The organism is Streptomyces sp. Wb2n-11, assembly GCF_001049855.1.
Lineage (GTDB): Bacteria > Actinomycetota > Actinomycetes > Streptomycetales > Streptomycetaceae > Streptomyces > Streptomyces altiplanensis.
The window spans coordinates 1,266,985-1,324,655 of the sequence record NZ_CVPB01000001.1; the positions used below are offsets into that span (position 1 = coordinate 1,266,985).

At 70.5% G+C, this 57,671-nt stretch carries 39 protein-coding genes and 7 pseudogenes (1 of these 46 running past the window's edge); 18 read left to right on the forward strand and 28 right to left on the reverse strand.

Annotated elements, in window-relative coordinates; translation table 11 throughout:
- Positions 1-38 precede the first annotated feature (38 nt).
- From BN1555_RS05630 to gcl, 5 genes and pseudogenes are all read right to left on the reverse strand, one after another.
- Positions 39-1,021, reverse strand: a pseudogene (locus BN1555_RS05630) (reductase).
- Between the two features lie 127 nt (positions 1,022-1,148).
- Positions 1,149-2,273: a type III polyketide synthase gene (locus tag BN1555_RS05635; protein ID WP_093798355.1), complete on the reverse strand. Its 1,125-nt coding sequence runs from the start codon at positions 2,271-2,273 to the stop codon at positions 1,149-1,151.
- 61 nt (positions 2,274-2,334) lie between these two features.
- Positions 2,335-3,579: a cytochrome P450 gene (locus tag BN1555_RS05640; RefSeq protein ID WP_093803210.1), complete on the reverse strand. Its 1,245-nt coding sequence runs from the start codon at positions 3,577-3,579 to the stop codon at positions 2,335-2,337.
- A 65-nt stretch (positions 3,580-3,644) separates the two neighbouring features.
- Positions 3,645-5,081 carry a vanadium-dependent haloperoxidase gene (locus BN1555_RS05645; protein WP_255305892.1) on the reverse strand — a complete coding sequence of 479 codons (1,437 nt, stop codon included), beginning with the start codon at positions 5,079-5,081 and terminating at the stop codon, positions 3,645-3,647.
- A 172-nt stretch (positions 5,082-5,253) separates the two neighbouring features.
- Positions 5,254-7,029: a glyoxylate carboligase gene (gene gcl / locus BN1555_RS05650; RefSeq protein ID WP_176709962.1), complete on the reverse strand. Its 1,776-nt coding sequence runs from the start codon at positions 7,027-7,029 to the stop codon at positions 5,254-5,256.
- 265 nt (positions 7,030-7,294) lie between these two features.
- Here gcl and BN1555_RS05655 point away from each other — a divergent pair.
- A pseudogene (locus tag BN1555_RS05655) lies at positions 7,295-8,064 on the forward strand (hypothetical protein).
- Positions 8,065-8,133: 69 nt separating this feature from the next.
- Positions 8,134-8,670 carry a GNAT family N-acetyltransferase gene (locus BN1555_RS05660; RefSeq protein WP_093798358.1) on the forward strand — a complete coding sequence of 179 codons (537 nt, stop codon included), beginning with the start codon at positions 8,134-8,136 and terminating at the stop codon, positions 8,668-8,670.
- A gap of 37 nt (positions 8,671-8,707) precedes the next feature.
- Here BN1555_RS05660 and BN1555_RS05665 read toward each other — a convergent pair whose 3' ends face one another.
- On the reverse strand, positions 8,708-10,333 hold the full coding sequence (locus BN1555_RS05665; RefSeq protein WP_093798359.1) for an AMP-binding protein: 1,626 nt from the start codon (positions 10,331-10,333) through the stop codon (positions 8,708-8,710).
- A pseudogene (locus BN1555_RS05670) lies at positions 10,330-12,008 on the reverse strand (AMP-binding protein). Before BN1555_RS05670 ends, BN1555_RS05665 begins: the two are co-directional and overlap by 4 nt.
- A gap of 102 nt (positions 12,009-12,110) precedes the next feature.
- Between BN1555_RS05670 and BN1555_RS05675 the strand changes: the two are divergent.
- On the forward strand, positions 12,111-12,950 hold the full coding sequence (locus tag BN1555_RS05675; protein WP_093798360.1) for a helix-turn-helix transcriptional regulator: 840 nt from the start codon (positions 12,111-12,113) through the stop codon (positions 12,948-12,950).
- A gap of 71 nt (positions 12,951-13,021) precedes the next feature.
- On the opposite strand, the pseudogene BN1555_RS05680 reads toward BN1555_RS05675, so the two are convergent.
- Positions 13,022-13,963 (reverse strand): annotated as a pseudogene (locus BN1555_RS05680) (winged helix DNA-binding domain-containing protein).
- A gap of 119 nt (positions 13,964-14,082) precedes the next feature.
- On the opposite strand from BN1555_RS05680, the gene BN1555_RS05685 reads away from it, so the two are divergent.
- A complete protein-coding gene (locus tag BN1555_RS05685; RefSeq protein WP_093798361.1) occupies positions 14,083-15,234 on the forward strand; it encodes a magnesium and cobalt transport protein CorA in 1,152 nt (383 codons plus the stop codon).
- A gap of 1,302 nt (positions 15,235-16,536) precedes the next feature.
- Complete coding sequence (locus BN1555_RS05690) at positions 16,537-18,387, forward strand: transglycosylase domain-containing protein (RefSeq protein WP_369688946.1); 1,851 nt, start codon at positions 16,537-16,539, stop codon at positions 18,385-18,387.
- Between the two features lie 49 nt (positions 18,388-18,436).
- Here BN1555_RS05690 and BN1555_RS05695 read toward each other — a convergent pair whose 3' ends face one another.
- Complete coding sequence (locus BN1555_RS05695; protein ID WP_255305893.1) at positions 18,437-19,753, reverse strand: polysaccharide deacetylase family protein; 1,317 nt, start codon at positions 19,751-19,753, stop codon at positions 18,437-18,439.
- A gap of 513 nt (positions 19,754-20,266) precedes the next feature.
- Entirely contained in the window at positions 20,267-21,439 is a 1,173-nt protein-coding gene (locus BN1555_RS05700) for an amidase domain-containing protein (RefSeq protein ID WP_255305894.1), read from the reverse strand.
- Positions 21,440-22,335: 896 nt separating this feature from the next.
- On the opposite strand from BN1555_RS05700, the gene BN1555_RS05710 reads away from it, so the two are divergent.
- On the forward strand, positions 22,336-23,763 hold the full coding sequence (locus BN1555_RS05710; protein ID WP_255305895.1) for an IS1380 family transposase: 1,428 nt from the start codon (positions 22,336-22,338) through the stop codon (positions 23,761-23,763).
- Between the two features lie 722 nt (positions 23,764-24,485).
- Here the strand turns inward: BN1555_RS05710 and BN1555_RS38845 are convergent.
- The gene (locus BN1555_RS38845; protein ID WP_176709963.1) at positions 24,486-24,794 is read right to left on the reverse strand and encodes a hypothetical protein; all 309 of its coding nucleotides are present in this window, start codon (positions 24,792-24,794) and stop codon (positions 24,486-24,488) included.
- 60 nt (positions 24,795-24,854) lie between these two features.
- Between BN1555_RS38845 and BN1555_RS40140 the strand changes: the two are divergent.
- Positions 24,855-25,031, forward strand: a pseudogene (locus tag BN1555_RS40140) (cation:proton antiporter); the annotation flags it as partial.
- Positions 25,032-25,281: 250 nt separating this feature from the next.
- Here the strand turns inward: BN1555_RS40140 and BN1555_RS05720 are convergent.
- The 3 genes from BN1555_RS05720 to BN1555_RS05730 all read right to left on the reverse strand — a co-directional run bounded on the left by BN1555_RS05720 (position 25,282) and on the right by BN1555_RS05730 (position 27,704).
- The gene (locus BN1555_RS05720) at positions 25,282-25,686 is read right to left on the reverse strand and encodes a DUF7144 family membrane protein (RefSeq protein WP_093798366.1); all 405 of its coding nucleotides are present in this window, start codon (positions 25,684-25,686) and stop codon (positions 25,282-25,284) included.
- Between the two features lie 360 nt (positions 25,687-26,046).
- Entirely contained in the window at positions 26,047-27,234 is a 1,188-nt protein-coding gene (locus BN1555_RS05725) for a zinc-dependent alcohol dehydrogenase (RefSeq protein WP_093798367.1), read from the reverse strand.
- Complete coding sequence (locus BN1555_RS05730) at positions 27,231-27,704, reverse strand: hypothetical protein (protein WP_255305896.1); 474 nt, start codon at positions 27,702-27,704, stop codon at positions 27,231-27,233. The genes BN1555_RS05725 and BN1555_RS05730 overlap by 4 nt, the downstream gene beginning before the upstream one ends.
- A gap of 389 nt (positions 27,705-28,093) precedes the next feature.
- Between BN1555_RS05730 and BN1555_RS05735 the strand changes: the two genes are divergently transcribed.
- Positions 28,094-29,287: a PP2C family protein-serine/threonine phosphatase gene (locus BN1555_RS05735; RefSeq protein ID WP_255305897.1), complete on the forward strand. Its 1,194-nt coding sequence runs from the start codon at positions 28,094-28,096 to the stop codon at positions 29,285-29,287.
- Positions 29,288-29,385: 98 nt separating this feature from the next.
- On the opposite strand, the gene BN1555_RS05740 is transcribed toward BN1555_RS05735, so the two are convergent.
- Entirely contained in the window at positions 29,386-30,099 is a 714-nt protein-coding gene (locus BN1555_RS05740; protein WP_176709964.1) for a GAF and ANTAR domain-containing protein, read from the reverse strand.
- 471 nt (positions 30,100-30,570) lie between these two features.
- Here BN1555_RS05740 and BN1555_RS05745 point away from each other — a divergent pair, with 471 nt between their 5' ends.
- The 4 genes from BN1555_RS05745 to mmsB all read left to right on the forward strand — a co-directional run bounded on the left by BN1555_RS05745 (position 30,571) and on the right by mmsB (position 36,187).
- On the forward strand, positions 30,571-31,827 hold the full coding sequence (locus BN1555_RS05745; RefSeq protein WP_093798371.1) for an FAD-binding protein: 1,257 nt from the start codon (positions 30,571-30,573) through the stop codon (positions 31,825-31,827).
- Between the two features lie 365 nt (positions 31,828-32,192).
- Positions 32,193-33,290, forward strand: a complete 1,098-nt coding sequence (chvE, locus tag BN1555_RS05750; RefSeq protein ID WP_093798372.1) for a multiple monosaccharide ABC transporter substrate-binding protein — start codon at positions 32,193-32,195, stop codon at positions 33,288-33,290.
- Between the two features lie 107 nt (positions 33,291-33,397).
- Positions 33,398-34,945, forward strand: a complete 1,548-nt coding sequence (mmsA, locus tag BN1555_RS05755; protein ID WP_093798373.1) for a multiple monosaccharide ABC transporter ATP-binding protein — start codon at positions 33,398-33,400, stop codon at positions 34,943-34,945.
- 3 nt (positions 34,946-34,948) lie between these two features.
- Complete coding sequence (gene mmsB, locus BN1555_RS05760) at positions 34,949-36,187, forward strand: multiple monosaccharide ABC transporter permease (RefSeq protein ID WP_093798374.1); 1,239 nt, start codon at positions 34,949-34,951, stop codon at positions 36,185-36,187.
- Between the two features lie 181 nt (positions 36,188-36,368).
- Here mmsB and BN1555_RS05765 read toward each other — a convergent pair whose 3' ends face one another.
- The 11 genes and pseudogenes from BN1555_RS05765 to BN1555_RS05810 all read right to left on the reverse strand — a co-directional run bounded on the left by BN1555_RS05765 (position 36,369) and on the right by BN1555_RS05810 (position 49,873).
- Complete coding sequence (locus BN1555_RS05765; protein ID WP_255306366.1) at positions 36,369-37,769, reverse strand: family 43 glycosylhydrolase; 1,401 nt, start codon at positions 37,767-37,769, stop codon at positions 36,369-36,371.
- An 83-nt stretch (positions 37,770-37,852) separates the two neighbouring features.
- Positions 37,853-39,301, reverse strand: a complete 1,449-nt coding sequence (locus BN1555_RS05770; RefSeq protein WP_255306367.1) for a family 43 glycosylhydrolase — start codon at positions 39,299-39,301, stop codon at positions 37,853-37,855.
- A 340-nt stretch (positions 39,302-39,641) separates the two neighbouring features.
- Positions 39,642-41,147 carry an L-arabinose isomerase gene (gene araA, locus BN1555_RS05775; protein ID WP_093798376.1) on the reverse strand — a complete coding sequence of 502 codons (1,506 nt, stop codon included), beginning with the start codon at positions 41,145-41,147 and terminating at the stop codon, positions 39,642-39,644.
- An 11-nt stretch (positions 41,148-41,158) separates the two neighbouring features.
- Positions 41,159-41,830 carry an L-ribulose-5-phosphate 4-epimerase gene (locus tag BN1555_RS05780; RefSeq protein WP_093798377.1) on the reverse strand — a complete coding sequence of 224 codons (672 nt, stop codon included), beginning with the start codon at positions 41,828-41,830 and terminating at the stop codon, positions 41,159-41,161.
- A gap of 3 nt (positions 41,831-41,833) precedes the next feature.
- Positions 41,834-43,528 carry a ribulokinase gene (locus BN1555_RS05785; protein WP_255305898.1) on the reverse strand — a complete coding sequence of 565 codons (1,695 nt, stop codon included), beginning with the start codon at positions 43,526-43,528 and terminating at the stop codon, positions 41,834-41,836.
- Positions 43,529-43,730: 202 nt separating this feature from the next.
- Entirely contained in the window at positions 43,731-44,921 is a 1,191-nt protein-coding gene (locus BN1555_RS05790) for an aldose epimerase family protein (protein ID WP_093798379.1), read from the reverse strand.
- On the reverse strand, positions 44,918-45,043 hold the full coding sequence (locus tag BN1555_RS40145) for a hypothetical protein (protein ID WP_255305899.1): 126 nt from the start codon (positions 45,041-45,043) through the stop codon (positions 44,918-44,920). The genes BN1555_RS05790 and BN1555_RS40145 overlap by 4 nt, the downstream gene beginning before the upstream one ends.
- Before the next feature lie 94 nt (positions 45,044-45,137).
- A pseudogene (gene yjfF / locus BN1555_RS05795) lies at positions 45,138-46,117 on the reverse strand (galactofuranose ABC transporter, permease protein YjfF).
- Positions 46,114-47,162: pseudogene (locus tag BN1555_RS05800) on the reverse strand (ABC transporter permease). The pseudogenes yjfF and BN1555_RS05800 overlap by 4 nt, the downstream one beginning before the upstream one ends.
- Complete coding sequence (locus BN1555_RS05805) at positions 47,159-48,730, reverse strand: sugar ABC transporter ATP-binding protein (protein ID WP_093798380.1); 1,572 nt, start codon at positions 48,728-48,730, stop codon at positions 47,159-47,161. Before BN1555_RS05805 ends, BN1555_RS05800 begins: the two are co-directional and overlap by 4 nt.
- Before the next feature lie 171 nt (positions 48,731-48,901).
- Complete coding sequence (locus BN1555_RS05810; protein WP_093798381.1) at positions 48,902-49,873, reverse strand: ABC transporter substrate-binding protein; 972 nt, start codon at positions 49,871-49,873, stop codon at positions 48,902-48,904.
- A gap of 362 nt (positions 49,874-50,235) precedes the next feature.
- Between BN1555_RS05810 and BN1555_RS05815 the strand changes: the two genes are divergently transcribed.
- Entirely contained in the window at positions 50,236-51,246 is a 1,011-nt protein-coding gene (locus BN1555_RS05815; protein ID WP_255306368.1) for a LacI family DNA-binding transcriptional regulator, read from the forward strand.
- A 78-nt stretch (positions 51,247-51,324) separates the two neighbouring features.
- Here the strand turns inward: BN1555_RS05815 and BN1555_RS05820 are convergent, their stop codons facing one another.
- Positions 51,325-52,335, reverse strand: coding sequence for a zinc-dependent alcohol dehydrogenase (locus BN1555_RS05820; protein WP_093798383.1), 1,011 nt, complete (start codon positions 52,333-52,335; stop codon positions 51,325-51,327).
- 74 nt (positions 52,336-52,409) lie between these two features.
- Complete coding sequence (locus BN1555_RS05825; protein WP_093798384.1) at positions 52,410-53,468, reverse strand: LacI family DNA-binding transcriptional regulator; 1,059 nt, start codon at positions 53,466-53,468, stop codon at positions 52,410-52,412.
- 207 nt (positions 53,469-53,675) lie between these two features.
- On the opposite strand from BN1555_RS05825, the gene BN1555_RS05830 reads away from it, so the two are divergent.
- The 5 genes from BN1555_RS05830 to BN1555_RS05850 form a co-directional block, all read left to right on the forward strand.
- On the forward strand, positions 53,676-54,149 hold the full coding sequence (locus tag BN1555_RS05830; protein ID WP_093798385.1) for a MarR family winged helix-turn-helix transcriptional regulator: 474 nt from the start codon (positions 53,676-53,678) through the stop codon (positions 54,147-54,149).
- Between the two features lie 50 nt (positions 54,150-54,199).
- Positions 54,200-55,828, forward strand: coding sequence for an MFS transporter (locus BN1555_RS05835; RefSeq protein ID WP_093798386.1), 1,629 nt, complete (start codon positions 54,200-54,202; stop codon positions 55,826-55,828).
- Between the two features lie 699 nt (positions 55,829-56,527).
- Positions 56,528-56,884: a hypothetical protein gene (locus tag BN1555_RS05840; protein ID WP_093798387.1), complete on the forward strand. Its 357-nt coding sequence runs from the start codon at positions 56,528-56,530 to the stop codon at positions 56,882-56,884.
- Positions 56,871-57,329 carry a CBS domain-containing protein gene (locus BN1555_RS05845; protein WP_093798388.1) on the forward strand — a complete coding sequence of 153 codons (459 nt, stop codon included), beginning with the start codon at positions 56,871-56,873 and terminating at the stop codon, positions 57,327-57,329. The genes BN1555_RS05840 and BN1555_RS05845 overlap by 14 nt, the downstream gene beginning before the upstream one ends.
- Positions 57,326-57,671 carry the start of an ArsB/NhaD family transporter gene (locus BN1555_RS05850; protein ID WP_093798389.1) on the forward strand. It continues 953 nt past the right edge of the window, so only the first 346 of its 1,299 coding nucleotides appear in the window; it begins with the start codon at positions 57,326-57,328; its stop codon lies off the right edge, out of view. The genes BN1555_RS05845 and BN1555_RS05850 overlap by 4 nt, the downstream gene beginning before the upstream one ends.

Genomic DNA, 57,671 nt, shown 5'->3' on the forward strand with positions numbered 1-57,671 from the left:
CGGACGGTCCCGTACCCACCCCCGCCCTTCAGGCGTTCTCAGGCCTCCGGCCGCCCCAGCACCCGCGCCTCCTTCTCCCGGGCCAGGCCGACCACCGGCCGGTCGGGCCGCTGCGGGGCCACCCCGCCCAGCCTCCGCAGCCACTCCCAGGTGTCGGCCACCGTCTCGGCCACCGGCCGGCAGCGCAGCCCCGCGCCGAGCGCCCTGCCGACGCCGGTGTCGTGCACCGCGCCATACAGCTCCCCGGTGGAACCCACACCGGCAGCTCCGACCACGGTGCGACGCCGGCCGCCAGGATCACCTCCGGGTCGGTCCAGCGCAGCCGCGCGTCGGCCCCCGTCGCCCGTACGCACTCCTCCAGCAGCCCGCCCATCGTGGCGTGCCCGCGCGGACCGACGAGGTTGCACGGTCCCCCCAGGCCGCCCGCGGCGGCGTCCGGCATCCGTGCCGCCAGGTCACGCGCGTCGACGTACTGCAACGCCAGGTCGCGCGGCCCGGGAGCCAGTACCGGCCCGCCCCGGGTGATCCGCGTCAGCCACCACGGCAGCCGGCCGATGTTCTCGCCGGGGCCGAGGACGAGCCCGGCCCGCACCAGCAGCGCCCGGTCGCCGAACGCCCCGGCCGCGGCGAGTTCACCGCCCCGCTTGGCCTGCGGGTACGCGACGCCCCCGCCCGCGTCGGCCGAGCCGTCGGCCAGCGGCCCGTCCTCGCCCTGTCCCGCCGGGGACGGGTAGCGGTACACGGACGCGCTCGACACGTACGCGTAGTGCCCGGCCCGCCCGGCCAGCAGCCGCGCCGCGTCCCGTACGGCGGACGGCGCGTCCGACCACGTGTCGACGACGTCCCACTCCCCCCGCTCCAGCGCCGCGAGGCCGCCCTCCGCCGTGCGGTCGCCGTGCAGGGCGACGACGCCGGGAGGCGGCGCGTGGTGTCCGCGGTGGAACACCGTCACGTCCCAGCCCCGTGCCGGCGCGTCGTCGGTGACGGTGCGCCCGACGAACTCCGTACCGCCCAGTACCAGTAGCTTCCTACGGGCGACTCTGCCGGTCCGGGCTCCCCCGGGGAACGCTCCCTCGCTCTCGGCGCAACGTGACGGCCGGCCGCCCCGTACCCGGGGCGGCCGGCCGTCACGGGAGCGTTCCCGCGGGTCAGCCGATCGGGACCGCCGTTTCGGCGGCCGGCGTCTCGGTGGCCGGCGCCTCGACGACCGCCGTCGCGACCGGCGCGGCACCGGCCCACCGGCCGATGGCGGTCTCGGCCGTGATGCCGGGCCCGAACCCGGCGATGAGCCCGCCCGCCCCGTTCTCGACGCCACCCTCCTCGAACAGCCGGGCCAGGGCGTCGAAGACCACGGAACTGGCGATGTTCCCGCGTTCGGTGAGCGTGGCCCGGCTGAAGCGGAACATCTCCGGCGGGAGGCCGAGGTAGTGGCACAGGTCGTCGAGGATGCGCGGCCCGCCCGCGTGGACGATGAAGAAGTCCATTTCCGGAATCCTCCAACTGTGCTCCGCCACAAGGGCCTTGAGTGCCGGGGCCAGCATCTGCATGGTTCCGGGGACCCGTTTGTCGAGCAGGAAGTGGAACCCGGTGTCCCGTACGGCGTACGAGATCCAGTCCTCCGTGTCGGGCACGAGGTGGGAGCCGTTGCGCTCGATCCGCACGCCTACGCCGCCCTCGCCCCGCACCACGGCCGCCGAGACCGCGTCGCCGAACAGGCCGTTGGAGAGCAGGGAACCCACGCCCAGGTCGGTCGGCTGGTAGCACAGCGAGCAGAACTCGCAGGACACGATCAGCACGTTGGCCCGCGGGTACGCGGTGCAGAAGTCATGGGCGCGGTTGATCGCCGCGCCGCCTCCGGCGCAGCCGAGCTGGGCGATGGGCAGCTGTCTGGTGTCCGCCCGGAACCCCATCGTGTTGATCAGCCAGGCGGTCAGCGACGGCATCATGAAGCCGGTGCAGGAGACGTAGACGATCAGGTCGATGTCACCGGGCTCCACCTCGGCGTGGGCGAGCGCCCGGCGTACGACACCGGGGACGCGCGCCTTCGCCTCGGCCTCGTACAGCCGGTTGCGGATCTCGAAACCGGGGTGCCGGAGGGTGTCTTCGACCGGCTGGACGATATGGCGGGTGCGGACACCCGTGTTCTCGATGAGGCGCAGGACGAGGTCGCGCTGCGGATGGTCCGCGTGCGTCTCGCGGGCCAGGGCCAGCGTCTGCTCCATCGTGATGACGTGGTCGGGTACGGCGACGGACGGTCGGCACAGTGTGGCCATGGGTCTTCCTTGTCTCATGCCGGGCAGCGGTGTCGCCGGGCGGTCGTCACACGGGCGGACGTCACCACGCGACGGGCAGGCCGAGTGGGTGGCGCCAGATCGATGTCGTGTTCCAGCGCACTTCTGACGGGTCCACCGCCAGCCGCAGCCCCGGAAAGCGGTCGAGGAGCGTGCCGAACACGACTTCGAGCTCCATCGCGGCCAGCGGCGCCCCGAGGCAATGGTGCGCCCCCCAGCCGAACGTCATGTGCGGAACGGTGGGCCGGTCCACGTCCAGTTCGTCGGGCCGGTCGAACTTCCGCTCGTCGCGGTTGGCGGTGAGGTACGAGACGTGGACGACGTCCCCGGCCCGGATCAGCACCCCGCTCAGTTCCACGTCCTCGGTGGCGATCCGCGGGATGCCGACGCCCTTGCGGAACGGGATGAAGCGCAGCATCTCCTCGATCGCCCCCGGCAGGAGCCCGGGACGCGCACGGAGTGCGCCCAGTACCTCCGGGCGGGTGAGCAGGGTGTACGCGATGTTCCCGATCTCGTACGTCGTGGTGTCCTGGCCCGTGATGAGCAGGACCATCGACATGACCGCCAGCTCGTCGTCGTCGAGGAGTTCCACGCCGTCGCGGGCGGTGGCCAGGGTACTGATCAGGTCGTCGCCGGGTGCCCGGCGGCGCTCGGCGCTGAGTCCGGCGAAGTAGGAGCGCAGTTCCGCCTTGGCCCGGACGGCCGCCTCCCGGTTGGCGGCGCTCACGTTCATCATGGTGAGCGCGTGGGCGCGCAGCCTCGGCCGGTCGTCCTCGGGGATGTCGAGGACCTCGCAGATCGTCACGAGCGGCAGCGGCGCCGCCACGTGTTCGACGAGGTCGACGGTCGGGCCGAGGTCCGCCATCCGGTCGAGCATCCGGTCCACCACGCCCTGGGTCCGCTGCCGCATCCGCTCGACGTGGCGCGGCGCGAAGCTCTTGGCGACCAGGCTGCGCAACCGGCTGCTCACCGGCGGGTCCATCAGGTTGATCGACTCGGACTGCACGATCGGCTCCGGCGTCATCCGCGGGAAATCGCGCCCCTTGACGGCGCTGCGGCTGAACCGCCGGTCGGTGGTCACGGTGCGCACGTCCTCGTAGCGCGTGACGAGCCAGGCCTCGCCCTCGCCGTACGGCATCCGGATACGGGCCACGGGATCGGTCTCCAGCATCTGCCGGAGCTGAGGATCGAACTCGAGCGCCTCCGCGTAGTCGAAGGGACAGCTCCATACAGTGCGGGTGGTCTCCACGTTGCTCCAGACTCTGTGCGGTCGGTGTCCGACACACATCCCCATCAGGGGGGCAGTCATGTCCCCATGCGGGTCAATTAACCGATTAGAGGGATATTTGGGCTTCAACTCGGACACTTGGGCGGAGTCGGCAGTGACAGCTGCGACGATTGTGTCGGCTGTGTCGGCTGTGTCGGCTGTGTCGGCTGTGAAGCGGCTGCCCGGTCCAGCGGCTGGAAGTGATGGGAGAGCACCCAGGTTCCGATGCGGCTGCCGGTCCGGCACCCGACGACGTCCGCGGTGCGGGTGTGGACCCCGACCCACACCCGGGCGTCGATCATGTCCTTGTTGAACTCGTCGGCGTGCTTGTAGTGCCGTGTGGTGCCGGTGGCCTCGGAGCGGACGTGGAGGTCGAGGTGCGAGGTGCCGAGAACTCCGGTCACGGCCCGCAGCACGGCACTGGCGACCGTCGCGTGGCCGCTGATGTAGTCGGGGTGCGGCGGCGTGTCCGGAGCCAGCGGCAGCCACTTCGGGTCCGCTTCGGTGGCGGGGTTGCCGTCGGTGCCGGCCATGCGGATGGCGGTGACGGGCCGCCAGAAGGCGTAGTGGAACTTGGCGTCCCACGAGGTGATGACGGCGTCGGCCGCCGACGTGTTCGCCGCGGCGAACAGCCGCGCCGTGTCGGCGATGCCGAGGCGGTGCCGGTCGGCGTAGTCCCGGAGCCCCGTCTGGAACTGCAGCAGCAGGTTGCCGCCGAAGAAGCGGGCGGTCTCGGTCTGGCGCGCGGTCCTGTTCGAACCGGTCCTCCCTCCCATGGCCTTGAGCTCGTTCACGTCCCGGGCGTAGCGGGCCGAGGACAGGGCGGGCGGGGGGCCGGGACGGAACTGGTCCGGAGAGGTGAGCGTCATCGGGCGGAGCCTGCCGAGCCAGGTGTCGAGGTAGGGCTGGTGGTCGGGCGGGGTGGGGCGCCAGACACCCGGTGCGGGCTCGGCGGTGAACTCGACCGGCGCGTACCGGCCGTCTCCCTCGCGGAGCTTGAGGATGTGGTCGGCGGCGCGTTCCCCGAAAGCCACGCCCTGCTCCTTCGCGCGTCCGTCGGGGACCTCGGCGAGGGAGTCGGCGTACGCGGCGTCGAGGCGGGCCCGCGCGCCGGGGAAGCAGTCGAGCAGTACGCGGTGGGCCGCGGCCACGGCCGCCGCTTCGGGCGATGCGGCGGAGGGCCCCTTCACCCGCCACTTGTAGGGGGCGTAACGGCCCTGGATGCCGACCACGGCGTTGTAGACGGCGGCGGAGACGAAACTGTGCCAGACGGCCCCCTGCCCGGAGGGGTGGGCGGAGCCGAGGTGGTCGCCGACCGTCTCGGTGGCGATGGCGTTCCAGTCGCGGACCGCCGCGGGGTCCGCCGAAGGCGCCGAGCGGGCGTCGGCGGTGGCTGCCGCCGCGGGTCCGGCCGCGGCCGGGACCGCGACGAGCGCGAGCGTCGCGGCAAGGCCGACGGCGGCTCGCACACCCGGACGGGACGAGCGGGACGAGCGGAATGAGAGGGGGAAGTTCTGACGCACGGAGCACTCCATCGAAGCGGTACGACCGGACGGGACGCTGGGTCAAGATCAACCGCTATATCCGGATTCCGCAAGCCGAGGAAACGGTGGGGCGCACGCCGCGACGCCCGGAACCCGGCCTGCGCGGGCAGACCGGGTTCCGGGGTGGAGCAGGAGGTGGGAGCGGGGTCCGTCAGACGAGCGGGCGGACCGCCGTGGGGGCGTGGCCCGGCTCGGTGGCCAGCTCTTCCCACTCGTTGACGCCGTCGATCTGGACGCCCATCGAGATGTTGGTGACGCGCTCCAGGATCGCCTCGACGACGACCGGGACGCGGTACTCGGCGGCGAGCTTCTTCGCCTCCTCGAACGCCGGCAGCAACTGGTCCGGCTCGGTGACGCGGATCGCCTTGCAGCCGAGGCCCTCGGCGACCTTGACGTGGTCCACGCCGTAGACGCCGAGCTCCGGGGAGTTGATGTTCTCGAACTCCAGGTTGACCTGGAAGTTGATGTCGAGGTTGCGCTGGGCCTGGCGGATCAGGCCCAGGTACGCGTTGTTCACCAGGACGTGGACGTACGGGATGTTGTGCTGCGCGCCGACCGCCAGCTCTTCGAGCATGAACTGGAAGTCGTAGTCGCCCGAGAGCGCGACGACCGGCGTCTCGGGGTCGGCGGTGGCGACACCGAGCGCGGCCGGGATGGTCCAGCCGAGCGGGCCGGCCTGGCCGCAGTTGATCCAGTGGCGCGGGCGGTAGACGTGCAGCATCTGCGCGCCGGCGATCTGCGAGAGGCCGATGGTGGTGACGTACCGGGTCTCGGGGCCGAAGGCGCGGTTCATCTCCTCGTACACGCGCTGCGGCTTCATCGGCACGTTGTCGAAGTGCGTACGGCGCTGGAGGGTCGCCTTGCGCTCCTGCGCGGAGGCGGCCCACGCGGAGCGGTCGGGGAGCCCACCGGCGGCCTTGAGCTCCTTGGCCACCTCGACGAACAGCTCCAGGGCGGCCTTGGCGTCGGAGGCGATCGCGTAGTCGGGGGCGAAGATCTTGCCGAGCTGGGTGGGCTCGATGTCGACGTGGACGAACGTGCGGCCCTTGGTGTAGACGTCCAGGCCGCCGGTGTGGCGGTTGGCCCAGCGGTTGCCGACGCCGAGGACGAAGTCCGACTCCAGGAAGGTCGCGTTGCCGTAGCGGTGCGAGGTCTGGAGGCCGACCATGCCGACGTTCAGCTCGTGGTCGTCGGGGAGGATGCCCCAGCCCATCAGGGTCGGGACGACCGGGACGCCGGTCACCTCGGCGAACTCGACCAGCAACTCGGACGCGTCGGCGTTGATGACGCCGCCGCCCGCGACGATCAGCGGCCGCTCGGACGCGACGAGCATCCGGACGGCCTTCTCGACCTGCTTGCGGGTGGCCGCGGGCTTGTAGACCGGCAGCGGCTCGTAGGTCTCGGGGTCGAACTCGATCTCGGTGAGCTGGACGTCGATCGGCAGGTCGATGAGGACCGGGCCGGGACGGCCGGAGCGCATGAGGTGGAACGCCTGCTGGAAGACGCCGGGGACCTGCGCGGCCTCCAGGACGGTGGTCGCCCACTTGGTGACCGGCTTGGCGATCGACGCGATGTCGACCGCCTGGAAGTCCTCCTTGTGGATCACCGCGGTCGGCGCCTGGCCGGTGATGCACAGGATCGGGATGGAGTCGCCGATCGCGGAGTACAGGCCGGTGATCATGTCGGTGCCGGCCGGGCCGGACGTACCGATGCAGACGCCGATGTTGCCCGCCTTGGTGCGGGTGTAGCCCTCGGCCATGTGGGACGCGCCCTCGACGTGGCGGGCGAGCGTGTGGTCGATGCCACCGCCCGCCTGGAGGGCCTTGTAGAACGGGTTGATCGCCGCGCCCGGCACACCGAACGCGTTCGTGACGCCTTCGCGCTTGAGGATCTCAACTGCGGCTCGGGCTGCGGTCATTCGAGGCATCGCGTACTCCTGCTCGGCCAGTCGGAGTGCCCCCACCGCTGCGAGCCGGTGAGCCTCACTCCATAGTTTCCATAATGCGGAATTTTGATTCTGCTATACGGAAGCAATCTAAAGTGAGGTCCGGCGTGCGTCAAGAGCGGCAATGACCGGAGCCCCTCCCCAAGGGATCGCTCTTGGTGGACGATGGGCGACGTACCGCAGTCACACGTACCGGAGTCACATGCCGGTCACGTGCCAGTCGCCGACGGTCCGGAGGGGGACGGTCATGGGAGAGAACGTGCCGGTGCGCTGCCCGGCGTGCCGTCGTCAGCACAGCTTCACGGCGCCGGTCTTCCCCTGCGCGTGCGGCGAGCCGCTGGCGCCGCCGCTGTTACGGGGCGCGGCCCCGGAGCGGATCACGCACCGCACCTGGACCGACACGTGGGTGACCGTGCGCTGCGGCGCGTGCGGGCGTCAGGACCAGTGGCCGCAGCCCGAACTGGGATGCGCGTGCGGTGCGGTGCTCCGCATACCGGTACGCCCCGTGCCGCGCACCGCCATGCCACCGCGGACCGCACCGCCGCGCACGCCGCCGCCGGCCGCCGGGGCCGGACCGGCCGCCGCCGGCTCTCCGTCCCCCACCCCACTGCCGCCGGGCGCGGCTCTTCCGCGTCCGAGGTTCCGCCCGATGACGATCAGGACCGCGCGGGACGCGGTGACCGCGGCGGCGCTCTACCTCAAGTGGCTCGGATTCCGCGACATCATGCAGTCCCCGAGCGCCCCGCCTCCGGTATAGACCTGCGCGCGCCCGGCCTGGTCGCCCAGGTCGACCCGACCACGCGCCCCGCCACTCTGCGCGACGTGGAGTGCCTGTGGCTCAACGGCCTCAGCGCGTCCGCGGTGAGCGTGTTCTTCTCCCTCGCCGGGTACGCCGACGACGCGCGGGCCGGCGCGGCCACCCTCGGGGTCCCGCTCTTCGTCATGGACCTCACGGGAACGCCGCAACCGGTCAACCGCCCGGCGGACGAGCTGGTCAGTACCGGAGCCGGCGCATAGGGGCGGGCCCCGCGGCGCGCTCCCCCGCCGGGCCCGCCCCACCAAACCCGCCCCGGCGATACTGGTCCCATGCGCATCCGTCACGCCACGCTCGCCGAACTCCCCGCCCTCCGGGCGATCGAGCGTGCCGCCGGCGAGCCCTTCCGCGCCCTGGGCATGGCCGCGATCGCCGACGACGAGCCCCCGTCCCTCGACGCGCTCGCCCGCCACCAGCGGGCCGGCCACGCCTGGGTGGCCGTGGACACCGGCTCCGACTCCGGTTCCGGCTCCGGCTCCGACGGCCACCCGGTGGCGTACCTGGTCTCGGACGTCGTGGACGCGGCGGCCCACATCGAACAGATCTCGGTCCACCCCTCGGCCGCCCGCCGCGGCACGGGCCGCGCGCTCATCGGCCACCTCGCCACGACGGCCGCGGCCGAGGGCCTCACCGCCCTCACCCTGACCACTTTCACGCACGTCCCGTGGAACGCCCCGTACTACGCCCGCCTGGGCTTCCGCGCCCTCGCCGATTCCGAACTCACCCCGGGCCTGCGCAGGATCCGCGCGGCGGAGGCCGGTCACGGCCTGGACCGGTGGCCCCGGGTGTGCATGCGCCGCGAGCTGTGAGCCCCGGCGCCGCCGTCGCGCGGCCGGCGCGTGAGCACTACTCGGCGTACTGCTCGCGCAGTTCCACCTTCCTGACCTTCCCGCTGACCGTCATGGGGAACGCGTCCATGACCCGCAGGCGGCGCGGGACCTTGTAGTGGGCCAGCCGGTCGCGGCAGTACGCGGTGATCTCGTCCAGCGTCGGCGGGTCGTCCCGGTCGCGGGGGACGACGCAGGCCAGGATCTCCTCGCCGTAGCGGTCGTCCGGGACGCCGACCACCTGGACGTCGGAGATCTTGGGGTGGCCGTACAGGAACTCCTCGATCTCCCGCGGGTAGATGTTCTCGCCGCCCCTGATGATCATGTCCTTGATGCGGCCGACGATCTGGACGTAGCCGTCCTCGCGGATCAGCGCCAGGTCGCCGGTGTGCATCCAGCGGCCCGCGTCGATGACCTCCGCGGTCCTGTCGGGCTCGTCCCAGTAGCCGAGCATCACGCCGTAGCCGCGGGTGCACAGTTCACCCGCCCCGCCGCGCGGCAGCGTCACGCCCGTCACCGGGTCGACGACCTTGATCTCGACGTGCGGCATGACCCGGCCGACCGTGCCCGTACGGCGCTCCAGGTCGTCGTCGCGGCGGGTCTGGGTGGAGACCGGGGAGGTCTCCGTCATGCCGTAGCAGATGGAGACCTCGGCCATGTGCATCTCGGCGACGACCCGCTTCATCACCTCCACCGGGCAGGGCGAGCCCGCCATGATGCCGGTGCGCAGGGAGGACAGGTCGTACGAGGAGAAGTCGGCGAGGCCCAGCTCCGCGATGAACATCGTCGGTACGCCGTAGAGCGAGGTGCAGCGCTCCTCCTGGACGGCCCGCAGGGTCGCGGCCGGGTCGAAGGACGGGGCGGGCACGACGATGCACGCGCCGTGCGACGTGGCCGCGAGGTTGCCCATCACCATGCCGAAGCAGTGGTAGAAGGGCACGGGCAGGCAGATCCGGTCCAGCTCCGTGTAGCCGACCGTCTCCCCCACGAAGTAACCGTTGTTGAGGATGTTGTGGTGGGAGAGGGTGGCCCCCTTGGGGAAGCCGGTGGTGCCCGACGTGTACTGGATGTTCACCGGGTCGTCGCAGGACAACTCGGCCTCACGGGCAGCAAGTTGCTCCTTGGTGACCCCCCGCGCCGCGTCGAGGAGCACGTCCCACGAACCGTCCTGGATGTAGTGGACCGCCCGCAGCCCGGGACAGTCCGGCCGCACCCGGCCGACCAGGGCGCGGTAGTCGCTCGTCCTGTGGGACTGCGAGGCGAGCAGGACGGAGACCCCCGCCTGGTTGAGCACGTACGCCAGCTCGTGCGCCCGGTACGCCGGGTTGATGTTCACCATGATCGCGCCGATCCGGGCCGTGGCGTACTGCGCCAGCACCCACTCCGCGCAGTTCACCGCCCATATCCCGACCCGGTCGCCCTTCGCGACGCCCGTCCCGAGCAGTCCGCGCGCCAACCGGTCGACGGCCGAACCGAATTCGGCGTACGTCCAGCGGGTTCCCGCCGCCACGTCCACCAGCGCCTCCCGCTCCGGGTGCGCAGCGATCGTCCGGTCGAGGTTCCGGCCGATCGTGTCGCCGAGGAGCGGCGTGGAACCGGTCCCGTGCGCGTACGAGTCCGTGTACACGTTCGCGTCCGTGTTCATCGCAGGTCCCCCTCGTCGTACTCCGCCGCCGAGCCCTTCGCCGTACGCTCGCGCAGCTCGATCCGGCGGATCTTGCCCGACACCGTCTTCGGCAGCTCGGCGAACTCGATGCGCCGGATCCGCTGGTACGGCGCGAGGACCGACCGGGAGTGCTCGAACAGCAGCTTCGCCGTGCCGGGGCCCGGCTCCCACCCTTGCGCGAGCACGACGTAGGCCTTCGGCACGGCGAGGCGCAGCGGATCGGGCGCGGGCACGACCGCCGCCTCCGCCACCGCCTCGTGCTCCAGCAGCGCGCTCTCCAGCTCGAAGGGGGAGATCTTGTAGTCGGACGCCTTGAAGACGTCGTCGGCGCGCCCGATGTAGGTGATGTACCCGTCGGCGTCCCGTGAACCGATGTCGCCGGTGCGGTAGTAGCCACCGGCCATGGCCTCCGCCGTACGCTCCGGATCGCCGTGGTAGCCGGTCATCAGCCCGACGGGGCGCGTGGAGAGGTCGAGGCAGATCTCGCCCTCGCTCACCCCCGGCTCCCCGGTGACCGGATCGAGCAGTTCGATGACGAAGCCGGGGCTGGGACGCCCCATGGAGCCGGCCAGGAGCCGCTGTCCCGGCGTGTTGGCGACCTGGACGGCCGTCTCCGTCTGCCCGAAGCCGTCCCTGATCGTCACCCCCCACTCGCGCCGTACGGTCTCGATCACCTCGGGGTTGAGCGGCTCGCCGGCCGCCAGCGCCTCGCGCGGCGGCGTGCGCAGCTGCCCGAGGTCCGCCTGGATCAGCATCCGCCACACGGTGGGCGGGGCGCAGAAGCTCGTGACACCGGCGCGGTCCATCTCGGCCATCAGCACGGCCGGGTCGAAGCGCGTGTAGTTGTGGATGAAGACGGTCGCCTCGGCGTTCCACGGGGCGAAGAGGTTCGACCAGGCGTGCTTGGCCCAGCCGGGTGAGGAGATGTTCAGGTGGACGTCGCCGGGCTTCAGCCCGATCCAGTACATCGTCGCCAAGTGGCCGACGGGATACGACACATGGGTGTGCTCGACGAGTTTGGGCCTGGCCGTCGTGCCGGACGTGAAGTAGAGCATCAGCGGGTCGTCGGCGTGCGTCACCCCGTCGGGCTCGAAGGCGGCCGGGGAGCCGTCGGCATCGGCGTACGGAAGCCAGCCGTCGCGGGCACCGCCCCGACCAGAACGCGCGTGTAGTCCCCGGGGACGTCGTCGAACTTCACCGCGTCCTGGTCCCGTGCGATCACGTGCCGCACCCCGCCGCGCTCGACCCGGTCCCGCAGGTCGGCGGGCCCGAGCAGCGGCGTCGCCGGAATGACCACGGCGCGCAGTTTCATCGCGGCGAGCGCGGTCTCCCACAGCTCCACCTGGTTGCCGAGCATGACCAGGACGCGGTCGCCCGGCCCGACGCCTTGCGCGCGCAGCCAGTTCGCGACCTGCGCGGAGCGCGCCGACATCGCCTCGAAGGAGACCTCCGTGCGCCCGCCGTCCTCCTCCACGATGTGCAGGGCGGTCCTGTCGTTGCCCTCGGCGATCCGGTCGAACCAGTCGAGCGCCCAGTTGAACCGTTCGGGCCGCGGCCAGACGAACCCCTCGTACGCCGCCTCGTAGTCCTCTCGGTGCCGGAGCAGAAAGTCCCTGGCCGCCCGGAAACTCTCTGTCGCGCCTCGTGCCGTCATGCGTCCTCCTGATCGCCGGGCCATTGCCGGACCGCCCACTGACATCGTGTAATCAGTGACCCGGTTGTCACTACCCCCGTACGGGGGTGAAGGGATGCACTCATGGGCGATGTCGCCGAGGTGGCGGAGATGCGAGCGGCCCTGTCGCGGATGCGCCGGGCCACCGGGCTGCCGGTCGCCTTCGGCGGGCTGCTGCCGGACGACGACCGCACACTGCGCATCGTCGAGCTGAGCGGTGCGGCGACAGGCGCGCTGCACGGTCTCGTCGTCACGGCGGGCAGCGGACTCGGCGGGAAGTCCATGGCGCTCTCGCGCCCGTGCGCGGTCACGGACTACCGGTCGTCGCGCCACATCACCCACGAGTACGACATGGCGGTGGCCACCGAGGGCCTGCGCTCGGTGCTCGCGGTGCCCGTGGTCGTACGCCGGAAAGTGCGCGGTGTGCTGTACGCCGCGCTGCGCGAGGCGCTGCCGCTCGGCGACCGCGTGCTGGGCCCGGCGATGGCGGCCGCGCGCGATGTGGAGCAGTCCCTCGTCGTACGGGACGAGGTGCGGCGGCTGCTGGTGGCGGCGCGCGAGCCGGCGGCGGGCCCCGGCGCGTGGGAGCTGGTCAGGGGCGTACACAGTGAACTGCGCGCTCTGGCTCCGCGCATCGTCGATCCGGCGCTGCGCGAGGAGCTCGTCTCCGTCTGCGGCCGACTGGCGGCCGCGGCCGGCGAAGGCCCGGTGCGCGAGCGCGAGCACCGGGTGGCGCTGACGCCGCGCGAGGTGGACGTGCTGTCCTGCGTCGCGGCGGGCGCGACGAACGCCGTGGCGGGGGAACGGCTCGGGCTGCGCCCCGAGACGGTGAAGGGTTACCTGCGCTCCGCGATGCGGAAGCTGGGCGCGCACACCCGTCTGGAGGCGGTGGTGGCGGCCCGCCGCGCGGGCCTGCTCCCGTGACCGTCACGGCCCGGCACGCACGGGGCGGGGCGGGGCGGGGTAAGGGACGGCCCGCCCCGCCACGGCCCCGCCTACGCCGGGAGAGCACCGGACCGTACGTCGCGCACGGTGGCCGACGTCAGGGTGGTGAGGACATGCTCCCCTCCTGCGCCAGCGCCGCCCGCTGCGCACGGGTGAGCGTGCCGAAGGGCTCGACCGTCAGGGCGGCGGCGCCGCTCCGGGGCTCCTCCTCCAGCCGCCGGATCCCGGCGGCGAACCCGTCCACGAGGAACGTGGGCAGGCCCTGATTCCCCGTCCGGATACGGGACTTGTGCTCCACCGGCACGACGCGGGTGCGGTCGGCGGGGGAGAGCAGCGGGTTGTCGTACTCCGGGAGGAAACGGGGCGGCGCCGGGGTGTCCTCCTCGGGGCGGGGCGCGTCGGAGAGGTCGAAGAGCTCGGTGCCGCGCTCGTCCCGGAAGGTGACCAGCCGCGGCCGGAACCGTTCGAAGGCGGCCCGCAGCCGGGTCGGCCCGCACCAGGTCTGCATGTCCTTGACGGAGGCGGGGCCGAGGGCCGCGAGGTAGCGCAGTACGGTCGCGTCGGGTTCGGGGCCGGCTCGGACGCCCGGCCGAACCACTGCTCGGCCGTGGTCAGCGCGACCTGGCCGCTCCGCCCCCACAGGCAGCGCGGCGTGACCTGCACGAGGGGCAGCGGGTGAGGCAGTCGTCCGCGGTGTGCGTGTGGGGGGTGGAGCTCGGGGTGACGAGGCGGACGGCCTCGCGGGAGGCCATGAGCCCCGACGGCTCCTCGGGGCCGAAGCCGTCGAGGCGGGCGGTGAGCTGGAAGTACGGCGGCCTGGTGTTCTGCGTCTGGAGGCCGACGAGGTGCCCGACGGCGTCCTTGGCGGGCATGGCGGTACGCCGCAGCAGGAGCTGGCGCGCCAGGGTGGCGCGATTGAGGGCACGGAGGCTGAGCACCCGGTGCGCCGGCGCCGGGTTCGTCCGCTGGGGCTGCTGCGTCTGGGAGGCCATGTTTCGCAGGCTATTGACCCTGGCGGACAGCTCCGGTCCGCAAGGGCAGGACGATGCCGCTGACATTCGGGACGTATATCCTGCCCGTGCCCGGCTCTCTGCGGAAGGTGAGATCTGCGATGGCGGAGCGACGCGCCCGTCCCGCGCTGTCCCCGAAGAAGCACGCCTGGCGCAGACAGCCCCCGCCGCCGGCCGTACCGCCCGCCGGGGACGACCCCACCGCGCCCCCCGACGGCGTCCAGCCCAACGGCGCCAGCGTCGTGCACGCCGCGCTCTACCGCGACGGCCACCGGGTCTCCACGCCCGACTCGCTCGCCGAGACCTTCCGCCAGCTGCGCGAGTACCCCGACGGCATGGCCTGGATCGGCCTGCACCGCCCGTCCGAGGACGAAATCCACTCCCTCGCCGCCGAGTTCGACCTGCACCCGCTCGCCGTCGAGGACGCCCTGGAGGCCCATCAGCGTCCGAAGCTGGAACGTTACGGCGAGACGCTCTTCGTCGTGCTGCGCGCAGCCCGCTACCTCGACGCCGTGGAGGAGGTCGACTTCGGTGAGCTGCACGTCTTCGTGGGCCAGGACTTCGTCATCACGGTCCGCCACGGCGCCGCGCCCGACCTCTCCGTCGTACGCAGGCGCATGGAGGAGACCCCCGAGCTGCTGGCGCTGGGACCGGAGGCGGTGCTGTACGCGATCCTCGACTCCGTCGTCGACGGCTACGCCCCGGTCGTCGAGGGCGTGCAGAACGACGTCGACGAGATCGAGACCGAGGTCTTCCGCGGCGACCCCGAGGTCTCCCGCCGCATCTACGAACTCTCCCGTGAAATGGTCGAGTTCCAGCGCGCCACCCGCCCCCTGGTCGGCATGCTGCACAGCCTGATGGCGGGCTTCGCGAAGTACCGTACGGACGAGGAGCTCCAGCGCTACCTGCGTGACGTGGCCGACCACGTCACGCACATCAGCGAACGCGTCGACGGCTTCCGCCAGGCCCTGGCCGACATCCTCACCGTCAACGCCACGCTGGTCACGCAGCAGCAGAACGCGGAGATGCGGGCGCTCGCCGAGGCGGGCTTCGAGCAGAACGAGGAGATCAAGAAGATCTCGTCGTGGGCGGCGATCCTGTTCGCGCCGACGCTCGTCGGGACGGTCTACGGGATGAACTTCGACCACATGCCGGAGTTGCACTGGGCGTTCGGATACCCCTTCGCGATCACCTTGATGGCGGTTGTCTGCACCAGTTTGTACGTGATTTTCAAACGGCGGGACTGGCTCTGAGCAATCGCCGTGAGAGCTGCCGCACCGAGGAGCCAAGCCCCGACCACAGGCGTCGGTGACACTTGCGAGGCCGCCGGGGAGAATGCGGGGGGAATGAAACACGCTCTTGGAGGCGGTCACGAACAATCCGCAGGAGATTCATAAGCGGAATCAACTCCTCGATACATTGAGGCTGTTACCACTGCGCCTGTTGAGGTCGGGGAAGAAGTGTTCATGCCGCCCTGCCATTCCTGCACCAGAATGATGCGCATCGCGAACCGGACTGCTTTCCACCGCTTCAGTCACTCGCAAGTGCGCAGGATCACTCCGCCCTGGGGCTGTTTCCCGTGAAGGCGTCACGTATCTTCTGCCTGTGTCAATCGAATGCAGGAATGAGCGGAACTCCGCCCTATCGGCCGAGCCGCATGGTGGACCGCTCACCGTCAGGGCTCTGCCGTGACCCGCCGCCACCGTCCTGGCACTCGCGGCCGTCAGGATCGGCTGGGCAGCCATCATGGCCTGCGGTGGTCCCGCTGCCGCGACCTTCCGTACTCCCCTCGTCGCACCCCGGGCGGTGTTCCGCATCGCGCCCCCGGCGGAGAACCGCCCCCGAGTCGCAGCTGATACGGAAGAAGACCACCGAAGCCGCGCTTCAGCAAGGGATCACCGCGCCGGCCGTGCCGCGGTGGCTGGGGTGGGAGCGGTGAGGAGCGGGGCCTTGGAGTTCACGGTCGCCGTCTGGTCACCGCCCCCTTCGAGAAGACGTTCAATGCGGGCCAATTACCCTTGGGTCCCAGGAGGTTCCTCGCCGGGCTGGTGTGAGCTTGCCCGTGGCGTGTGGGGCGAGGCTGTCGATCGACGCGATGTGGATCATGGCTTCGGAACTGGCGGCGAGGGCCTCGTAGCATCCTGTGGGGAGGCTGCGGGCTTGCAGCCCGGCCCTGATCTTCATGGGAGAAGCGATGTCGGCTGTGGTCGTCGTGTGTGATGTGGTCCAGGTGGGTGTGGTGATGTCCCATGGGTAGGCGGGGCAAGCCGACTGACCGTGGACGGCGGGCGGCGTCCTCAAGATCTCGGACCGGATCTCGGCGGGCCACCCGGCGATCGGGCCGGTCGCGCTCCTCCTTGAGCACCAGGCGGGTGTTCGTGCAGCGGGCGCTGACGTCCCGGTCCCTGCCTTCGTGGGTTCCGGTCGACCGGCTGCGTGCGCTGATGAAGCGCGTGCGGCCGCAGTACCCGCGACCGCACCGGCAGGGTTACCGGCGTTGGATCCCGTCCCCGCGCCAGCTGGTGTGCGCCGTACTGGGGTGTGCCGGTCTCCTGATGTCCGTTGTGGGCATCGCCTACTGGCGCACCGACATACCCGAGGACCTGAACTCCTTCGCCACTCAGCAGGACAACATCTACTACTGGGCCGACGGTTCCAAGATGTCGCGCACCGGCTGGGTCAGCCGACAGGACATGCCCCTCGAAAAGGTCCCGGAGGACGTCCGCTGGGCGGTCCTCGCCGCGGAGAACGCCAGTTTCTACAAGGATCCAGGCATCTCCCCCTCGGGCCTCATGCGCGCCGTCACCCGCATGGTCAGCGGCGGTGAGACGCAGGGCGGCTCCACCATCACTCAGCAGTACGTCAAGAACGCCTACCTCAGCCAGGAACAGACGCTCTCGCGCAAGTTCACCGAAATGATGCTCGCGCTGAAGGTCGACGACGAGTTCAGCAAGGACGAGATACTCGAGGGCTACCTCAGTACCAGCTGGTTCGGCCGCGGCACGTACGGCATCCAGCGTGCGTCGCAGGCCTACTACGGCAAGGAGGCGACCGAGCTGAACGCCAGTGAGGGAGCGTTCCTGGCTTCCCTGCTGAAGGGCGCCGGCCTGTACGATCCGGCGCTGGGTGAGGGCAACCGCGCACGGGCCGTGGAGCGCTGGAAGTGGACCCTGGACCGGATGGTCGAGATCGGGAAGCTCTCTCCCGCCGAGCGGGCGAAGTACACGAAGTTCCCCGAACCGACCCAGGTGACAGGCGGGCGGACGGACTTGAGCGGCCAGCAGGGCTACCTCGTCGAACTCGCCAAATCGTACGTCACTCGCAACGGGAAGGTCTCGGAAGCCGAATTCGACCGCGGCGGCTACCAGATCTACACCACGTTCGACGAGAAGAAGACGGAGGCCCTGGAGGAATCCGTCCGCAAGGCCCGGAAGAAACTCGCGCCCAAGGACCGGAAGTCCGACACCTTCGTCAAGACGGGAGCGACGACCGTCGGCGCGGACGGAAAGATCGTCGCCCTGTACGGAGGCCCCGGCTTCCTCAAGCAGGGATTCAACGAGTCCAACGCGGTCACGGTTCCTGCCGGGTCCGCCTTCGCGCCTTTCGTCTACGCCGCCGCCCTCAGCGACGGCGTCGTACGCGACCGCGACGGCAAGCGCCACCCCGTCACACCTTCCAGCCTGTACGACGGCCGGCACAACGCCCCCGTCATGACACCCGAAGGGCCCTACTGGGACCGTAACGGCAAGATCGTGAAGGGCAAGAACGACGGCCGCACGTCCTGGGGCAGCTCCATCAGCCTGGACAAAGCGATGATGAACTCCGTCAATTCGCCCTTCCTCCAGCTCGGCATGGACGTCGGCCTGGACCGGGTCCGCCACCACGCGCAGAACGCCGGCCTGCTGCCCTCCAGCCTGGGCCGGCAGGTGCCCGCCTTCTCGCTCGGGAACTCCACCCCCAGCGCCATCCGCATGGCAGCGGCCTACCAGACCTTCGCCGCCCAGGGCAAGCAGACGGAGCCGTTCTCGGTACTCCGGGTCACCCGCAACGGAGACGAGATCCCACTGCCCGCAGTCCGGTCGCGCCGCGCGTTCACGGCCGAGGTGGCACAGCAGGTGACCGGCACCCTGCAAGGGGTCGTGCGGGAGGGAACCGGGAAAGAGGCACAGATAGCGGGCCTGCAACCGGCGGGCAAGACCGGGACGACGGAGGACAACAAGGCCGCCTGGTTCATCGGGTACACCGGGAAGGAGGCCACAGCCGTCGTGCTGTACCGGATGGACCTGCGCAAACTGGACCTGCTGCCGCTGGACGGGGTGGCGGGCTCTTCCGGGAAGGAGCCCGGCAGCCCCCTGCCGGTCGACATCTGGAAGGACTACATGCGGGCGGTGACGTCCCGTCCGTGAGGGCGCACCGCCGGCTCCGGGCGGGCACTGGGCCGAGCTCGCCCAGTTCCTACTTGACCAGCGTCTTCCACAAGGGCGCCTGACCGGGGTCCAGTGAGCGCAGCTGCTCCAGGAGCTGAGGGTCCTGGGCGTCCATCCAGTCGGCCAGTTCCCTGAAGGAAACGCACTCGACGTCCTCGCGTGGGCACACCTCCCGCATCAGGTCCTCCACGGCGTCCATGTATATGCCGCCGTTCCACTGCTCGAAATGGTTACCGATGAACAGGGGAGCCCGGCTGCCGTAGTAGACGCGGTTGAAGCCGTTCATGTAAGCGCCGGTGGTGGTCTGCTTCCACGTGCCGAACTGGGCCGGGTCGCCGTCCGTCTCGCCCTTCGACTGGTTGTAGAGGAAGTTGAAGTCCATCGAGAGCACCTGGATGTCCTTGCCGGGGTAGGGCAACAACTGCAGCGGGAAGTCCCAGATGCCGTTCTTCTTGCTCGGCCAAGCCTGGAATCCGCCCGGCGAACTGGCGTCGTAGCGCCAGTCGAAGTCCTTGCTCGCCGATATGAGATTCTCCTGGCCCTCCAGACAGGGAGCACGGCCTCCGACGAATTCGCGGTCGGGGTCGAAGGGCAGGGGCGGCAGGCTGCTGAATCCGGTGTTGGTCTTCCACTTCTTCACGAAGTCGTACGCCTGCTTGATCTCGCTCGCCCACTCGTCGACGCTCCAGTCACCGCCGCCCTTGGGCCCGCAGAAGTGGCCGTTGAAGTGCGAGCCGATCTCGTGGCCGTCCTTCCAGGCGTCGCCGAGCTGGGCCAGTGTCGTCCTGATGTGGTCGTCGGTGGGATAGGAGATCGCGGCGGAACCGCGGCTGTGCATGGGCGGGTCGTAGAGGTCGCTCTTCGACTTGGGCAGCAGATAGATGCCCGTAAGGAAGAACGTCATGTGGGCGTCACTCTCCTTGGCCACCTGGCGGAAGTGGGAGAAGAGGCGATCGTCGCCCTCGAGTGCGCCGTCCCAGGAGAACACCACGAACTGGGGAGGCTTCTGACCCGGCTTGAGCTTCTTCGGCTTCAGCTGGCCCGGCTGCGGCCCGGTGTGCGATGTGGAGCCGTCCCCCAGTACCTCGACCTTGCCGTCCCAGCGCTGGGCGCGCTTACGGGCGTTGGGTCCGTTGCCCGCCTTGTTGTTCTTCGCACGGATGGTCGGGTCGTCGGTGACGGAAGGCTCGGCTGCGGCACTGCCGTCCGGACCGCTGATCAGGGATTTCCCGAGAAAGACCGTGATCAGCGCGAGTACCAGCACGGAGACGGATATCAGTGCGATGCGGCCGCGCTTGCGTTGGCGGGCTCGTCGGCGGCCACGTCCGCGGGCGCTTCGGCTCATCATTGCTTCTCCTGATGTGAAGGCAAGGCATGTCCGGCACGGCCAGACAAATATAGAACGGGCGACCGGCCCCCTCCTGCCGGACACGGAGTGGCTGCCCTTCCTGGCGCTGCCCAGCGCCCCATGCGCACAGGCGCCTGCCCTGCTGAGGGACAAGAGGCCCGTGCCTCCTGGCGAGCGACAACAGCCCGGCAGGGGTGGGCAGTCGAGGCCGGAGTCGCTGGAGCTGGATTGCGCTGTCCCTGATTGCAGGGACCTTGAATGCACTGTCCCTGACTGCGGTGTCCCTGACCACGGTTTCCAGACATGCCGGTCGGGAACGGAGTGGGCTGAGGCGGATCCCGCCGTGTGGCCGCAAGCGGGCGTCGGCGGATGGGCTCGCGCTCGGACTTCCGCGTTCAAGGCCCGCCGCCGGCCGGGTGCGCCGGCTGTCCCGGCGGGCATGGAACGCGTGGGCCCGAGGACGTCGAGCTGTGCGCCCCGCCCCCCGGCGGCGGAGGGCGGGGCCGTTCGTCAGGTGCGGTAGGCGAAGTAGTTCGCTCTCGGGTAGGAAGCGACGATACTGGCCACCGACTTCCGGTAAGTGTTGGTGGAGTGGGCGGTCAGGTAGGGGGTGCCCCGACGGTCCCGGTACGAGACCATCATGGTGTGGTCCTTCGACCCGTCCCGGTTGAAGTCCATCTGGAGAACGTCACCGACACCCATCTCCCAGACGTTGGAGAGGTTGGTCGTCCGCTTGCTGGACAGGGCGAACCACGACCACTCGTTGACGCCCACGAAGGACAGGGTGTTGCCCAGCTTCGGGTCGCTCCACCACTTCCGGTAGTCGTCCCAGGAACCAGGGGCGTGCTTCCAGCCGCCCGCCTTCAGCGCCTGGCTGACGAAGTTGGTGCAGTCGCCGCCGGCACCAGCACTGTCGTACGAGGGGTAGGCGGGGTTGTACCTGCTCCAGTACTTCTCCGCGTACGCGCCCATCGCCGCGTAGTTGAGGCCGCTGCCGTTGCTGGTCGGCTTCGGAGCGGGCACCCGCGAGGGCCGCCTGGTGGACGCGGGAGCAGCCACCGGCAGCCCGTCGGCGGCGGCCGACTTGGCCTGCGGAGCCTTGAGCGGAGCGTTGACCGCGACAAGACCGGTGTCCGTCGGCCGTATGCCGGTCAGCGCCCACCTGCCGCCCGGGGTCCGGGTGAAGTCGACTTCGTGGTGCGCCTGGAACCCGGTGGTTGCCGGCTCGTTGCCACGAATTTTCTCGTACGTGAGCGTGGTGGTCTCGGTGACACGGACCGACGCCTTGCCGCCGCGCACCTCGATGTCGTTCACCTTGACCTTGGTGTCGGCCGCGGTGTACGCCTCGCCCAGTTCACGCAGCCGCTTCTTCCGGTCGCGCAGCGAGGCCTCGGTGTGGTCCTCCGACCGCACGAGGCCCGAGGACAAGTGCACGTCACGACTGGCGAGCGCCCCGGCCCGTCGGCGGTGCGGGGAGCCGTCCAAGAGGGCGGCCGTCCGCTCAGTCAGTACGGCATCCACAGCCCGCCCGAAGGAGTCGGTGGTAGGGCGGCCGGCGGTGCCGGAGCCGGCGGGAACGGCAGCCTCGTACCAAGAGGCACCCGCGGTGGCGGGCAGCACGACAGCTGCGGCGGCAACCGCCAATGTGGTGCCCACCATGGCCCTGAACGTCGTTTTTTTCACGAAGGTTCTCCCTTGTAACCCCGGCCCGACTCACGGAGCGCGGGAGACGAAATCTTCGCATGAAGTCATACGGTGTGAAGACTCTGTGCGTGTTGCGGAACTGCTACAAGGTGCCGCAGGGGGACGCCTTTTCGGCGGCGGGGAGGAGCAGGCAGACGGTCGACAGCCTCGAGGCTGAGCGTTGGGGTGCCCGGTCGGCACTCCAGCAGCGGCTCGCGTCCTGAGTGAGCTGGTGGCTGTCGTTGTCCTGGTACGGAGGGAATGGCTGAAGCCAGTTGCCGGGATGGCGAATCGGGGTCGGTGTTCGCTCGGGTGGCGGGCCGGTTCGGCCGGGCGGATCTGCGGTGACGGATGCGGATGCGGGACCATGTCCGGGTTCTGCTGGGACAGGCAGCCCGCAAGGGCGGCGGGCAGCTCGTTGGACCCGCGCGTACATTGCTGAACGGCTCGGCCCGGGCGGCGTGCTGATCACCGACGACACCGGGTTCGCGCCGAAAGCGGCAGACCGGACAACTTGCCCAGCCATGGGAAACACTTGGTGCGGGAAACGGAAGAAATCACACGGTTCCGCGCGTCCGCGAAAACGGGTCAGGAGGGGGACGCAATGCCGGCGCCTTTGATGGGCCTGCTCCTGCTTACCAGTGTGGCGGCTGTGCCGGCGTGCATCCTGTCGATCGTTCTCATGCTGAGGAACCCGCCCCGTTCGCCGTCTAGGATCTGTGCGGTTCTCGCCCTGATCTCCGGTTTGTCGGCCACGGCCGTGTACTGCTACGGCTGGCCCTGGATATTCAGCGGAATTCGGTGACCTGACGCCCCGATAGCAGAATGGTGCCGCTGACTTGCGAGGATGCGAGTGTCTACGTCGTATCCGCTGCAAGAATCAGGGCACCAATCTGGTGAGCAAGAGTACAGGGTGGGACCGTCGGCTGTCCGTGGTGGCTGACGGGAAGAGACTGATCGGGCATGCCGGTGCGGTGCTGCTGCGCCGGTGCGCGGACCGCACAGGGCTCACCGGGGCGCTGGCGAAGGAGTTGCCGTCCAGCACAGCGGCCGGCTGGCGGGAACGGGCGGGCGTGCTGGTGCACCTGGCCGTCGCGATCGCGCTCGGGGCGGTGAACCTGTCGGAGGCCGAACAACTCCAGCTTCATCACCGACCGTTGTTCGGGCCGTCGGCCTCGGACTCCACCGCTCGCCGCACCCTGGCCGCGCTCGACGAGACAGTCCTGGCGAAGATTGCGAAGGCACGAGCCCGGGTGCGCCGGCATGTGTGGAGTCTGCTGCATCTGCGGCCGGGCGGCTTCCCCTGGCTGACCGTGGCGGGCAAACGGCTGACCGGCTGGATCGTCATCGACATCGACGCCACCATCATCACCGCGGCATCGAAGAAGGCCGGGGCAGCGGTCACCTTCAAAAAGACATTCGGGTTTCATCCGCTGGCGGCGTGGTGCGCGAACACCACCGAGTCCCTGGCCATGTGCCTGCGCCCGGGGAATGCCGGAGCAAACACGGTGGCCGACCACATCACGGTGCTCACCGACGCCCTCGCCCAGATCCCCGGCTCCTCGGCCGCGAAGATCCTCGTCCGGGTGGACGGGGCGGGAGCCACCCACGGACTGCTGGAACACCTCGAAGCGTTGAACACCACACGGCGCACGGTCCGCTACACCGTCGGCTGGAAGATCACCGAAGACGACGAGAAGGCCATCGCCCGCCTGCCCGAGGCCGCCTGGGAGACCTCCGTGCACCAGGACGGCAGCCTCCAGGAGGGCTACTTCGTCGCCGAGTTGACCGGGCTGAACACACGCGAGGGCTGGCCGGAGGGCATGCGGCTGATCGTGCGGCGCGTCAGGCCCACCCGCCGGCACCTGAAGAAACTGACCGCCTTCGAGAAGAAGACCGGCTGGCGGTACTGCATCACCGCCACCAATATCCGGCGCATGTGGGGCATCGTAGGCTCGGGCCACAGCCAGTTCCTCGACGTGCTGCACCGCTCGCACGCCGGCGTCGAGGACCGGGTGCGCACCAACAAGGCGACGGGACTGGACAACTTGCCCTCCGCCTCCTGGGAAGTGAACCGCGGCTGGATGCTCGCCGCGAACCTCGCCAGTGATCTCGACGCCTGGGTGCGGCTGCTGGCCCTGCACGACGTCGAGGCTCTGGCCGACGCCGAGCCCAAGACCATGCGCTTCCGCTTCTACCACCTGCCCGCCCGCCTCGCCGACCACGCCCGACGCCGATGGCTGCGCATCGACGCGACCTGGCCCTGGGCAGAAGCGTTCACCACCTGCTGGCAGCGGCTCACCGCCCTCCCAGCTGTCACCTGACAGCCGGGCACTGCCGAGACAAAGACCAGGAAGGAGAAGACCGGCAGCACTCCGGGCCCGTGGAGCCCGGCGCACCCGCGGCGTCACGCGACGGCCCACCTCGAACGGCACGAGGACATTACGGGCGAACTGCCGAGCAGGTCAGCCACCGAATCCTGCTGACGAATCGAGGCTGGTTCTCCGTAACCCTGGGAGGACCATTCCCGGAGCTGTGCGAGGAAAGGAACCCGGCCGGCGTCCCATTGGCGAGCCTGAAGCAGGATTACTGGCCCCTTCGCAATGCCTGCGTCTATTCCGACGGCTCGACGGTGGAGCACGTTTCCGCGTCGGTCAACGGATTCGTCGACGTGCCGGCTGGCCTTGCCGTCGTTCTGACCTGTGCCGCCGCGTTCCTGTATTGGCGGGCACGACGCCTTCCCGAAGGGGCCTCCTGACCATCGAATTCTCGCGCCGCGCCATACTCGAGCACTCACCGGCGTCACTGCCGGAGCCGCACTGGTCTCCGGCGGAGGCGCATCGCCGGCTCCCGCCACCGCCGTCGCCGCGGACACCACGTGGCGCAAACCGGCCCCGGCGAACGGCGCCTTGGGCTGAGTCTTCCCGAGCTTTTGCGTCGGCGATCCACCGGCAGTAGCCGAAGCGGGAGACTTCCAGGGCCTGGCGTATCCGCTTGATGCCGAACGTCTCGGCGTGGGCGGGGACGAGGTCCCAGGCGGCGGTCTTCACTTCATCTCCCGGGCGGAACAGGCCGCCGCCCGCCGCGGGATCTCCCGCTCGAGTTGCCATTCCTTCTCCGCCTCGGCCGGCCGGGCGTTCTCCGCGCGCGGCCGGACCAGCTCGTCCATGGCGTCTCCCGGCACACCGGACGCGGCCGGACGGCCGCCGGCGGCACGCACCCGGGCCCTCAGCGTTTCGGGGCTGACGTTCGGATCGGCCGCGAGGTCCCTGGACGTCCGCCTGCCGGCCGAGGCCCGCCACAACGCGATCGCGTCGGACCAGAATTCCGGACCGTACTTCCGGGGCCGTGCCATACGGATCTACACCTTCCCGGACCGTCGAGATCCATTGTCAGGTGTGTCCACACCACGGGAGTCACCTCGATCACCACGATCGGCCTGGACGAAGACACCATCGGCACGGACGAGGCCGCGGCGCTCGTCGGTGCCGCCATGATCTCGGTGCTCGTCCTTCCGTTGATCGCGCTCCGCATCGGTGGGCGTTCCGCCGGCAGTGCGGAGCAACGACGCCCGAGCCACTCGGGTCCGTGAAGGCGGCGAGGCTGCCGGGGGGCGCCCTTGCCCGCCGCCCGGCCCCGCCCCGGGTTCTTCGTCCCGACGGAGCAACCCGGGTCATGGTCGAGCAGCCCGGCGAAGGCGCGCGGGGAGTCGAAGCGCGGCGGACAGGGCCAGTCCCGCACGCCCTCGGACGACACGAGCGCGCAGGTCCGCGGGTCCCTCGGCGAGAGCGTGCCCTGCGAGGGGAGGGGCAGCGGCGCACCGGCTCTCCTCGGCGGCCTTCTCAGGCGACCGAGCGGTCCGTCGCGAGGGCCCAGATCACGAAGACGCCGAGCGCGATGGCGATGATCGCCCAGACCGGCTGGTAGGGCAGCCACAGGAAGTCGGCGACGACACTCGGCGCTGCCATGCCGATGCCCAGGCCACGGGCCGCCGCGCCGCCCTTGAGAATGCCGAGACCTGTGAGGATCAGGACGGCGCCGATGACGAGGTGGATCCAGCCCCACGTCGTGAGGCCGAACTTGTAGACGTAGTCCCCGATCCGCTCGTAGATGTTGTCCTCGGCGATGCCCGCGATGCCGTTGAGCACGGTGAGGACTCCGTCGACGAGCAGCAGGACACCTGCGAACACGGTTCCGCCGCGCGCACACGCGCCGGAGCCGCCACGGTCCTCGTCCGCCTGCCGCATGCGTGTGGTTCCGGTCGCGCCGGGAGAGTTCGGATTGTCGGCCGTGGTTGCCTCCTCAGATCACCCGGACGGCCGGAGCCCGCGAGACGGTCAGGGCCGTTCGGGTGAGCCGTTGCGCCGTTGCGCCGTTGCGCCGGAGATTCTCGGCCGCGCGGTACGGAACGGCATCGCATTGACCACCATGTCCACGTCTGCGCGTACGCGAACACGGCCGTACACGCGCTCTCCGCCCGGCCGGGCCCGTACGCGTCCAGCCGCGCGAGGAACACTTGGAGCTTGTCGTCGTCCGGATCGCGGAGGGACACCCGTTCTGCCCCGCGGGCAGCGGGGCCGCCGCGATCGCGCTGCCCGCCCCGGCGGCTACGGCGCTCCTTGTGTGCCGGGGCGGATGACCGCCCGCACGCAGCCGTCCTTCTTGTGCTTGAACATGTCGTACGCCGTGGGGGCCTGGTCGAGCGACAGCGTGTGGGTCGCCAGATGCGAGGTCTGGATCTCTCCGGCCGCGATGCGCTCCAGGAGCATCGGGATGTAGCGCTGCCCGTGCTGCTGTGCGCCGCGTACGGTCAGGCCCTTGTTGATCACCGCCCCAAGGGGGAACTTGTCGACCGCGCCGGCGAAGACGCCCAGGATGAACACGGTGCCCGCCTTGCGGCAGGCGTGGATGGCCTGGCGTACGGCGGTGGGCCGGTCGGTCTGCAGGCGCAGCTGCTGTTTGGCCTGGTCGTACAGGTGCATGGGGCCGTCGCTGTGGGCTTCCATGCCCACGGCTTCGATGCAGACGTCCGGGCCGCGGCCGCCGGTGCGTTCGCGGAGTTCGGCGGCGACATCGGTGGAGGTGTAGTCGATGGTCTCGGAACCGATGTGCTTCCTGGTCATGGCGAGCCGCTCGGGGAGGCGGTCGATGGAGATGACGCGCTCGGCCCCGAGGAGGATCGCCGCCCTGGCCGCCATCTGTCCCACGGCGCCGCATCCCCATACGGCGACGACGTCGCCGGGCTTGACGCCGGCGAGGTCGGCTCCCATCCAGCCGGTGGGCACGGAGTCGGAGACGAACAGGGCGCTGGTGTCGTCGATCCCCTCGGGCACGGCGAAGGCCCCGTAGTCGGCGAAGGGGACGCGCACATATTCGGCGTGGCTGCCGCGCAGGCCGCCCATGGCGTGCGAGTAGCCGAAGATCCCGCCCGCCTCGTAGCCGAACATGGCCTGGCCGATCCCGGGGTTGGTGTTGGTGTTGTCGCACAGGGACCACAGGTCGTTGGCGCAGTACCAGCACCGTCCGCAGCCGACGAACGAGCAGACGACGACCCGGTCGCCCACCTTGTGGCGGCGTACTCCGGGGCCCGTCTCCACGACCTCACCGAGGAACTCGTGCCCGATGACGTCCCCGGCCCGCATCGCGGGGATGTACCCGCCGATCAGGTGCAGGTCGGAGCCACACGTCGTCCCGGCGATCAGGCGCACGATCATGTCCTGGTCGTTGCGGAGCTCCGGGTCCGGGACCCGCTCGACGGACAGCTTGTTCACGCCTTCCCAGCACAGCGCCTTCACAGCACTCCCTCCCCGCCCGAACGGCGGCTCAACAGCCCGACGACCTTGCCCGCAGGGGTGGTGTGCGTGGTGGGCGGGGCGTCCGGCCTCATGACCTCGCCCGCTTCCAGCAGAGCCTTGGCGTCCCGCAACGCGGTCCGGACCTCCTGACGCGGGTCCTTGCCCGTCAGCCTCGCGGGCACGGAAGTCACCCGGGCCGGGAGCGTTTCCTTCAGGCGTACCGCCAGCTCCGTGCCCCGGTCGCCGGGGGCGGGGAGGATCCTGGCCTCCAGCCTGTCGCCGAACCTGTCCAGGGGGGCGGGCAGTGCGCCGCCGGGTTGTACGTCTGCCGGCGAACGGTTGACCGTCACCGTGAGCCAGCGATCGCCGGCCCGGTCCCCGTACGCCCGTGGCGACCGGGCCCTGCGCAGGACGGAGACCCCGGCGGCCAATGCGGCGAGACCGAGCGCCACCCGATTCAAACGTCCCACGTCGCACCTCCGGTGTTACGGCGAAGCCCGAGTCACGGACCCGGGTGCCCCTGTGCCTCCGAAGGAAACAACCGATGCGAGGTTCCCGCGCCGGCCCGGCACCCGTACCGCCTGCCGCGCCCCGGAACGTGCCGGCCGGGGTCGGGGCCGCGGACCCGGCTCCCCGGCCGGCCGGCCCGCGGTACCGGCCGGCCGGTGCACAGGACACACAGTCGCGTGGCACGGGAACGGGCCGGTCGGCGGTCCCGCGGCGAGATCCGAGCCGTACGCTGAACGCAGACAGCCATCTCGGGCTCCTCGTTTCCGTCTGTCGCGCAGCAGGACGGCGACCCCCTCATCGTCGAGGCCGACGGGCGGACGCGGGCTGTCCCCGTCCGACGGGTCCTGCCATGACCACGCTCCATGATTCCGCGCGCATGCTCACCGCGCTGTTGCGCGCCAGTCATCTGGTCACCTTCGAGCAGCTGCCCGCCCTGGTGGACCGGCACGCCGCCGAAGCCGGCCTGCACCGGGCGCGCATCTTCGTGGCCGATCTGCGGGAAGAGGTGCTGCGCGAAGTCACCGGGGAGGGGATCGACGCGGGCCTCGGGGGGCAGGAGATGCGCATCGACGCCACCTTGCCCGGCCGGGTCTTCCAGGTCATGCAGGGCTTGTCCACCTCCGTCGGCGGCCGTCCGCAGCACTGGCTGCCGATTCTGGACGGCACCGAGCGGCTCGGCGTGCTCCGCGTCGAAACCGACGCCGAACCGGACGGGGCGGGCCACGACAGCATGCGGGACCTGGCATCGCTGCTGGGCCTGCTCCTGGTCTCCAAGCGCCACCACAGCGACTCCTACGCCCGCCTCACCCGTGTCAGCCCCCTGTCGGTCTCCGCCGAGATGCAGTGGACCCTGATGCCGCCGCGTACCTTCGCCAACGCGAGGGTGACCCTCGCCGGCGCCATGGAACCCGCCTACGCTACCGCGGGGGACGCCTTCGACTACGCCCTGGCCGGCGACACCGCCCACCTGGCCGTCTTCGACGCCATGGGCCACGACACCGCCGCCGGTCTCCTCGCCAACCTGGCCATGGCCACCTGCCGCAGCAAACGGCGACAGGGCGTCGGACTCGCCGAAGCCGCCCTGGCCATCGAAACGATGCTGGTCGAGCAGTTCACCCTCAACCGGTACGCCACCGGCATCCTGGCCGATCTCGATCTCGGTACCGGGCTGCTCACCTGGATCAACTGCGGGCACCACCCGCCCGTCCTCGTCCGCGGTGGTCGCTGGACCACCGCCCTGGACTGTGCCCCCTCCCACCCGCTGGGGACCGATCTCGGACTCCCCGTCGTCCCGTGCCGGGAGCAGCTGGAGCCCGGTGACCGGCTCCTGCTCTACACCGACGGCATCACCGATGCGCGTGACGCCCACGGCCACGAGTTCGGGCGTGAGCGCTTCGTCGACTTCATCATCCGCCGGCAGGCCGACGGCCTTCCCGTCCCCGAAACCCTGCGCCGCCTGGTCCGCGCCGTACTCGACCACCACGACGGCAGGCTCACCGACGACGCCACCGTTCTGCTCTGCGAATGGCACGGACCCGGGTGAAGCCACCGCTGTCCCTCTGGTGACCCTCCGGGCGCGGTCCCCCGCGGGTGGGCGCCGTGGCGCGACGGGACCCGGACCATGCAGCCGCGTTCCTGCGGCTACGGCGTGTGGGGCGGACGGCCCAGGATGTCGGCGGTGATGTCGGCCAGGGTCCGTCCGGTGCTGAAAGCGCGGGCCCGCAGGAGAGCCAGGGCGTCCTCGGGACCCACCCCCCGCCACGCGGCCACCATGCCGATGGCACGCCGCGTGTCGAACCAGTGGGCGCGGACGACGTCCACCGGTTCCCAGGCGGGCGCCTCCTTCCCCGTGATCAGCTGTTCTCGGGCCGGTACGAGGGCCGCCGCCACGGCGTCGGCCACCTGCGGCCCCTGCTTCACGGCGTCCTCGTCCAGGGCGTCGGGCCGAAGGCCGAGAACGTCCAACGCCCCCAGGACGTAGTCGCCGAAGTACACCGGGAAGGCGTACACGGCCCGGACCTCGGGGAGTTGTTCGCGCATGCTCGCCCCGAACAAGGGCCACGGGGTGGGCGCGCCGTGCAGGTCGTTCACCACCACGGGCTCACCGCCGGCCGCCGCGCTGATGCAGGGGCCCTCCAGAACGGTGAACTGGATCTCCTCCAGCAGCAGCGCGGTGGCGTTCGAGGCGCCCAGCAACTGCCGTGACGGTGTGTCGGTCAGCAGCGACAGCGTCGCCCCGTCCGCCCCGAGGCCCTCACACACCGCACTGCACAGGCGTCGCGGAAGCTCCTTCGGAGGGGCGCCCGCGCCGGCCTCCGTCACCAGCCATGCCGCCCCCGTCTCATCGGCCGTCATCCGACGCACCCTTTCGGCGACGGACGCCCGGCCGGGAAGGAGACGGCGGTTCGGGGCGTGTGCGGACGGTCCCGGCATCACCGGCGCGGGGACAGCGGAGCGCTGTGGTCATCGGGTCATGGTTCATGCATGTGGCGTACCCGGCAATCGCGGACCGGAACGCGAGCCGCGAGGAAGCGTGTTCCCCTCTGGGGACCACGGCACCAGCAGGCGCCCCAGAACCGGTGCGGGGGCCGGTGCCGCCCCGTCGGAGTCATTGACGGCCTTTTCCTGTTAGCGCTAACATCCAAGCGCCGGAAAGGGCCGCGCCCCGCCACTGGCCCAGTCTCCCCGGTGAGTGCACCGCCGCCGCTGTCCACCATGTACGCCCGGCTCGTCACCGAGGGCGGGGCACCGTACGGTCTCCGCTTCCCGGAAGCGCCGCACCCGGCGCACTCGGCACACCCGGCGACAACCACGAATGGACGGGCGATGAACGAAGCAGTGACCAACTGGGCAGGCAACATACGGTTCGGCGCACAGCGGTTCCACGTCCCCACCTCCGTCGAGGAGTTGCAGAAGCTGGTCGCCGGGAGCCCCTCCGTGCGCGCGCTGGGAACCGGTCACTCGTTCAACGCGATCGCGGACACCCGCGGCGACCTGGTGTCCACGTCCGGCCTGCCCAAGGTGATCGACGTCGACCGGCGGGCCGGGACCGTCACGGTGAGCTCCGGCCTGCGCTTCGGCGAGTTCACGGGAGCGCTGCACGAGGCGGGGTTCGCCCTGCACAACCTCGGGTCGCTCCCCCACATCTCGGTCGCCGGCGCCTGCGCCACGGGCACGCACGGCTCGGGGGTCCGCAACGGAAGCCTCGCCTCGGCCGTGCGCGCGCTCGACTACGTCTGCGCCACGGGCGATGTCGTGTCGCTGGCCCGCGGCGACGAGCATTTCGCCGGTTCGGTGGTCGCCCTGGGCTCCCTGGGAATCGTCACCCGGCTGACGCTCGACCTGGTGCCGGCCTTCGACATCCAGCAGTGGGTCTACGAGGGGCTGCCCCACGAGGCGCTGCGCCGGGGGTTCGACGAGGTGATGTCGGCGGCGTACAGCGTCAGCCTCTTCACCCGGTGGCAGGGCGACCGGATCGACCAGGTGTGGCTCAAGCGGCGGGTGGGCGCCGAGGGGCCGCGACCGGCGCCGGAGCAGTGGCTCGGGGCCGCGCTCTCCGACGGCGCCCGGCACCCCGTACCCGGAATGCCGCCGGAGTCGTGCACCCCGCAGTCGGGCGTCCCCGGCCCCTGGCAGGCCAGGCTTCCGCACTTCCGGCTCGAACACACCCCGAGCAGCGGCGACGAGCTGCAGTCGGAGTACTTCGTGGCACGCGAGGACGCCGCCGCCGCCTTCGACGCACTGCACCGGGTCCGGGAGCGGATCGCGCCGCACCTGCAGATCGGGGAGATACGCAGCGTCGCAGCCGACGACCTCTGGCTGAGCCCAGCCTGTCACCGCGATTCGGTGGCCTTCCACTTCACCTGGCTGCCCGACACGGCCGCCGCGACGACGGCCCTGCGCGTCGTCGAGGACGCGCTGTCACCCTTCGGCGCCCGGCCGCACTGGGGGAAGCTCTTCATCGCCGGCCCGGAGTCCGTGCGCGGGCTCTACGAGCACTACGACCGCTTCGGGCAACTGATGGCCACGTGCGATCCGACGGGGAAGTTCCGCAACGACCTCGTCCGGCGTTACTTCGCGTAGGAACACCTGCGGCCGACGGGTCTTGTAGCAGCGTCAGCGTTCCGCCACCTCCGAATGTTATCGCTAACACCGCCCCCGCCGCCCATGGCGCTCCCCCGCGGCGCTGCGATATGGAACGGTGATCTCAGGGGCCTTGACGTTGGTTCTGTTAGCGTTAACACTCTTGTAACGCCAGGTCGGAGGGATGACCGGAGCCAGCACGGGCGAGCCCGTCGGAGCAGCCGCCGGACCGGATGCAGCCAGCGGACCGAGCCCGTACGTACGGCCCCGCCCGCCTCCCGGCACAGCGCCCGGCCCGTTCCCGCTCGACAGACCCGAGGCCCCCGCCGAGGTCACGCCGATCACGGCATATCACTGGAGGAAAAGTGCGGAAGGTTTCGACAGGCCTCGCTGCGGCGGCTCTCACACTGACGCTGGCCGCCTGCGGCCAGAGCGCCAACGGCGTCGGCCCCTACGCGGACAAGGGCGACGACAAGGGCGGCCTCGTGGGCATCGCCATGCCCACCAAATCGTCGGAACGCTGGATCAACGACGGCAACAACATCGCCAAGCAGTTCCGGGCCAAGGGCTACAAGACGGACCTGCAGTACGGCGACAACGTCGTGGAGAACCAGGTCTCGCAGATCGAGAACATGATCACCAAGGGCGCCAAGCTGCTGGTGATCGGCGCGATCGACGGCTCCTCGCTCACCGACGTGCTCCAGAGGGCCGCCGACGCGAACATCGAGGTGATCTCCTACGACCGCCTGATCCACGGCACGGAGAACGTCGACTACTACGCGACCTTCGACAACTTCAAGGTCGGGGTCCTCCACGGTACGTACATCGTCGACCGGCTCGGCCTCAAGGACGGCAGGGGCCCGTTCAACCTCGAGGTGTTCGCCGGTTCCCCGGACGACAACAACGCCACCTTCTTCTTCAAGGGCGCGATGAGCGTCCTCAAGCCGTACATCGACGACAAGAAGCTGGTCGTCCGGAGCGGGCAGACCAAGTTCAACCAGGTGGCGACCCTGCGCTGGGACGGCGGTGTCGCGCAGTCCCGGATGGACAACCTGCTCAGCAAGGCCTACACGTCGGCCCGGGTCGACGCGGTGCTCTCCCCCTACGACGGCATTTCGATCGGCATCCTGTCGTCCCTCAAGGGCGTCGGCTACGGCGGTGCGGGAAAGCCGCTGCCGATCGTGACCGGCCAGGACGCCGAGCTGGCCTCGGTGAAGTCCATCATCGCCGGCGAGCAGACCCAGACCGTGTACAAGGACACCCGCGAACTGGCCCGGGTGGCCGTGCAGATGGGCGACGCCCTGCTCACCGGCGGCAAGCCCGAGGTGAACGACACCAAGCAGTACCACAACGGCGCCAAGGTCGTCCCGGCCTACCTGCTGCAGCCGGTCAGCGTGGACAAGGGCAACTACCGCAAGGTGCTGGTCGACTCCGGCCAGTACACCGCCGACCAGCTCAAGTAACCACGACCGGCCCGTTCAGGGCCGTAGAGCCGGTGGTACGGGCGGGGCGACAGGCCACGGCCGGCCGCCCCCGCCCGTACCTCCCCGAGTCGAACGGATGCACCACCATGGCCGGACCCCTCCTCGAGATGCGTTCGATCAGTAAGTCCTTCCCCGGTGTCAAAGCGCTCTCCGACGTCGAGCTGAGCGTGGCCCCCGGCGAGGTCCACGCCATCTGCGGTGAGAACGGCGCCGGCAAGTCCACCCTGATGAAGGTGGTCAGCGGCGTCTACCCGCACGGTTCCTACGAGGGCGAGATCCTCTTCGACGGCGAACCGTGCGCCTTCAAGGACATCCGGGCCAGCGAGCAGCGCGGCATCGTGATCATCCATCAGGAACTCGCCCTGATCCCCTACTTGTCCATCGCGGAGAACATCTTCCTGGGCAACGAGCACGCCACGCGCGGCCTCATCAGCTGGCAGCGGACGCTCACGCACGCGAAGGAACTCCTCGCACGCGTCGGCCTGCACGAGAACCCGCAGACCCGGATCGCCGACATCGGCGTGGGCAAGCAGCAGCTGGTCGAGATCGCCAAGGCCCTCGCCAAGGAGGTCAGGCTGCTGATCCTGGACGAGCCGACGGCCGCGCTGAACGACGAGGACAGCCGCAAGCTGCTCGATCTCATCCTGGAGCTCAAGGCCCAGGGCATCGCCTGCATCATCATCTCGCACAAGCTGAACGAGATAGCCCGGGTCGCCGACGCCGTCACCATCCTGCGCGACGGCCGGACCATCGAGACGATCGCGGTCGGCGCCGAGGGGATCTCCGAGGACCGGATCATCCGGGGCATGGTCGGGCGCGATCTGGAGCACCGCTACCCCGAGCGCACCCCCGACATCGGCGAGGTCGCCTTCGCCGTCGAGGACTGGACCGTACTCCACCCGATCGACCTGCACCGCAAGGTCGTCGACGGCGCGTCGGTCAACGTGCGGCGCGGTGAGATCGTGGGCATAGCCGGCCTGATGGGCGCCGGCCGCACCGAGCTCGCGATGAGCGTCTTCGGCCGCTCCTACGGTCGCCGCACCGGTGGCCGGGTGCTGATGGACGGCAAGGAGATCCGGACCCGCACGGTGCCGGAGGCCATCGGCAACGGCATCGCGTACGTCACCGAGGACCGCAAGCACCTCGGGCTCAACCTGATGGACGGCATCAGCCGCAACATCTCGCTGAGCGCCCTCGGCAAGGTCTCCCGGCGCGGCTGGGTGAACGAGCACGAGGAGACGAAGGTCGCGGAGAGGTTCCGCACCACGATGAACATCAAGGCACCCACGGTGTTCGCGGAGACCGGCAAGCTGAGCGGCGGCAACCAGCAGAAGGTCGTCCTCAGCAAGTGGATCTTCTCGGAGCCCGAGGTGCTGATCCTCGACGAGCCCACCCGGGGCATCGACATCGGCGCGAAGGCCGAGATCTACACGGTGATCGCCGACCTGGCCGCCCAGGGCAAGGCCGTGCTGGTCATCTCTTCGGAACTGCCGGAACTGCTCGGCATGTGCGACCGGATCTACACGATGGCCGAGGGCCGGATCACCGGCGAGGTCGACCGTGCGGACGCGACCCAGGAATCCCTCATGCGCCTCATGACCGTGAGCGCGGCAACCCAGAACGAGCAGGTGTAAGGCATGGCCCAGGTGAAGACAGAGAACATACCGGCGTCCGCCCCCGGCGCCGGGTCCTCCGGCAAGGGCGGCGTCGGCGCGCTGCTGCTGGAGACGCTGCGCGGCAACATCCGGCAGTACGGCATGCTGGTCGCGCTCGCGCTGATCGTGGTGCTCTTCCAGATCTGGACCGACGGCACCCTGCTCAAGCCGCTGAACATCACCAACCTCATCCAGCAGAACGGCTACATCCTCATCCTGGCCATCGGCATGATGATCGTCATCATCGCCGGGCACATCGACCTGTCGGTCGGCTCACTGGCCGCCTTCGTCGGCGCCGCATCGGCCGTGATGATGGTCAAGCACGACATGCCGTGGCCGCTCGCCCTGGTGATCGCGCTACTGATCGGCGCGGTGGCCGGTGCCTGGCAGGGGTTCTGGATCGCCTACGTCGGCATCCCCTCGTTCATCGTCACCCTGGCCGGCATGCTGCTGTTCCGCGGCGGCACCCAGATCCTGCTGCAGGGCCAGTCGGTGGCTCCCTTCCCCAAGGGCTTCCAGGAGATCAGCAGCGGCTTCCTGCCCGAGGTCGGCCCGTACACCGACTACCACAACCTGACCCTGCTGCTCGGTCTGTGCGTGCTGGTCGTGGCCGTCCTCCAGGAGATCCGCGGTCGCCGCCAGGCGGCTTCTTACGGTCTCGAACTGCTCCCCATGGGCTTCTTCCTGGCGAAGCTGGCGGCGATCGCCGCGGCCGTCGTGGCGTTCACCCTGCTGCTCGCGAGCTACCACGGCGTCCCGATCGTCCTGCTCATCCTCGGCGCGCTGCTCGTCGCCTTCGGTTACGTGATGCGCAACTCCGTCCTGGGCCGCCACACCTACGCGATCGGCGGCAACGAGCCGGCCGCCAGGCTGTCCGGCGTGAAGAGCAAGCGCATCGTCTTCCTGGCCTTCGTCAACATGGGCGTCCTGGCCGCGCTGGCCGGCATGGTCTTCGCGGCGCGGCTCAACGCGGGCACACCACAGGCCGGCATCAACTTCGAACTGGAGGCCATCGCGGCGGCCTTCATCGGCGGCGCCTCGGCCTCCGGAGGCGTCGGCACCGTACTGGGCGCGATCATCGGCGGTCTGGTGCTCGGCGTGCTGAACAACGGAATGTCGCTGGTCGGCATCGGCACCGACTACCAGCAGGTCATCAAGGGGCTGGTGCTCCTCGCGGCCGTCGGCTTCGACGTCTACAACAAGCGCAAGGCCGGTTCCTGATCCTCCGCCCGCCCTCCCGACTCCGCCCGGTCCCGGTGACCGGGCGGAGTCGTTCGTGTGTGCGGGGCCCGTCCGTACGGGACCGCACACGGGTCCGGCCGCGCCCCGGGTGACGGGCGCGGCCGGACGGAAGGGTCGGAGCACGGGGTCGGGGCCAGGTTCGGGACCGGATCAGTTCAGGTCACTGCTGGTGGAACGTGGCGTCCTGCCTGGCGAGCGTGGTGCCGGCGCTCTGCAGGTGGAGCAGGAAGTCGAAGTGCCGGATGTACTGGCCGGGGGCGGTGTACGCCTCGTAGGAGACGCCGGCCGCATCGGCCAGGCCGGGCCGCTGGTGGAAGCTGGCGCTGCCCTTGAAGGCGGTGGTGCCGTCGTTCTTCTCCACCCAGACCTCGCCGTTCCGGTGGCGCAGGTAGTAGCCGGGGAAGTTGGCGGACTCCAGCGAGACGGTGCCGCTGCCGGCGAGCCCGGTCACGGTGCGGAACTGCGAGTCGGCGAGGTTGGTGACGTCCGCCTCCAGCTTGCCGCGGTACTCCCAGTGCCGGATGTAGTGGTCGGGGAAGTTGGCGGAGGACAGGCGCCCGGGTGTGGCGCCGTCGGCGACCGGGATGCCGAAGTTGGGCGTGCCGTCGGCGTTCCAGTAGAGCTTCTGCACGCGGGTGCGGCGGTTGGGGTCGTTCAGCGGGTCACCGGTGATGTTCTTGTAGTTGCGGTCGTGGTAGACGAGGACGTCGCTCCTGCCGTCCTCCGACGTGGTGAAGGAGTTGTGGCCCGGACCGTACTGGCCGGTGGCGGCGTTGCTGGTGAAGACGGGGACCGGGCTCTTCTTCCAGGCGGCGGGGTCGAGCAGGTCCCCGGTGGCGGAGGCGGTGAGCAGGCCGAGGCAGTAGTTGCTGTCGGTCGCGGACGCCGAGTAGCTCATGAAGACCTTGCCGCCGCGCTGGATCACGGCCGGGCCCTCGTTGACCTTGTAGCCGGCGGTCTCCCAGCCGTACGTGGGCACGGTCAGGCGGACCGGGGTGCCGGTGATGGTCCAGGGGTTGGCCATCCTGGCGAGGTAGACGTTGGAGTTGGTGTCGATCGCCGGGTCCTTCTGCGCCCAGCTGAGGTAGCGGACGCCGTTCACCACGAAGGTGGTCGCGTCCAGCGCGAAGCTGTCCATCGGGGTGGCGATCCGGCCCTTCTCGGTCCAGCCGCCGGTCAGGGGGTTGGCCGCGGAGCTCTCCAGGGCGTACATCCGGATCTTCCAGACGTCGTCGGCCCGTCCGGCGGCGAAGTAGACGTACCACTTGCCGTCGATGAAGTGGATCTCCGGGGCCCAGATGTGCGCGCCCATGTCGCCGGTGGCGTGCTTGGTCCAGATCACCGTCTCGGGGGCGGTGGACAGGCCCTGGATGGTGGTGGCCCGGCGCAGGACGATGCGGTCGTACTCGGGGACGGTGGCGGTGAAGTAGTAGTAGCCGTCGGTGTGCCTGAAGATGTGCGGGTCGGCGCGCTGGTTCACCAGGGGGTTGGTGTACGAGACGGCGGGTGAGGCGGGCACGGCGGCATGGGCCGGTGCGGGCAGCAGCAGAGCGGCCAGCATCGCGGCGCCGGCGGCGAGGGCGCCGGAGAGCTTGCGGATTCTCATCGCGGTGTCTTTCTCCTGTGCGGGTGCGGGGGCGGGGGTCAGTTGGCCTTGAGCTGCCACTGCTGGCAGGGGTTCGCGAGCCAGGACCACTGGCGTACGTCGGCGCCGTCCGCCGTCGAGCAGTCGGCGACGTCCGCGACCTTGCCGCTGTTGGCGTTGACCAGGCGCACCCATCCGCCGGTGTCGCTGACCACCATCCGGAAGCGCTGGCAGGTGTTGTTCATCCACGACCACTGGCGCAGGTCTGCGCCGTCCGCGGTCGAGCAGTCGGCGACGTCCAGCGCCTTGCCGCTGGCGACGTTGACCAGGCGGCTGGTGTCGTCGGCCTGGTCCTCGATGCGCCACTTCTGGGCGGCGTGGCCGGTGCAGGTCCACTGGCGCACGTTCGCCCCGTCGGCCGGGGAGGCGTTCTCCAGGTCCAGGCACTTGCCGCTGCCGCGGTTCACCAGGGTGTACGACGTCGGTGTGGCCGTCTTCTCACCCGACGGGCCGGGGCGGGAGGTGCCCAGTGCCACCGGGGCGCCGAAGTTCGGCGAACCGTCCGCGTTCCAGGTGAACTTCTGGGCGCGGGTGGTACGGCCGTTGTCGCAGCCCTCGCTCGCCCGGTCGTTGGCGTGGTAGACGATCCAGTTCTCCGTGCCGTCGGGCGAGGTGAAGAAGCCGTTGTGGCCGGGCCCGTAGACGCCTGCCGCGTCGTTGCGCTGGAAGACCGGGGCGGCCTTCTTCGTCCACGACGAGGCGTTCAGCGGATCGGTGCCCGTCAGCTCCAGCTGACCGAGTTTGTAGTCCGCGGTGGTGCAGTAGCTCGCGGAGTAGACGATGAAGGTCTTGCCGTTGCGGTAGAGCGGTTCGGGGCCTTCGTTGACGGGGGCGCCCTGGCGCTCCCATGCGTGCGTCGGCGTCGAGAGGGTGCGCAGCGGGCCGCTGACGGTGTACGGGTTGCTCATCGGCGCGATGACCAGGTTCTGGGTGCCGTTGCCCATGGCGCTGCCGAGCAGGTACAGCTTTCCGCCGGCCCGCAGCACGCTGCCGTCGATCAGCCAGTTGTCGCTGGCCGGGTCGTACAGCCGGTTCTTGTAGCGGTACGGGCCGGTCGGGTCGGACCCGGTGCTCTCCAGTACGTGCGTGCGCTGGGTCTTGTTGTAGTCGGCGACGCCCTCCCCGGCCGTGTAGTAGAGGTACCAGCGGCCGTCGAAGAAGTGGATCTCGGGCGCCCAGATGTTGCAGCAGCGGGACGGCGTGGTGTCGGACCACACCTGCACGCTGGGCGCGTCGGCGAGGCCGGCCAGGGTGGGTGACTTGCGCATGGTGATCTCGGAGGTCCACGAGGTCGTCACCAGGTAGTAGTTGCCGTCGTAGTACTCCAGCCAGGGGTCGGCGCCCTTCTGTGACTTCACCGGGTTGGTGTACGCGGCGCCGGCGGCTGCCGTGGCGGGCGGGCTGACGGTGGTGCAGAGCAGGGCGAGGACGGCGATCGCGAGGGCGATCCAGGTACGGGGGCGAGTGCGGATGCGGGCGGGGATGGGAGTGGGGGTCACAACTGTCCCTTGGTGGTGGCGCACGGACGGGGCCGTGGGCAGGGGGTCGCGGAAGAGAGCGCTCACAACGCCTTGAGCAGATGGCGTACAACGGCGGCGCGCAAGGCTGCGTTCCTACCGTGTTGCGCGATTGTTAACGCTAACAGTCCGTCAGTCAAGGGTTTCGGCCAAAGCCGCCGCACCCCGGAAACGCCGCGGCGCCCGGACCGTGGGAACGGTCCGGGCGCCGCGGCGTGTGCGCGCCGTGGGCCTCTGTCGCGGCCGGGTGGCGACGGAGAGCCGGTTCAGGTCACAAGCCCTGTGCCATGCGGTAGTAGGCCTGGTTCCAGCGGATCTCCTGGGTGAACCGGCGGATCGTGGTGTCCGCGTCGATCACCAGCAGTTCGGTGCCGAGGATGTCCGCGAGGTCGCCCAGCTCCTCGGCGCCGACGGCGCTCGACAGCACGGTGTGGTGCGGGCCTCCGGCGGTCAGCCAGGCTTCGGTGGAGGTGCGCAGGTCGGGGCGCGGCTGCCACACCGCCCGGGCCACCGGCAGGTTCGGCAGCGGCTCGGCGGGCTCGACGACGTCGATCTCGTTGGCGACCAGGCGGAACCGGTCCCCCATGTCGGCGAGTCCGACCACCACGGCCGGGCCGGTGTGCGCGTCGAAGACGAGCCGGACCGGGTCCTCGCGCCCGCCGATGCCCAGCGGGTGGATCTCGCAGGACGGCACGCCCGCGGAGATGGTCGGGCAGACCTCCAGCATGTGGGCGCCGAGGATCAGCTCCCGGCCGGGCTCCAGGTGGTAGGTGTAGTCCTCCATGAAGGAGGTGCCCCCGGGCAGGCCGGCGGACATCACCTTGAGGGTGCGCAGCAGGACCGAGGTCTTCCAGTCGCCCTCGCCGCCGAAGCCGTAGCCGTCGGCCATCAGGCGCTGTACCGCGAGGCCCGGGAGCTGCCGCAGACCGCCGAGGTCCTCGAAGTTGGTGGTGAAGGCGCGGAAGCCGCCCTCGTCGAGGAATCCGCGCATCCCGAGTTCGATCCGCGCGGCGTAGCGCAGCGAGTCGTGGCGGTCCCCGCCGGCCCGCAGTTCGGGGGCGACCCCGTAGGCCTCCTCGTACTCCTTGACCAGTGCGGTGATGTCGGCATCGGCGACCGCGTCGACCACCTCGACCAGGTCGTTGACCCCGTAGGTGTTGACGGACACCCCGAAGCGGAGCTGCGCCTCGACCTTGTCGCCCTCGGTCACCGCGACATCGCGCATGTTGTCGCCGAAGCGGGCGAGCTTGAGGCCGCGCAGCTCGGCCCGGCCCGCGGCGGCCCTCGCCCAGGAGGCGATCCGGGCGGCCACGGACGGGTCGCTGACGTGTCCGGCGACCGTCTTGCGGGCGACGCCCAGGCGGGACTGGATGTACCCGAACTCACGGTCGCCGTGGGCGGCCTGGTTGAGGTTCATGAAGTCCATGTCGATGGACGACCACGGGAGCGCGACGTTGGCCTGGGTGTGGAGGTGGAGCAGGGGCTTGCGCAGCGCGTCGAGTCCGGCGATCCACATCTTGGCCGGGGAGAAGGTGTGCATCCAGGCGATCAGGCCGATGCAGGCGTCGTCGGAGTTCGCGTCCAGGCAGACGCGCCGGATCGCGTCGGCCTCGGTGAGGACGGGCTTCCAGACGATACGGACGGGAATGCCGGCGTCGGCGCCGAGCGCGTCGGCTATCTGCCGCGACTGCTCGGCCACCTGCCGCAGCGTGTCGTCGCCGTACAGGCTCTGGCTGCCCGTCAGGAACCAGATCTCGCGTCCCTCGAGTGACGTCATGGGAAAGCTCCTCACCGGGCAGCGCGCGGCTGGCCGTACACGTTCTGGTAGCGGTAGTTGAGGCGGTCGATGTCGTCCTGCGCGATCGGCAGCGGCTCGCCGAGCTGGCGGGAGATGTGGACGGTGCGCGCGACGTCCTCGCACATCACGGCGGCCTTGACGGCCGCCTTGGCGTCCTTGCCGATGGTGAAGACGCCGTGGCTCTTCATCAGGACGGCGGGCGACCGGTGGCCCCGCAGCGTCTCCACGATGCCGCGGCCGATGGAGTCGTCCCCGATCAGCGCGAAGGGCCCGACGGGGATCTCGGCGCCGAACTCGTCCGCCATGGCGGTCAGTACGCAGGGCACCGCCTCACCGCGCGCGGCCCAGGCGCAGGCATAGGTGGAGTGGGTGTGCACCACTCCGCCGACCTCGGGCATGTGGCGGTATACGTAGGCGTGGGCGGCGGTGTCGGAGGACGGCGAGTGGTCGCCCTCCACCACGTTTCCGTCCAGGTCGCAGAGAATCATGTTCTCCGGGGACAGCTCGTCGTACGCGACACCACTGGGCTTGATGACCAGGAGGTCCTCACCCGGGACGCGGGCCGAGACGTTGCCCGCCGTCCAGACGACGAGGTTGTAGCGGACCAGGTCCTGGTGCAGGTCGCTGACCTGGCGGCGCAGCAGATCGATGGGTGACGACATGGGTCAGACCTCGCTGTTGTGGGCGGTCAGGGCGTGGTTGCGGATGGCGCGGAGCCGGTGCATCTGCTGGTCGGGGCCGGTGCCGAAGTGGTCGTGCAGGAGCCGGTACTCGGCGTACAGCGCGTCGTAGGCGTCGGCCCGGGCCGGGTCCGGCCGGTACACCGCGCGGTCGATCCGGCCCATGGCCGAGGCGGCGGTGCGTACGTCCGGGTAGGCGCCGGCGGCGACCGCGGCGTGGATGGCGGAGCCGAGCGCCGGGCCCTGGGCGGACACGGCGAGCGAGACGGGGCGCCGCAGCACGTCGGCGTAGATCTGCATCAGCAGGGCGTTCTTCTTCAGCCCGCCGGTGACGACGAACTCGTGGACGGGGACGCCGCCCTGCTCCAGGGCGTCGACGATGGTGCGGGTGCCGAAGGCGGTGGCTTCGAGGAGCGCGCGGTAGATCTCCTCGGGGCGGGTCGCCAGGGTGAGGCCGACGACGACGCCGGAGAGGTGGTGGTCGACCAGGGTGGAGCGGTTGCCGTTCATCCAGTCGAGGGCGACCAGTCCGTGGCCTCCGACCGGCTGGTCGGCGATCTTGCGGGTGAGCAGCTGGTGGAGGTCCTCGCCGGCCGCCTCGGCCTCGGCCGCGTACGCGGCGGGAACGCCCTGCCCCAGCCACCAGGCGAAGATGTCGCCGACCGCGCTCTGCCCCGCCTCGTAGCCGTAGGCGCCCTCGACGATGCCGCCGTCGACGACTCCGCAGATGCCGGGGACGTCGGCGAGCGTGGCGCCGTTGACGACGTGACAGGTGGAGGTGCCCATGACGGCGAGGAGCCGGCCGTTCTCGACGGCCTGCGCGGCGGCGGCCGCCACGTGGGCGTCGACGTTGCCCGCCGCGACGGCGATGCCCTCCGGCAGACCGGTCCAGGCGGCGGCCCCGGCGGTCAGCGAGCCGGCCCGCGAGCCCAGGGGCGAGAGCGGGTGCTCCAGGCGGGTGCGGGCGAAGTCGGCGAAACCGGGGTGCAGCGCGCCGAGGTAGTCCTCGCTCGGGTAGTGGCCGTCCTGGTGGATGCCCTTGTAACCGGCGGTGCAGGTGTTGCGGGTCTCGACTCCGGTGAGCTGCCAGACGATCCAGTCGGCGGCCTCGATCCAGCGCTCGGTGGCGGCGTAGGCCGCCGGGTCCTCCTCCAGCACCTGGAGCGCCTTGGCGTACTGCCATTCGGCGGAGATCTTGCCGCCGTACCGGGAGATCCACTTCTCGGCCCGCTGGTGGGCGAGGTGGTTGATCCGGTCGGCCTGACCCTGGGCGGCGTGGTGCTTCCAGAGTTTGGGCCAGGCGTGCGGACGGTCGCCCAGCCCGCTCTCGGCGAGCGGGGTGCCGTCGCCGCGGACGGGCAGGACGGTGCAGGCGGTGAAGTCGGTGGCGATGCCGACGACGGCCGCCGGGTCGATGCCGGCGGCGACGACGGCGGCCGGGACCGCGGTGCGCAGCACCTCGCGCCAGTCCTCGGGGTGCTGGAGGGCCCAGTCCGGCGGCAGTTGGGCGCCGGTGGTGGGCAGTACGCGGTCGATGACGCCGTGGGGGTACTCGTGGACGGCCGAACCGAGCTCCTCACCGTCTCGCACGCGGACCACCACGGCCCGGCCGGACAGCGTGCCGAAGTCGACACCGACGACGTAGCTCTCCGGATCCCGGGTGGGAGGAGTCACGGTCACTTTCACTTCCTTCGTTACGAAGCCGGGGTGCCGGAGGCCGGCCGCTGGGTCGTCCGCGTCCCCGCGGAGCCCGGCGGCCGGCCACCTGTTCCGCGCCTCCCCCTGAGGTGCGGAACAGGTGCCGCCGACCGGGCGCAAGCCCGAGGCGTCGGCCGGGTCGGCGGAGTCGGTGGCCGCTCATGGAGCGGCGTCGAGGGCACGCTCAGTGATTGTTAACGCTAACAACCGTACTGTCAACAGGCTGCCCGGGCCCGCCGGACCGCGCCGGGGCGGTCCGGAGCGGGGAGCCGGAAGCGATCCGCTCGCGGTCGCGCTCCGGTCCGCCGTCCGTCGCCGCCTCGCAGGTGAAGCGCAGCACGGTGGTGGAGTGGTACACCTCCCCCGGCCGCAGCACCGCCGACGGGTACTCGGGGCGGTTGGGCGAGTCGGGGAAGTGCTGGGTCTCCAGGGCGACGCCGGCCCGCGCCGGGTAGCGGCTCCCGGACTTGCCGGCGAAGGACCCGTCGAAGTGGTTGCCGGTGTAGATCTGCAGACCGGGTTCGGTGGTGTGCACGTCCATCCGGCGGCCGGACGCGGGATCGCGGAGCACCGCGGCCCTGCGCGGCCCGGCGGCGTCGTCGCGCAGTACCCAGTTGTGATCGAATCCCCCGCCGCCGAGGCGCAGTTGGCGGTGGTCCTGGGCGAGGGCCTCACCGATGCGCCGGGGTGACGTGAGGTCGAAGGGCGTACCGCGGACACGCTCGGCGGGCCCCAGGGGGATCAGGTCCCCGTCGACGGGGAGGTAGTGGTCGGCGTCGCACTGGAGCAGGTGGCCGTCGACGGTGCCCGCGCCTTCTCCCGCGAGGTTGAAGTAGGCGTGGTTGGTGAGGTTGACGACGGTGGGCCGATCGGCGACGGCCGTGTACTCGATCGTCAGCGTGCCGTCCCTGTCCAGGAGGTAGCAGACCGTGGCGTCGACGGTGCCCGGGAAGCCCTGGTCGCCGTCCTGGCTGCGCAGCCGCAACCGCACTCCGGTGCGGTCCTCGCCCCCGGCGGACTGGGCGGACCACTTCCGCAGGTCGAAACCCTCGGGGCCGCCGTGCAGGCTGTGTCCGGTGGGGAGAGTGCGCAGTTGGTGGATCTCGCCGTCGAGCGGCAGGATCCCTCCGCCGATCCGGTTGCCGTAACGGCCCACGGTGGCGCCCAGATAGCGGGCCCGGCCGGACAGCTCGCCCGGATCGGCCGGGGCCAGGACGACGTCGGCGAGGACACCGTCGCGGTCGGGGACGTGCAGCGCGTGCAGGCGGGCCCCGACGGCGTACACCTCGGCACGGACCCCGCCGTCGAAGCCGAAGGCCCAGAGCTCGTCGCCGTGCGCGACGTCCGGCGTGCGTACGGCATAGGGCGCGCTCACCGGGCGGGCCCCGGCCTGCGGTACGCCTGTCCGGCCGGCCCGGGGTCCGGTGCTCCGCGGCGGGCCGCGGAACTCCGGTCGTGCGGTGCGGCGTTCAGTTCGGTGATCAGGTCGGTGATCACACGGGTCTCCTTTGCGGGATCGTGCCGGCCGGGCGCCCTGGGGCGCCCGGTGCGGCGGATCGTGACGGGCCCGGACCGGGTCCGGGGGGCGCTCTCAGGCCCGGCGGCGGCCGGTGCTGAGGCGCTGGAGGAGGATGAAGACGAGGAGCAGCCCGCCGATGACGATGCGGGTCCACCACGAACTGAGGGTTCCCTGGAAGCTGATGACCGTCTGGATGAGGCCGAGGACCATCACGCCGAGGGCGGTGCCCAGGACGAAGCCCGAGCCGCCGGTGAGCAGGGTCCCGCCGATGACGGTGGCCGCGATGGCGTCGAGTTCGAGACCGACGGCGTGCAGCCCGTAGCCGGAGAGCATGTAGAAGGTGAGGAGCACGCCGCCGAGGGCGGAGCAGAAGCCGCTGATCGCGTAGACGGCGATCTTCGTACGGGCCACCGGCAGGCCCATCAGGAGAGCCGACTGCTCGTTGCCGCCGAGCGCGTAGACGTTGCGGCCGAGCCGGGTGCGGTGCAGGACGACGAAGGCGGCGAGCAGGACCAGCAGCGCGATGATCACGCTGGGGGAGATGAACAGGCCCCCGGCAACGACAGCCTGGTCTGGGCGATCGAGACGAAGGTGGGGTCGGTGATGGAGATCGACTCGGTGCTGATGGTGTAGCAGAGCCCGCGGGCGAGGAACATTCCGGCGAGGGTGACGATGAAGGGCTGGATCTCGAAGGTGTGGATGATCCAGCCCATCAGGGTGCCGGACGCCGTACCGATGAGCAGGACCAGCGGGATGACGAGCAGCGGCGGCCAGTTGTGCTGTTCGACGAGCCAGGCCGCGACCATGGTGGAGAGGGCGAGCATCGCTCCGACGGAGAGGTCGATGCCGCCGGTGAGGATGACGAAGGTCATGCCGATGGCGACGACGAGCAGGAACGCGTTGTCGATGAGCAGGTTGACCAGTACCTGCCCGGAGAAGAAGCCCTCGTACTGTACCGAGCCGGCGGCGAACATGATCACCAGCAGCGCGGCGGTCACGAGCAGCGGGATGGACGCCCCGTTGCGGCGGAAGGTGTCAGTCAGGGTGCTCATGCGCCGACCTCGTGCTTCTCAACGTTTCTTGCGCGACCGGGGTTCAGGGGCGGGCGGGACGACGGGCGCCGGAGATCGACCTTGGCCCGGAAGGCCGACGACTGGACGAGGCAGACCGCGATGACGACCAGCGCCTTGAAGACCAGGGTCGTCTCGGGGGGATGCCCATCGAGTAGACGGAAGTGGTGAGCGTCTGGATGATCAGCGCGCCGAGCACGGTGCCGCCGAGGGAGAAGCGGCCTCCGGTGAGCGCGCCACCGCCGATGACGACGGCGAGGATGGCGTCGAGCTCGATCCACAGGCCGGCGTTGTTGCCGTCGGCGCTGGAGACGTTCGAGCTGATCATCAGCCCGGCGACGGCGGCGCACAGGGCGCTGAACACGTAGACGAGGGTGAGCAGTCCGGTGGCGCGGATGCCGACGAGCCGGCTGGCCGTGGGGTTGCCGCCGACCGACTCGATGAGCAGGCCGAGTGCGGTACGGCGGGTGAGGAGCCCGGTGAGGGCGACCAGCACGGCGGCGAGGATCACGGCGAAGGGGACCGTCAGCCAGTAGCCGCCGCCGATGAGCTTGTAGGGGGCGCTGGAGACGGTGAGGATCTGGCCGTCCGTGATGAGCTGGGCGACGCCGCGGCCCGCGACCATCAGCATGAGGGTCGCGATGATCGGCTGGACGTCGAGCCTGGCGACCAGGAGACCGTTGATCAGGCCGAGGGCCAGCGCGACGGCGAGGGAGATGCCGACGGCTTCGAGCACCGTCGACAGCGCGGCCGGCGACGCGGACGTGGCGATGTGCTCGCAGGCCAGCGCACCGGAGATGGCCACGGTGGAGCCGACCGACAGGTCGATGCCGCGGGTGGCGATGACCAGGGACATGCCCAGGGCGACCAGTACCAGCGGTGCGCCGAACTGGAGGATGTCGATCAGGCTGCCGTAGAGGTGGCCCTCCTTGACCCGGATGGCGAAGAAGTCGTGGTTGAAGGCGACGTTGGCCAGCAGGAGTGCGAGCAGGACGGCGGCGGGCCAGAACAGGCGGTGCTTGGTCATTTCCGGTCTCCGGTGGCGATGGTGGCCATGATGCGTTCCGGTGTGAGGGTGCCGTCGTTGGTCAGGGTGGCCACCATGCGGTGGTCCCGCAGGACGCCGACGCGGTGGCTGAGCCGCAGTACCTCTTCGAGTTCCGCGGAGATGAACAGGACCGACATGCCCTCGCCGGACAGCCGCTGGACGAGTTTCTGGATCTCGGCCTTGGCGCCGACGTCGATGCCGCGGGTGGGCTCGTCGAGGATCAGCAGCCGGGGGTCGGTCAGCAGCCAGCGGGCGAGCAGCACCTTCTGCTGGTTGCCGCCGCTGAGGTTGCGGATCTGCGTCTCCGGGCTGGCGGGCCGGATGTCCAGAGCGGAGATCCAGTGCCTGGCGAGTTCGTCCTGCTTGCTCCGGGACAGGGGCCGGGCCCAGCCCCGGGCGGCCTGCAGGGCCAGGACGAGGTTCTCACGGACCGTCAGTTCGCCGACCAGCCCCTCGGCCTTGCGGTTCTCCGAGCAGAAGGCGATCTTGTGGGCGATGGCGGCCCGGGGCGTGCGCAGGGCGGCGGGCTCGCCGTTGACGGTGACGGTGCCCTCGTCGCTCTGGTCGGCGCCGAACAGCAGCCGGGCGGCCTCGGTGCGGCCCGAGCCGAGCAGGCCGGCCAGTCCGACGACCTCCCCGACGTGGATGTCCAGGTCGAAGGGGGCGATGGAGCCGCGGCGGGCCAGGGCTCCGGCCCGCAGGAACGGCTCACCGGCCGCGGCTTCGGCGGCTTCGGCCCGCGAGGCGTCGGAGAGGACGTCGAGTTCGGCCAGTTCGCCTCCGATCATGCGCTGGACCAGCTGTACGCGGGTGAGGTCGCCGATGGCGTACTCCCCTTCCAGCCGTCCGTTGCGCAGGATGGTGACGCGGTCGCAGATGTCGTAGACCTGGTCGAGGAAGTGGGTGACGAAGAGGATCGCCACGCCCTGGTCCCGGAGCCGGCCCATCACCGTGAAGAGCTGCCTGACCTCGTCGCGGTCGAGGCTGGAGGTGGGCTCGTCGAGGATGAGCACCTTCGCGGAGATGTCCACCGCGCGCACGATCGCGACCAGCTGTTGGACGGCCAGGGAGCAGCTGCTCAGCGGGGCGCTGACGTCGATGTCGAGGTCGAGGTCGCGCACCAGCTCGCGGGCGCGGCGGCGCAGTTCCGGCCAGTGGATCATGCCGAAGCGGCGCGGTTCGCGGCCGATGAGGATGTTCTCCGCCACCGAGAGGTTGGGGCAGAGGTTGACCTCCTGGTAGACGGTGCTGATGCCGGTCTGCTGGGCCTGGAGAGGGCCGGAGATGTGGACGTTCTCACCGGCCAGCGTGACACTGCCGCCGTCGGACGGGTGGACCCCGGTCAGGACCTTGATGAGCGTGGACTTCCCCGCGCCGTTCTCGCCCATCAAGGCGTGCACTTCTCCGGGGAAGAGACGCAGGTCGACTCCGTCGAGGGCGACGACGCCGGGGAACTCCTTCCGCACTCCCCGCAGTTCGAGGACGGGGCGCCGGTCCGCGCCGGCCTCGGGGGTCAAGGACCTGTCAGTGGTGGGAGGGCCTGCCATCCGCCCGTCCTCTCGTGTCGGGTGCCGGGGGCACCGTCGGCACAGCGGTGCCCCCGTACGTCATGGGGTGGTTGCGGTGGTGCGGTGCGGCACGGGGTGCGGGCGTTCGCCCGCCGGCCCTGCCGTACGGCGCTCCGGGGCGTTCTCACGCCCCCGGCCGTCCCGCCGCGGTCAGTACTTGCGGTCCGGGAGGGCGGCTGCGGCCTGCTCCTGGGTGAAGACTCCCTCGTCGACCTTCACGCGGGCCGGGACGGACTCACCCTTGGAGACCTTCTTGGCGAGGTCCATCAGCTGGTCGCCGAGCAGGGGGTTGCACTCGACCACGACGTTGATCTTGCCGTCGGCCATGGCCTGGAAGGCGTCCTTGATGCCGTCCACCGAGATGATCTTGATGTCGGTGCCGGGCTTCTTGCCGGCCTCCTCGATGGCCTGGATCGCACCGAGCGCCATGTCGTCGTTGTGCGCGTACAGGACGTCGATGTCGGGCTGCGACTTGAGGAACGCCTGCATGACCTCCTTGCCCTTGGCGCGGGTGAAGTCACCGGTCTGCGAGGCCACGATCTTGAACTTCGGGTCGCCCTTGACGGCCTGCGCGAAACCCGCCCTGCGGTCGTTGGCGGGGGCGGAGCCGGTGGTGCCCTGGAGTTCGACGACGTTCACCGTCCCGTCCTTGCCCTCGTACTCCTTGGTCAGCCAGTCGCCGGCCTTCCTGCCCTCCTCGACGAAGTCGGACCCGAGGAAGGTGGTGTAGAGCGAGGTGTCCTTCGAGTCGATGGCGCGGTCGGTCAGGACGACCGGGATCTTGGCGTTCTTGGCCTCCTTGAGCACGGTGTCCCAGCCGGACTCGACCACCGGCGAGAAGGCGATGACGTCGACTCTCTGCTGAATGAAGGACCGGATCGCCTTGATCTGGTTCTCCTGCTTCTGCTGCGCGTCGGAGAACTTGAGGGTGACCTTGGCCTCCTCGGCCGACTCCCGCACCGACTTGGTGTTGGCGGTGCGCCAGCCGCTCTCCGCGCCGACCTGGGCGAAGCCGAGGACGAGCCGGCCGTCACCCCCGCCGGTGGAGTCGGCGGAACATGCGGTCAGGAAGGACGCGGCAAGCAGTCCGGCGGCGACGGCGGAAACAACCTTCTTGGGCATCTGCGGTTCCTCTCGTGCTTCGAAACGCACCTGGAGCAGCGGCAACGCCGGGTGTCCCCTGCGGTGCGGGAGGGACTGCTGGGCCGGCCCGGAGGGCCGGCACGGCGACGTGACAGGCCACAGCAGGTTTCGTGCGGCCGCTGGAGAAGTGTGAGCGCTAACACAGATGAAACTCAAGAGTTACGAGGCTCGTTATAGATTCTTCATCACACAAGGCTGGCGTAGGATGATCGCGCTAACACAACGAGATCCCGCGCCGGGGCTCCGTACGCAGTCCTCCAGTCAGCAGCGCGCCTTCAGCGCCCCTGCCCACCCTCAGGGAGATGCCCGTGCGTCAGTCCGCTACGGACCGCCCCCCGACGATGGCGGACGTGGCCCGCGTGGCGGGGGTGTCCCACCAGACCGTGTCCCGGGTCCTGAGTGGCCACCCCAACGTACGGAAGGCCACGCGGGCGGGGGTGCAGCGGGCCATCGACGAGCTGGGCTACCGGCGCAACTCCGCCGCCCGCGCCCTTGCCACCCGCCGCACCCGCGCGCTCGGCGTCATCGCCGTCAACACCACGCTCTACGGGCCGGCGAGCACACTCTCCGGACTCGAAGGGGCGGCGCGCGAGCAGGGGTACCTGGTGTCCGCGGTCAGCTTGCGCACCATCGACAAGGACGCGCTGACGCAGGCCATGACCCACCTGGCCACGTGGGGCGTGGAGGGGGTCGTGGTGATCACCTCCCAGCGGCAGGCCGTGGACGCGCTGGCCGAGCTGCGCACCCCGTTCCCCGTGGTCACGGTCGAGGGCGGACACAGCCTGGCCCTCCCCGGGGTGGCCCTCGACCAGTACCTGGGGGCCCGGCTGGTGACGGAGCATCTGCTCGCCGTCGGCCACGAGACGGTGTGGCACGTCGCCGGCCCACAGGACTGGCTGGAGGCCGAAGCGCGCACCGCGGGCTGGCGGGCCGCGCTGGAGGACGCGGGAGCGCCGGTCCCTCCCACGCTCGTGGGGGACTGGAGCCCCCTCTCCGGGTTCCAGATCGGCCAGCAGCTGGCGGGCAGGGCGGGCAGGCGCAGCGGCCCGGACCCCCGGCTCAGTGCCGTGTTCGTCGCCAACGACCAGATGGCGCTGGGGGTACTGCGCGCCCTGAGTGAGGCCGGTGTGCGTACGCCGGCGGACGTCGCGGTCGCCGGCTTCGACGACATCCCCGAAGCGGAATTCTTCCCTCCGCCCCTCACCACCGTCCGGCAGGACTTCGGAGCGATCGGTCGCGCCAGCATCAGGCTCCTGATCGACCGCATCGAGGAACGCGCGGTGCGGGAGACCCACCTGACCGTGGCTCCACAGCTCATCGTCCGTGCCAGCACCGCCCGCCCCATCGTCTGACAGCGCCTGGAGCGGGCCGGGAACGGGTCGGAAACCGGCCGGGACCAGGCCGGGAGCAGGCCGCCGAGGCCGCGCCCCCTAGGGGTTCGGCTTCAGGAGCACCTTGCCCACCTCGGGGCCCCCGCCGTCCAGCAGGGCGACGGCCTGCGGGAACGCGTTCAGAGGCAACTCGTGCGTGATCAGCGGCAGGAGTGAGAGCAGCCCGGAACCATGGGCGCGTACCGCGTGGGTCCAGGCAGCGGTCGCCGCACCGAAGACGGACCGGATCTCCAATTGCCGTGCGGTCAGCACTTCCGGGTCGATTCCGGCGGCCCCCGACGCCGGCGTGCCCGCGAGCACGAGGCGGCCGCCACGCCGCAGGAGGGTCATGGAGAAGTTCACCGAGGAGGCCCGGCCGGTGGTCTCCACGACGACGTCGAAGTCCGGAGAGGGGTTCCGGTCGTACGCGCCGCAGTGGGTGGCCCCGAACGACAGGGCCGGCTCCCGGCGGCCCGGACACGAGCCGACGACCATCAGCCGGGCCGGGGACGCCGCCGCCATGAACTGGACGGCGAGCATGCCGGCCGTTCCGTCGCCCACCACGGCGACGCGCTCGCCGGGAAGGACGGCCGCCTTCAGGGCGGCAGCGGCGACGCGGGCGGCCGGTTCCAGCAGTGCGGCCGCGGTCAGGTCCGTGTCGTCGGGCAGGACGTGCAGGAGCCGCGCCGGCAGAGTCAGGGTCGCGGCCATAGCGCCGGGCCGGGTGAATCCGGTTTCTTCGTAGCCTGCGCCGCACAGCGTGTTCTCCCCGGCACGACACCGTTCGCACGCCTGGCAGTTGCGGAACCCCTCTCCGACGGCCTTCCGTCCGACCAGCGCCTTCGGCACGAGGTCCCCGACGCTCTCCACGGTCCCGGACCACTCGTGCCCCGGGGTGAGCGGATACCGCACGTGTCCGGCGGGCCGGGCACCCCGCAGGACGTCCAGGTCACTGCCGCAGATGCCCACCGCGTGCACGCGGACGAGTGCTTCCCCGGGCCCGGGCGGCGTCGGTTCATGAGGGACCAGCCTGTGTGCGCCCGGCCCGGAAATCACGACTGCGGTACTCATTTTGATGCCTTCGGGTCCTGGCACTGCCGAGCACTGGTGTGCCGGCCGGAGGGAGACACGTCAGGGGAGACACGTCAACGGGACAGGGCCGGATCCGGCTGTCGAGCGGTGCTGGCGCGCACGATGAGCTCAGGTTCGATGGTGAGGTGGGCCGCTTCGGTCGTACGGCCCTCGATGTGCTCCAGCAGCAGGGCGATGCTGCTGCGGCCGATCGCGGCGAAGTCCTGCCGGACGGTGGTGAGGGGCGGAGGGAAGAACTCGGCCTCCGGAATGTCGTCGAACCCGGCCACCGCCACGTCGGCGGGGGTCCTCATGCCCGCCTCCCGCAGGGCTCGGAGCACCCCGAGTGCCATCTGGTCGTTCGCCACGAAGACCGCGGTCAGAGGGGCACCCGTGGCGCGGGCCGCGGCGTGGCCCGCGAGTTGCTGGCCCGCGTGGTAGCCGGAAAGAGGGCTCCAGTCCCCCCGCAGGAGCGGCGGAACCTCGGCCCCCGCCTCGCGCAGGCAGTCTTCCCATCCGACGGCGCGCGCTTCGCTCTCCAGCCAGTCCCGGGGGCCCGCGACGTGCCACACCGTGCGGTGCCCCGCGGCGAGCAGGTGCTCGGTGACCATACGGGCGCCGAGCGTCTGGTCGAGGGAGACGCCGGGGAGATCGAGGCTGTGTCCGCCTTCCACCGTGACCACGGGGAAGGGGGTCTGCATGGCCGCGAGGGCCTGCACCATCTCGCGTTGCGGAGTGATGGCGATGACACCTTCGACTCCCCACGCCGCGAGGTGGTCCATGGCCTGGGTGAGCGCTGATCGCGTCACCGTGCGCAGGGTGACGGTCGACACCAGGTACCCCTGGCCCCTGGCCGCTTCCTGCACCCCGGAAAGGGTGCTCGCCGGCCCGTGGAGGGTGGTGTTGACGGCGATGACGCCGAGCGTGTGGGTGCGGCGGGTGGCCAGGGCACGGGCAGCCGAGTTGCGGCGGTACCCCAGCCGCGCGATGGCTTCGTTGACCTGGTCACGCGTCGTTTCGCGCACGTTCGGGTGGTTGCTGAGCACACGCGACACGGTCTGGTGCGACACGCCCGCCACTCGGGCGACGTCCGCCATGGTCGGCGCTTTCATGGCGTCAGAGGACTGCTGCACGTGTCCTCCTTCCCTGTCACCCGGTGAGATCCCTGCCATACGGTACCTGCCCCGCCGAATGGCCGACCACGAGCCGACCCCCGGCCGACCGGGAGCCGAGCCGGAGCCGGCCGGGAGCCGAGGACCGGCCGCGGCCCGCCCGGCGGCTTCCCGCCCCAGCCAGTAGGTATGTTGACATAGGTATTGGGCCATACTTACGCTGTCCGCATGCCCGCCTCCAGCGCGTCCGAACAGGACATCCAGCACATCGCGTCAGCGATGTCGGCTGTCCTGCCCGCGCTGCACCGGGCCCTGGACCGGCGTGTCGCCCAGGACTTTCCGTACCCCAAGCCGCCCGAGGGCCAGCTGGCGCTCCTGCGGCTCGTCGGCGAGCACGACGGTGTCACCGTGCGCACAGCGGCCGACGTACTGCTGATGAAGCCGAACAACGTGAGCGCCCTGGTCACCCAGCTGGCAGCCCAGGGGCAGCTGGAGCGCAGGCAGGACCCGGCCGACAGGCGAGTCGCGCACCTGCACCTCACGGCCCAGGCCCGGCAGCGGATCGCCGAGGTCGACACGCTCATGACCGGGTACGTCGCCGAGGCGCTGCGCGCCCTCACCGACGGGGACCTCGACGCCATCGGTTCCGCCCTCGGCGCCCTCGATGGACTGGCGCGGCACGTCCACCCCGCCGCCGGCTGACGGCGCCCGCGCACCCGTATCACCCCCCGCTCAGGAAGCAGTACACCTCCATGCCCTCCACCACCGTGGATCGCTCCCCCCTGCCCGCACCCGCCCCGGCCGGCGCTCCGGCCGGCCGCCGCGGCAACCCCTGGCTGACGCTGATCGCCGTCGCCTTCGGTCTGTTCATGGTCGGTCTGGACGGCTCCGTCGTCGCGATCGCCAACCCGGAGATCGGCCGGGACCTGAACGCGTCCACCGCCGACCTGCAATGGGTCACCAACTCCTACCTGCTGGCCCTGGCCGCCGCGCTGATCCTTGGCGGAAAGCTCGGCGACCGCTTCGGCCGGCGCACCTTCTACCTCGTCGGTGTCGTCGGCTTCACCCTCGCTTCCGTCGCCATCGGCCTGGCGGGCTCGATCGAGGGCGTCATCGTCTTCCGCGCCGCGCAGGGCCTCTTCGGCGCCCTGCTGATGCCCAACACGCTCGGACTGCTGCGGGCGGTGTTCCCGCCGAAGAGGTTCGGCATGGCGGTGGGCATCTGGGCCATGGTGTCGTCCGTGTCCACCGCGCTCGGCCCCATCGTCGGCGGACTGCTCGTCGAGCACGTCAACTGGGAGTCGGTCTTCTACATCAACGCCCCCATCGGCGTGATCGCGCTGGTCTTCAGCGCGCTGGTGCTGCCGCAGAGCAAGAACGCCTCCGGTGACCACCGCTTCGACGTCCTCGGCGTCGTCCTGCTGGCCCTCGGACTGCTCGTCGTCGTCTTCGGCGTGGTCAAGGGCGAGACGTGGGGCTGGAGTTCGGGAGCGACCCTGGGCACCCTCGCCGCGGGCATCGTCGTCCTGCTGGTGTTCGGCTGGTACGAGACGCGCATCGGGCGCCCTTCCCCGAGCTCTCGGTCCGGCTCGGGCAGGGGATACCCCATCCTCCCGATGCGGCTGTTCCGCAGCCCTGCGCTGACCATCGGCACGATCATCACCGCGGTCAACTTCTTCGTCCTGCTCGGCGTGATCTTCTTCGTGATGCTCTACCTGCAGAACGTGCGCGGCTTCACCCCCGTCGAGGCCGGCGTGCGCACCCTGCCGCTGAGCCTGGCGTCCGTCGTCGCCTCCCCGCTGGGCGCGAAGCTCACCGAGAAGTTCGGCGCCCGGCTGTCCATGCCGCTCGGCATGGTGCTCCAGGCCGCCGCCTCCTTCGGGATGCTCGGCTGGGGCGTGCACTCCTCGTACGGCGCGATGTGGCCGCCGTTCATCGCCCTCGGCCTCGGCGTCGGCATGGTGATGGCCGCCTCCTCCGAAGCCATCGTGGGCAACTCGCCCGTCGAGGACGCCGGTGTGGCGGGTGGCCTGCAGGCCACCGCGCTGCAGGTCGGCGGAGCGCTCGGCACCTCCGTGCTGGTGTCCCTGATCAGCAGCAGGGTCGGCTCGACCCTGACCGGCGAACTCACCTCCGCCGGGGTTCCGGCGCCCCTGGCCGGACGACTGCACGAGGCCAAGGACGCGGTGGCGATGGGGGTTTCCCCGGTCTCCGGTGACATGCCGGCGCAGCTGCGGGCCGCGGTCGTCGAGGGCAGCGGCCAGGCGTTCCTCAACGGCGTGCACACCGCCGTGCTCGTCACCGGCGTGCTGTGCGTGGCCGGCGCCGTCCTCGCCGCGGTCGGCGTACGACGCAACCCGCAGGCCCACGCCGAGCAGTGAGAGTGGCAGTGAACGGTTGACCGGCCCCGGCCGGACGGCGCGCCTCCTCAGGGACGGCGGACGCCGCCCGGCCGGGGTTCCCCGCACCCGCGGCTCCTCGCGGTACGCCGCTCCCCAGCACGCTCGTCGAACCGGGCCCGGACTGTGTGACGAACCTCGTGATCGACGCGCAGACGGGGCGGCAGAGCCCGAAGCCGTTGCACAGCGGGAGCACCGGGGTCTTCGCGATTTCGCCGGACTCGCATCGGCAGCCGGCCGCACCCGAGGGAGACCGGTCCCGCAACGATGGCCACACCCCGGCCGACGCACGCCCGAGCGACCGGGCAGCGCCGAGCGGAGGCCGGACGCAGAACCTGCTGGGCCTGATGCCGACGGCAAGAAGAAGCCGTCGAGCCACCGAGGACGGGCCGGACGGCGACGTCTCGCGCACCCACGAGCAGCGGGAAGTTCACTGCGAGTCGGACTCGGCCGGGTCCACGAGTGGGTCGCAGCCGACCACGGTCGACGGTGCGGTGCGATGCGGTGGGGGGCGGTGCGGGCCCTGCGCGGTCGGTTCCGGTCCGACGGCTCCCTGGCGCCACCCTCACGTGTCGGATACCTCCCGATATCATGTAGATGACGTGTAGGGTTCCCCGCGGTGTGCCGGGAAGCCTGGTCGGCGGTCTTGAGAGAACTCTCTTTGCCGATCGGGGTCCAGTCATGGTTCTCATTGCCGTCTTCGGAGTCGCACCGCTCATCGCCGTGCCGCTCTCCGGGCTCACCGCCCGTACGGCCCTTCCGGCCCACTCCACCGCGGACAGCGGCATCCTCGCGGTCACCGCGGCCCCGGCACCGTTCCCGGCGCTGTTCGCCCACGGCAGGCGCGTCTCGTTCCCCACGCTGCGCGCGTACGGGAAGAACCCGGCCCGCGCCCTGGGTCCGGCCCCGGAACCGGACATACCGCTCGCCTCCGTGGCACGGCCCCGCTCACGCACTGCCCCGCCGGCCTCGGCCGGACGGCCCTCGTTCCCGTCAGACGCCCACCACAGCAAGGAGAACGGCCATGCTCGCACGTGATCTCGCGGAGACCTATCCCTCCGTGTCGACCGACGCCGACGCGGTGGACGCGGCCCGGCTGCTCTCCGAGCACAAGCTGCCCGCGCTGCTCGTGGTCGACGCCGACCATCGCCCGTACGCCATCGTGCCGGGCTCCCAGCTCATCAAGCAGCTGGTGCCCGACTACGTACTGGAGGACCCGCTGCTCTCCACCGTGATCGACGACCGGCACCTCGACGAGGTCATGGAGCGGATGGCCGGGCTGACAGTCGCCGAATGGCTGCCGCGGCGCGGCTACGTGCCACCGGTGGTCGGTCCCGACGCCGGTGCGCTGCAAGTGGCGGCGCTCATGGCCCGTACGCACAGCCCGCTGGTCGCCGTGATCGAGCGCGAGGGCGACGAGGTGCGTCTGCTGGGCGCCATCACGGCCGCCTGCCTGATGACCCACATCGTCGGAGCGTCGTGAACGACTGGCAGAGCTGGGCGGCGCTCGTCGTCTTCGTCAGTGCGTATGCCCTGATCATCAGCGAGAAGGTGCACCGCGTGGCCGCCGCCCTCGGCGGCGCCGGGCTGATGCTGGCGATCGGGGCGACCGACGACGAGTCGGCCTTCTACTCCGAGCACAGCGGGGTCGACTGGAACGTCATCTTCCTGCTGCTCGGCATGATGATGATCGTCGGCGTGCTGAAGAAGACCGGCATGTTCGAGTACCTCGCCATCTGGTCGGTGAGGAGAGCGAGGGCCAGACCCTTCCGGGTGATGACCATGCTGGTCGTCATCACGGCCGTCGCCTCCGCGCTCCTCGACA

Excerpts from the sequence above, each read along its gene's own strand:
- BN1555_RS05845 (WP_093798388.1), top strand. The coding sequence starts at position 56,871 with ATGCTCGCACGTGATCTCGCGGAGACCTATCCCTCCGTGTCGACCGAC.
- BN1555_RS05835 (WP_093798386.1), top strand. The coding sequence starts at position 54,200 with ATGCCCTCCACCACCGTGGATCGCTCCCCCCTGCCCGCACCCGCCCCG.
- BN1555_RS05820 (WP_093798383.1), bottom strand. The coding sequence starts at position 52,335 with ATGAGTACCGCAGTCGTGATTTCCGGGCCGGGCGCACACAGGCTGGTC.
- mmsB (WP_093798374.1), top strand. The coding sequence starts at position 34,949 with ATGGCCCAGGTGAAGACAGAGAACATACCGGCGTCCGCCCCCGGCGCC.
- BN1555_RS05830 (WP_093798385.1), top strand. The coding sequence starts at position 53,676 with ATGCCCGCCTCCAGCGCGTCCGAACAGGACATCCAGCACATCGCGTCA.
- gcl (WP_176709962.1), bottom strand. The coding sequence starts at position 7,029 with ATGCCTCGAATGACCGCAGCCCGAGCCGCAGTTGAGATCCTCAAGCGC.
- BN1555_RS05690 (WP_369688946.1), top strand. The coding sequence starts at position 16,537 with ATGTCCGTTGTGGGCATCGCCTACTGGCGCACCGACATACCCGAGGAC.
- BN1555_RS05810 (WP_093798381.1), bottom strand. The coding sequence starts at position 49,873 with ATGCCCAAGAAGGTTGTTTCCGCCGTCGCCGCCGGACTGCTTGCCGCG.
- BN1555_RS05765 (WP_255306366.1), bottom strand. The coding sequence starts at position 37,769 with ATGCTGGCCGCTCTGCTGCTGCCCGCACCGGCCCATGCCGCCGTGCCC.
- BN1555_RS05815 (WP_255306368.1), top strand. The coding sequence starts at position 50,236 with ATGGCGGACGTGGCCCGCGTGGCGGGGGTGTCCCACCAGACCGTGTCC.
- BN1555_RS05745 (WP_093798371.1), top strand. The coding sequence starts at position 30,571 with ATGAACGAAGCAGTGACCAACTGGGCAGGCAACATACGGTTCGGCGCA.
- BN1555_RS05635 (WP_093798355.1), bottom strand. The coding sequence starts at position 2,273 with ATGGCCACACTGTGCCGACCGTCCGTCGCCGTACCCGACCACGTCATC.
- BN1555_RS05805 (WP_093798380.1), bottom strand. The coding sequence starts at position 48,730 with ATGGCAGGCCCTCCCACCACTGACAGGTCCTTGACCCCCGAGGCCGGC.
- BN1555_RS05685 (WP_093798361.1), top strand. The coding sequence starts at position 14,083 with ATGGCGGAGCGACGCGCCCGTCCCGCGCTGTCCCCGAAGAAGCACGCC.
- BN1555_RS05665 (WP_093798359.1), bottom strand. The coding sequence starts at position 10,333 with ATGAACACGGACGCGAACGTGTACACGGACTCGTACGCGCACGGGACC.
- BN1555_RS05740 (WP_176709964.1), bottom strand. The coding sequence starts at position 30,099 with ATGACGGCCGATGAGACGGGGGCGGCATGGCTGGTGACGGAGGCCGGC.
- BN1555_RS05735 (WP_255305897.1), top strand. The coding sequence starts at position 28,094 with ATGACCACGCTCCATGATTCCGCGCGCATGCTCACCGCGCTGTTGCGC.
- BN1555_RS05840 (WP_093798387.1), top strand. The coding sequence starts at position 56,528 with ATGGTTCTCATTGCCGTCTTCGGAGTCGCACCGCTCATCGCCGTGCCG.
- BN1555_RS05675 (WP_093798360.1), top strand. The coding sequence starts at position 12,111 with ATGGGCGATGTCGCCGAGGTGGCGGAGATGCGAGCGGCCCTGTCGCGG.
- BN1555_RS05660 (WP_093798358.1), top strand. The coding sequence starts at position 8,134 with ATGCGCATCCGTCACGCCACGCTCGCCGAACTCCCCGCCCTCCGGGCG.
- BN1555_RS05695 (WP_255305893.1), bottom strand. The coding sequence starts at position 19,753 with ATGAGCCGAAGCGCCCGCGGACGTGGCCGCCGACGAGCCCGCCAACGC.
- BN1555_RS05640 (WP_093803210.1), bottom strand. The coding sequence starts at position 3,579 with ATGTGTGTCGGACACCGACCGCACAGAGTCTGGAGCAACGTGGAGACC.
- BN1555_RS38845 (WP_176709963.1), bottom strand. The coding sequence starts at position 24,794 with ATGGCACGGCCCCGGAAGTACGGTCCGGAATTCTGGTCCGACGCGATC.
- araA (WP_093798376.1), bottom strand. The coding sequence starts at position 41,147 with ATGACGTCACTCGAGGGACGCGAGATCTGGTTCCTGACGGGCAGCCAG.
- BN1555_RS05780 (WP_093798377.1), bottom strand. The coding sequence starts at position 41,830 with ATGTCGTCACCCATCGATCTGCTGCGCCGCCAGGTCAGCGACCTGCAC.
- BN1555_RS05720 (WP_093798366.1), bottom strand. The coding sequence starts at position 25,686 with ATGCGGCAGGCGGACGAGGACCGTGGCGGCTCCGGCGCGTGTGCGCGC.
- mmsA (WP_093798373.1), top strand. The coding sequence starts at position 33,398 with ATGGCCGGACCCCTCCTCGAGATGCGTTCGATCAGTAAGTCCTTCCCC.